Source organism: Planococcus sp. ISL-109, from assembly GCF_018613655.1.
Classification (GTDB): domain Bacteria; phylum Bacillota; class Bacilli; order Bacillales_A; family Planococcaceae; genus Planococcus.
The window spans coordinates 1-57671 of the sequence record NZ_JAGGPW010000023.1 but is presented as its reverse complement, the minus strand read 5'-3'; the positions used below and the strand labels follow the sequence as shown (position 1 = coordinate 57671).

Annotated in this window: 53 protein-coding genes and 2 riboswitches (1 of these 55 running past the window's edge); of the genes, 41 read left to right on the top strand and 12 right to left on the bottom strand. The window is 48.1% G+C overall.

Annotation, left to right across the window (positions count from 1 at the left end; translation table 11 throughout):
• The 5 genes from J7E21_RS14205 to J7E21_RS14185 form a co-directional block, all read left to right on the top strand.
• Positions 1–856, top strand: the 3' portion of a protein-coding gene (locus tag J7E21_RS14205) for an ABC transporter ATP-binding protein (protein WP_215108901.1). Its footprint begins 242 nt before the window's first position; only the last 856 of its 1098 coding nucleotides appear in the window; the start codon falls outside the window, past its left edge; the stop codon is at positions 854–856.
• 330 nt (positions 857–1186) lie between these two features.
• A riboswitch (SAM riboswitch) is annotated at positions 1187–1296 on the top strand.
• Positions 1297–1414: 118 nt separating this feature from the next.
• Positions 1415–2806, top strand: coding sequence for an LLM class flavin-dependent oxidoreductase (locus J7E21_RS14200; protein WP_215108899.1), 1392 nt, complete (start codon positions 1415–1417; stop codon positions 2804–2806).
• Between the two features lie 116 nt (positions 2807–2922).
• Positions 2923–4437, top strand: a complete 1515-nt coding sequence (locus tag J7E21_RS14195; protein WP_215108897.1) for a sodium:solute symporter family protein — start codon at positions 2923–2925, stop codon at positions 4435–4437.
• A 188-nt stretch (positions 4438–4625) separates the two neighbouring features.
• Positions 4626–5201, top strand: a complete 576-nt coding sequence (locus tag J7E21_RS14190) for a copper resistance CopC family protein (RefSeq protein WP_215108895.1) — start codon at positions 4626–4628, stop codon at positions 5199–5201.
• Complete coding sequence (locus J7E21_RS14185; RefSeq protein ID WP_215108893.1) at positions 5198–6259, top strand: copper resistance D family protein; 1062 nt, start codon at positions 5198–5200, stop codon at positions 6257–6259. Before J7E21_RS14190 ends, J7E21_RS14185 begins: the two co-directional genes overlap by 4 nt.
• A gap of 93 nt (positions 6260–6352) precedes the next feature.
• Here J7E21_RS14185 and J7E21_RS14180 read toward each other — a convergent pair whose 3' ends face one another.
• A complete protein-coding gene (locus J7E21_RS14180; protein WP_215108892.1) occupies positions 6353–7537 on the bottom strand; it encodes an NAD(P)/FAD-dependent oxidoreductase in 1185 nt (394 codons plus the stop codon).
• A 642-nt stretch (positions 7538–8179) separates the two neighbouring features.
• Here J7E21_RS14180 and J7E21_RS14175 point away from each other — a divergent pair.
• The 9 genes from J7E21_RS14175 (at position 8180) to nagA (ending at position 24223) form a co-directional block, all read left to right on the top strand.
• Positions 8180–10168 carry an acyltransferase family protein gene (locus J7E21_RS14175; RefSeq protein WP_215108890.1) on the top strand — a complete coding sequence of 663 codons (1989 nt, stop codon included), beginning with the start codon at positions 8180–8182 and terminating at the stop codon, positions 10166–10168.
• Between the two features lie 138 nt (positions 10169–10306).
• Positions 10307–11146 carry a DUF6920 family protein gene (locus J7E21_RS14170; RefSeq protein ID WP_215108888.1) on the top strand — a complete coding sequence of 280 codons (840 nt, stop codon included), beginning with the start codon at positions 10307–10309 and terminating at the stop codon, positions 11144–11146.
• Positions 11147–11251: 105 nt separating this feature from the next.
• Positions 11252–11354: riboswitch (SAM riboswitch) on the top strand.
• A 107-nt stretch (positions 11355–11461) separates the two neighbouring features.
• Positions 11462–13318 carry a bifunctional homocysteine S-methyltransferase/methylenetetrahydrofolate reductase gene (locus J7E21_RS14165; RefSeq protein ID WP_251048020.1) on the top strand — a complete coding sequence of 619 codons (1857 nt, stop codon included), beginning with the start codon at positions 11462–11464 and terminating at the stop codon, positions 13316–13318.
• On the top strand, positions 13299–16736 hold the full coding sequence (gene metH, locus J7E21_RS14160; RefSeq protein WP_215108885.1) for a methionine synthase: 3438 nt from the start codon (positions 13299–13301) through the stop codon (positions 16734–16736). Before J7E21_RS14165 ends, metH begins: the two co-directional genes overlap by 20 nt.
• Positions 16737–17392: 656 nt before the next feature.
• Positions 17393–18391, top strand: a complete 999-nt coding sequence (locus J7E21_RS14155; RefSeq protein ID WP_215108883.1) for an LLM class flavin-dependent oxidoreductase — start codon at positions 17393–17395, stop codon at positions 18389–18391.
• 174 nt (positions 18392–18565) lie between these two features.
• Positions 18566–19546, top strand: a complete 981-nt coding sequence (locus tag J7E21_RS14150) for a TAXI family TRAP transporter solute-binding subunit (protein ID WP_215108881.1) — start codon at positions 18566–18568, stop codon at positions 19544–19546.
• Positions 19547–19571: 25 nt separating this feature from the next.
• Entirely contained in the window at positions 19572–20000 is a 429-nt protein-coding gene (locus J7E21_RS14145; protein WP_215108979.1) for a DUF1850 domain-containing protein, read from the top strand.
• A complete protein-coding gene (locus tag J7E21_RS14140; RefSeq protein WP_483313498.1) occupies positions 19970–22024 on the top strand; it encodes a TRAP transporter permease in 2055 nt (684 codons plus the stop codon). Before J7E21_RS14145 ends, J7E21_RS14140 begins: the two co-directional genes overlap by 31 nt.
• Before the next feature lie 1059 nt (positions 22025–23083).
• Positions 23084–24223 (top strand): N-acetylglucosamine-6-phosphate deacetylase, encoded by a 1140-nt coding sequence (gene nagA, locus J7E21_RS14135; RefSeq protein ID WP_215108877.1) that lies wholly within the window; start codon positions 23084–23086, stop codon positions 24221–24223.
• 35 nt (positions 24224–24258) lie between these two features.
• Here the strand turns inward: nagA and J7E21_RS14130 are convergent, their stop codons facing one another.
• Entirely contained in the window at positions 24259–24861 is a 603-nt protein-coding gene (locus tag J7E21_RS14130) for a YdhK family protein (protein WP_215108875.1), read from the bottom strand.
• Positions 24862–25022: 161 nt separating this feature from the next.
• Between J7E21_RS14130 and J7E21_RS14125 the strand changes: the two genes are divergently transcribed.
• From J7E21_RS14125 to J7E21_RS14110, 4 genes are all read left to right on the top strand, one after another.
• Positions 25023–25997, top strand: a complete 975-nt coding sequence (locus J7E21_RS14125) for a F510_1955 family glycosylhydrolase (protein WP_215108873.1) — start codon at positions 25023–25025, stop codon at positions 25995–25997.
• Between the two features lie 113 nt (positions 25998–26110).
• Positions 26111–27064, top strand: coding sequence for a YncE family protein (locus tag J7E21_RS14120; RefSeq protein ID WP_215108871.1), 954 nt, complete (start codon positions 26111–26113; stop codon positions 27062–27064).
• Positions 27061–27738, top strand: coding sequence for a response regulator transcription factor (locus J7E21_RS14115; protein WP_215108869.1), 678 nt, complete (start codon positions 27061–27063; stop codon positions 27736–27738). Before J7E21_RS14120 ends, J7E21_RS14115 begins: the two co-directional genes overlap by 4 nt.
• Complete coding sequence (locus J7E21_RS14110) at positions 27735–29111, top strand: sensor histidine kinase (protein ID WP_215108866.1); 1377 nt, start codon at positions 27735–27737, stop codon at positions 29109–29111. The genes J7E21_RS14115 and J7E21_RS14110 overlap by 4 nt, the downstream gene beginning before the upstream one ends.
• A 40-nt stretch (positions 29112–29151) precedes the next feature.
• Here J7E21_RS14110 and J7E21_RS14105 read toward each other — a convergent pair whose 3' ends face one another.
• The 3 genes from J7E21_RS14105 to J7E21_RS14095 form a co-directional block, all read right to left on the bottom strand.
• Positions 29152–30633 (bottom strand): phytoene desaturase family protein, encoded by a 1482-nt coding sequence (locus tag J7E21_RS14105; RefSeq protein WP_215108865.1) that lies wholly within the window; start codon positions 30631–30633, stop codon positions 29152–29154.
• Between the two features lie 57 nt (positions 30634–30690).
• Complete coding sequence (locus J7E21_RS14100) at positions 30691–31020, bottom strand: four-helix bundle copper-binding protein (protein WP_251048019.1); 330 nt, start codon at positions 31018–31020, stop codon at positions 30691–30693.
• A 78-nt stretch (positions 31021–31098) separates the two neighbouring features.
• Positions 31099–31326, bottom strand: a complete 228-nt coding sequence (locus J7E21_RS14095; RefSeq protein ID WP_215108863.1) for an SHOCT domain-containing protein — start codon at positions 31324–31326, stop codon at positions 31099–31101.
• A gap of 143 nt (positions 31327–31469) precedes the next feature.
• Here J7E21_RS14095 and J7E21_RS14090 point away from each other — a divergent pair, with 143 nt between their 5' ends.
• From J7E21_RS14090 to J7E21_RS14065, 6 genes are all read left to right on the top strand, one after another.
• Positions 31470–32024 (top strand): GNAT family N-acetyltransferase, encoded by a 555-nt coding sequence (locus J7E21_RS14090; RefSeq protein WP_215108861.1) that lies wholly within the window; start codon positions 31470–31472, stop codon positions 32022–32024.
• Positions 32025–32129: 105 nt separating this feature from the next.
• Positions 32130–32420 (top strand): DUF5316 family protein, encoded by a 291-nt coding sequence (locus tag J7E21_RS14085; RefSeq protein ID WP_215108859.1) that lies wholly within the window; start codon positions 32130–32132, stop codon positions 32418–32420.
• A gap of 19 nt (positions 32421–32439) precedes the next feature.
• Positions 32440–33198, top strand: a complete 759-nt coding sequence (locus tag J7E21_RS14080) for a class I SAM-dependent methyltransferase (RefSeq protein ID WP_215108857.1) — start codon at positions 32440–32442, stop codon at positions 33196–33198.
• 258 nt (positions 33199–33456) lie between these two features.
• On the top strand, positions 33457–34239 hold the full coding sequence (locus J7E21_RS14075) for an ABC transporter ATP-binding protein (RefSeq protein WP_215108855.1): 783 nt from the start codon (positions 33457–33459) through the stop codon (positions 34237–34239).
• 17 nt (positions 34240–34256) lie between these two features.
• Positions 34257–35216 (top strand): ABC transporter substrate-binding protein, encoded by a 960-nt coding sequence (locus tag J7E21_RS14070; RefSeq protein WP_215108853.1) that lies wholly within the window; start codon positions 34257–34259, stop codon positions 35214–35216.
• A 6-nt stretch (positions 35217–35222) separates the two neighbouring features.
• Positions 35223–35984: an ABC transporter permease gene (locus tag J7E21_RS14065; RefSeq protein WP_215108852.1), complete on the top strand. Its 762-nt coding sequence runs from the start codon at positions 35223–35225 to the stop codon at positions 35982–35984.
• Positions 35985–36053: 69 nt separating this feature from the next.
• Here J7E21_RS14065 and J7E21_RS14060 read toward each other — a convergent pair whose 3' ends face one another.
• Positions 36054–36503, bottom strand: a complete 450-nt coding sequence (locus J7E21_RS14060; protein WP_215108850.1) for a winged helix-turn-helix transcriptional regulator — start codon at positions 36501–36503, stop codon at positions 36054–36056.
• Positions 36504–36637: 134 nt separating this feature from the next.
• Here J7E21_RS14060 and J7E21_RS14055 point away from each other — a divergent pair, with 134 nt between their 5' ends.
• The 3 genes from J7E21_RS14055 to J7E21_RS14045 all read left to right on the top strand — a co-directional run bounded on the left by J7E21_RS14055 (position 36638) and on the right by J7E21_RS14045 (position 38869).
• Positions 36638–37168 (top strand): DUF4242 domain-containing protein, encoded by a 531-nt coding sequence (locus J7E21_RS14055; protein WP_215108848.1) that lies wholly within the window; start codon positions 36638–36640, stop codon positions 37166–37168.
• A gap of 29 nt (positions 37169–37197) precedes the next feature.
• Positions 37198–38262, top strand: a complete 1065-nt coding sequence (locus J7E21_RS14050; RefSeq protein ID WP_215108846.1) for an acyl-CoA dehydrogenase family protein — start codon at positions 37198–37200, stop codon at positions 38260–38262.
• Positions 38263–38566: 304 nt separating this feature from the next.
• Entirely contained in the window at positions 38567–38869 is a 303-nt protein-coding gene (locus tag J7E21_RS14045; RefSeq protein WP_251048018.1) for an ion channel, read from the top strand.
• A gap of 133 nt (positions 38870–39002) precedes the next feature.
• Here J7E21_RS14045 and J7E21_RS14040 read toward each other — a convergent pair whose 3' ends face one another.
• Together J7E21_RS14040 and J7E21_RS14035 are read right to left on the bottom strand one after the other, a co-directional pair.
• Positions 39003–39770, bottom strand: a complete 768-nt coding sequence (locus J7E21_RS14040; RefSeq protein ID WP_215108844.1) for a YibE/F family protein — start codon at positions 39768–39770, stop codon at positions 39003–39005.
• Positions 39767–40876 carry a YibE/F family protein gene (locus J7E21_RS14035; RefSeq protein ID WP_215108973.1) on the bottom strand — a complete coding sequence of 370 codons (1110 nt, stop codon included), beginning with the start codon at positions 40874–40876 and terminating at the stop codon, positions 39767–39769. Before J7E21_RS14035 ends, J7E21_RS14040 begins: the two co-directional genes overlap by 4 nt.
• A gap of 306 nt (positions 40877–41182) precedes the next feature.
• Here J7E21_RS14035 and J7E21_RS14030 point away from each other — a divergent pair, with 306 nt between their 5' ends.
• The 13 genes from J7E21_RS14030 (at position 41183) to J7E21_RS13975 (ending at position 50004) form a co-directional block, all read left to right on the top strand.
• Positions 41183–41851, top strand: coding sequence for an ABC transporter permease (locus J7E21_RS14030; RefSeq protein WP_215108843.1), 669 nt, complete (start codon positions 41183–41185; stop codon positions 41849–41851).
• Between the two features lie 4 nt (positions 41852–41855).
• Positions 41856–42848, top strand: coding sequence for an ABC transporter ATP-binding protein (locus J7E21_RS14025; RefSeq protein ID WP_215108841.1), 993 nt, complete (start codon positions 41856–41858; stop codon positions 42846–42848).
• 4 nt (positions 42849–42852) lie between these two features.
• Positions 42853–43596 carry an ABC transporter permease gene (locus J7E21_RS14020; RefSeq protein ID WP_215108839.1) on the top strand — a complete coding sequence of 248 codons (744 nt, stop codon included), beginning with the start codon at positions 42853–42855 and terminating at the stop codon, positions 43594–43596.
• Between the two features lie 21 nt (positions 43597–43617).
• Positions 43618–44526 carry an ABC transporter substrate-binding protein gene (locus tag J7E21_RS14015; RefSeq protein ID WP_353047794.1) on the top strand — a complete coding sequence of 303 codons (909 nt, stop codon included), beginning with the start codon at positions 43618–43620 and terminating at the stop codon, positions 44524–44526.
• 788 nt (positions 44527–45314) lie between these two features.
• Complete coding sequence (locus tag J7E21_RS14010; protein WP_215108837.1) at positions 45315–45521, top strand: hypothetical protein; 207 nt, start codon at positions 45315–45317, stop codon at positions 45519–45521.
• Between the two features lie 376 nt (positions 45522–45897).
• Complete coding sequence (locus tag J7E21_RS14005) at positions 45898–46050, top strand: hypothetical protein (protein ID WP_215108835.1); 153 nt, start codon at positions 45898–45900, stop codon at positions 46048–46050.
• 165 nt (positions 46051–46215) lie between these two features.
• Positions 46216–47199 (top strand): ornithine cyclodeaminase family protein, encoded by a 984-nt coding sequence (locus J7E21_RS14000; protein WP_215108833.1) that lies wholly within the window; start codon positions 46216–46218, stop codon positions 47197–47199.
• A 707-nt stretch (positions 47200–47906) separates the two neighbouring features.
• Positions 47907–48269 carry a hypothetical protein gene (locus J7E21_RS13995; RefSeq protein WP_215108831.1) on the top strand — a complete coding sequence of 121 codons (363 nt, stop codon included), beginning with the start codon at positions 47907–47909 and terminating at the stop codon, positions 48267–48269.
• A 185-nt stretch (positions 48270–48454) separates the two neighbouring features.
• Complete coding sequence (locus J7E21_RS16460) at positions 48455–48586, top strand: hypothetical protein (RefSeq protein ID WP_285228754.1); 132 nt, start codon at positions 48455–48457, stop codon at positions 48584–48586.
• A 356-nt stretch (positions 48587–48942) separates the two neighbouring features.
• A complete protein-coding gene (locus tag J7E21_RS13990; protein WP_215108829.1) occupies positions 48943–49173 on the top strand; it encodes a hypothetical protein in 231 nt (76 codons plus the stop codon).
• A 142-nt stretch (positions 49174–49315) separates the two neighbouring features.
• Positions 49316–49522, top strand: a complete 207-nt coding sequence (locus J7E21_RS13985; protein ID WP_215108820.1) for a hypothetical protein — start codon at positions 49316–49318, stop codon at positions 49520–49522.
• A gap of 130 nt (positions 49523–49652) precedes the next feature.
• Positions 49653–49805 carry a hypothetical protein gene (locus tag J7E21_RS13980; RefSeq protein WP_215108819.1) on the top strand — a complete coding sequence of 51 codons (153 nt, stop codon included), beginning with the start codon at positions 49653–49655 and terminating at the stop codon, positions 49803–49805.
• Positions 49792–50004, top strand: coding sequence for a hypothetical protein (locus J7E21_RS13975; protein ID WP_215108817.1), 213 nt, complete (start codon positions 49792–49794; stop codon positions 50002–50004). The genes J7E21_RS13980 and J7E21_RS13975 overlap by 14 nt, the downstream gene beginning before the upstream one ends.
• A gap of 132 nt (positions 50005–50136) precedes the next feature.
• Here J7E21_RS13975 and J7E21_RS13970 read toward each other — a convergent pair whose 3' ends face one another.
• The gene (locus tag J7E21_RS13970; protein WP_251048016.1) at positions 50137–52560 is read right to left on the bottom strand and encodes a sensor domain-containing protein; all 2424 of its coding nucleotides are present in this window, start codon (positions 52558–52560) and stop codon (positions 50137–50139) included.
• An 802-nt stretch (positions 52561–53362) separates the two neighbouring features.
• On the opposite strand from J7E21_RS13970, the gene J7E21_RS13965 reads away from it, so the two are divergent.
• Positions 53363–54595 carry an NAD(P)-binding domain-containing protein gene (locus J7E21_RS13965; protein WP_215108815.1) on the top strand — a complete coding sequence of 411 codons (1233 nt, stop codon included), beginning with the start codon at positions 53363–53365 and terminating at the stop codon, positions 54593–54595.
• Between the two features lie 306 nt (positions 54596–54901).
• On the opposite strand, the gene J7E21_RS13960 is transcribed toward J7E21_RS13965, so the two are convergent.
• From J7E21_RS13960 to pgaC, 3 genes are read right to left on the bottom strand one after another with little or no spacing between them, the layout of a single operon-like run.
• Positions 54902–55771 (bottom strand): polysaccharide deacetylase family protein, encoded by an 870-nt coding sequence (locus J7E21_RS13960; RefSeq protein WP_215108813.1) that lies wholly within the window; start codon positions 55769–55771, stop codon positions 54902–54904.
• Entirely contained in the window at positions 55768–56226 is a 459-nt protein-coding gene (locus tag J7E21_RS13955) for a poly-beta-1,6-N-acetyl-D-glucosamine biosynthesis protein PgaD (protein ID WP_215108811.1), read from the bottom strand. Before J7E21_RS13955 ends, J7E21_RS13960 begins: the two co-directional genes overlap by 4 nt.
• On the bottom strand, positions 56184–57356 hold the full coding sequence (pgaC, locus tag J7E21_RS13950; protein ID WP_251048022.1) for a poly-beta-1,6-N-acetyl-D-glucosamine synthase: 1173 nt from the start codon (positions 57354–57356) through the stop codon (positions 56184–56186). The genes J7E21_RS13955 and pgaC overlap by 43 nt, the downstream gene beginning before the upstream one ends.
• Between the last annotated feature and the right edge of the window lie 315 nt (positions 57357–57671).

Genomic DNA, 57671 nt, shown 5'->3' with positions numbered 1-57671 from the left:
TTTCCAGAACTACGCCCTATACCCACATATGAACGTCTATGACAATATGGCGTTCAGCTTGAAACTGAGCAAAATGAAAAAAGCAGACATTAAGACGCGTGTGGAAAATGCGGCGAACATCCTCGGTTTGGAAGAATTTTTGACACGCAAGCCGAAAGCATTGTCGGGCGGCCAGCGCCAGCGTGTCGCTTTAGGGCGCGCGATTGTCCGCGACGCTAAAGTATTCCTCATGGATGAGCCTTTGTCCAACTTGGATGCCAAGCTGCGCGTCCAAATGCGGACGGAAATCCAGAAGCTGCACCGCCGTCTGCAGACGACGACAGTGTATGTCACGCACGACCAGACAGAAGCGATGACCATGGCGACACGCCTAGTTGTCATGAAAGACGGGTTTATCCAGCAAGTCGGTTCGCCGAAAGAAGTATACGACGAACCGGACAATATATTCGTCGGCGGCTTTATTGGGTCGCCAGCGATGAACTTCCTGAATGGCCGTCTTGAAGGCAACCAATTTATCATGGGCGAGGTCAGCGTGCTGGTCCCTGAAGGCAAGCTGAAAATGCTGCGCGCTCAGGATTATGACGGCAAGGAAGTGGTGCTCGGCATCCGTCCGGAAGACATCCACGACGAGCCGGTGTTTATCGATCATTCCCCGCATACGAAAATCCGTGCGGACATTGAAGTTGCAGAATTGATGGGGGCAGAAATCGTTCTATACTCGGCCGTCGACAATCAGAATTTCGTTGCCCGCGTCGATGCCCGTTTCAGCGTCCAAGCCGGCGAGACGATCGACATGGCATTCGATATGAACAAAGTGCATTTCTTTGATAAAGATTCGGAATTGCGGATTAAATGATTTGAGTCAACATTTATTGAAAAAAGCGCTAATTTCCTAAATTGGAAATTAGCGCTTTTTTAGTATTCATTGATTAAGTGAATTATAAACAGTTTAACACTTCGGAAAATGGAGAAAAACCGAGGAGACTCCCGTGGGAAAGCGAGACAGACGAGACCCCGCAGGGAGCGGAGCGACTGAGGAGGCTTGGCGCTCGCCCACAGGAAAGCGCAGCGGTTTTGTGGAATATCGACAGAAAAGCTATAAGTTGCCACTTAAAATATCAAAAGTTTTTTAAATATTTGGTTGACTTCTTGATTCCTTAGTAATAAGATAGGGATTAATTTAATAATCTTATCCAGAGAAGCCGAGGGACTGGCCCGTTGACGCTTCAGCAACCCCTGATATGTATCAGGAAGGTGCTACTTCCAGCAAGGATTCAATTCCTTGGGAGATAAGAGAGCGGACCCGTCCAAATTCAGATAGCCCTCTTTTCTCGTTTGATGAGAAAAGAGGGCTATTTTTATTTTCACCTGAGGGCTGCGTAAATTACCGATTTTCAGGAGGAGGAACAAGACGATGACGAAAAAACGAATTTATTTGAATGCTTTTGAGATGGTGTGTGCAGGTGGACATCAGTCGCCGGGATTATGGCTCCACGAGGACGACCGGTCGCATACGTACAAGGACAGCGAATACTGGATCGAACTCGCGAAGCTGTTGGAAAAAGGGAAGTTTGATGCGGTGTTCCTAGCAGATGTATTAGGCACATATGACGTCTATGGCGGCACGCGTGATGCGGCGCTCCGCAATGCGGTGCAGACACCGGTCAACGATCCATTATTGGTCGTGCCGCTCATGTCGTCGGTGACAAAGCATTTGAGTTTCGGGGTGACGGCGTCCGTGAGCCATGAACATCCGTACACGTTCGCGCGGCGCATGTCGACTCTCGACCATTTGACGAAAGGGCGCATCGGCTGGAACGTGGTCACTTCCTACTTGAAAAGCGCAGCACTCAATATCGGCCTGGAAGACCAGATGAGCCACGACGAACGCTATGAATTTGCGGCGGAGTATTTGGATGTCTGCTATAAATTATGGGAAGGCAGCTGGGAAGACGGCGCGGTCGTCCGCGACAAACAGTCGAGAGTGTATACCGACCCGTCGAAGGTCCACGACATCCGCCACGAAGGCAAATACTTTAAAGTGCCGGGAGCCCATTTAGCGGAACCGTCACCGCAGCGCACGCCGGTGTTGTTCCAAGCAGGCGCATCGCCGCGCGGCCGGGAATTTGCGGCACAGCACGCCGAATCCGTTTTTACTGCAGGGCCGACGATTCCGGTCGTGAAAAAAGGCGTCGACGCATTGCGCGAACGCATACGTGCGAACGGCCGCAATCCGGAAGATGTGCTCGTCTATACGACATTCACCGCGATCGTCGGCAAGACCGAACAAGAAGCGCAGGCGAAATACGAAGAACTGAAAAGCTACGTCAGCTACGAAGGGGCACTGGCGCTGCTCAGCGGCTGGACAGGCATCGATTTCTCCGGATACGAGCCGGATGACACGCTGGAATATATCCAAAGCAATTCGATGCAGTCAGCGGTCGAAGTGTTCACACGCGCGGACCCGGACCGCAAATGGACAATCGGCGAGCTGGCCACGTTTGTCGGCATTGGCGGAAGAGGGCCGGTCGCGGTCGGAACGCCGGAACAAGTGGCAGATGAAGTCGAGCGCTGGAGAGATGAGACCGGCGTCGACGGCTTTAACTTGGCTTACACACTGGCACCCGGCAGTTTCGAAGACTTTGTCGAACTGGTCATTCCGGTGCTGCAGGAGCGCGGACTTGTCCAAACAGAATACACGGAAGGCACATACCGCGAAAAAGTCTCTGGAACGAACCAAGCGCATTTGAAAGAAGATCACCCGGGCATCCGCTTCAAGGATTTGCATGAAGTAGTCGGGAAATAAAGGAGGAATGGGTATGCTGACAGCTTACTGGATCGGCGTCGTTGTCTTCTGGATAGCGGGGCTGACTTTATGGAACAAATTGTACCCGAAACCGAAAACTAAAGGAGGCGAGCGCAATGCGTGATGAAACTGCTTGGCTCTTGCCGCTGATCATCGTAATGCTCGTCGGCTATTTCGCCTTCACGACCTGGCTCGGGAAAAAAGGAGCGGTCCATAGCGGTTCGATGAAAGGCTTCGCAATCGCTAGAGGAAAAGTCAGTCCCGCGATCGTCGGTGTCAGTTTTGGCGCTTCCTATGCGAGCGCCAATTTATTCCTCGGTGTGCCGGGCTGGGCTTATACATACGGGTTGTCGACGCTGTGGTATACAATCGGCTGCTTCGGGGTCACATGGCTCGGGCTGCTGCTGTTCACAAAAACCTTTTGGCGCTACGGCCAGAAAAATGGCGGCAGCTTGACGGTGCCGCAGTGGCTCGGCAACCGCTACAACAGCAAAGTATTGCAAGTACTCGTCGCGCTGTTAGTGTTATTCAATGTCTATTATATCGTCGGTCAAAACGTCGGGCTGGCGACGATGTTCGAGACGGTCATCGGCATCCCCTATTTATGGGGCATCGCAATCGGCGTCTTCATTACGGTCGTCTATGTGAGCCTTGGTGGTGCGTTTGCACAGATTGTCAGCGACGGCATCCAAGGCATCACGATGGGGGCGGTGTCGATTCTATTATTCGTTTCGTTACTTTGGACGATCGGCGGCGGCTGGAATGTGCTCGGTACGCTGCAGTCGGAACTCCGTGCAATCGACCCGGCGCTCGTCGCACCACTGTCGACAGGCGGGCCGTTCTATAGCGGCTTTGCGGTTTTGAGCATACAGTGGCTGTTGTTTTCATTCGTCCTGCTGCCGCATTTGATGAACAAAGTGCTGACGGTCGAAAAAGAAGAAGACCTCCGGACATTCACTTTGTCCGCCGGCATTTCATTGTTTACGCTGTCGATCTTCTCGGTATTTGCAGGACTTGCTGCTCGTATCATCTTGCCGGGACTCGCTTCTGCGGACAGCGCCATTCCGGCGTATATCATGGAAGCATTCCCGGTCGTCATCGTCGCGCTTCTCGTCATGGGGCTGATCTCGGCAATCTTGTCGACGACCGACAGCTTATATCTCGGTATCACTAACAGCATCGGCAACGATTTGTTCAAAGTGCTGGCCGTTCCGGTTCTGTATAAAAATAAAAACTTAACGGAACAGGAACTCGACGGCAAAGTGCTGAAAGCATCGAAAATCTCACTCGTCTTTATCGGGCTGCTGTCGCTGTATATGTCGATGAACCGCCCGGAATCCTTGGCGCTGTTGACCAACTTCGGCACATCCGCCATCATCAGCGGCATCGCAGCGCCGATTAGCCTCGGCTATATCTGGAAGCACGCCAACAAATCCGGCGCCATCGCATCCGTTGTTAGCGGGGCAGGCTGCTATATGATTTTGACTGGCACCGGCATCATCGAGCACGTCTTTCAAGCGATGTTCTTCAGTTCCATCCTCGGTTTCGGGTCGATGATTTCGGTTAGTCTGCTTGCTGAAGCGCTGAAGAAGCGGGAAAGAATGGCGCAGGAAGCTGTGAGGGGATTGTGAGTTCATCAAAAAGCTCCGAAGCCATTCGGAGCTTTTTGCCTTCCCTCCCAAGTTTCAGGAAAACTTCAAAATTCCAAGTTCACTGCTCTTGTTTCTTATAATGAAATCCAATAGGCTGAAAAGAGCGATTGGCGGTATAAGCGCATTCGCCAGCGAATATGATCCAGTGAGAAAGAAGGAATTATCAAGTGAAAAAAACATTATTATTACTTAGTGCATTACTCGTTTTGCCGACGTCAGCCCAGGCGCATTCGGTACTTGAAGCGTCCATTCCGGCCGAAGGAGCTGTCGTGACAAAGCAAATCGAGAAGATTGCGCTGGATTTCAGTGCCGGGATCGAGCAAGGCAGCACGATGAGCATGACGGCAGACGGCGAAGCGGTCGACTTTAGTGAAGTGGCAGTGATGGACGATCAATTGATCGGCACGCCGGCGCAAGAGTTGTTTGATGGTTCGTATATTGTGGAATATGCCGTACTGAGTGAAGATGGCCACCCGATTGAAGGGACGCTTGCGTTTGAGTTGGAAACCGGCGTGACTGAACAAGCAGCCGAAGAAGCAGAAGACCAAGCAGCGGAACAAGAAGTTACAGATGAGGCAGCTGCGGAAGAGTCCGAGGTGGAATCGGAAGTGACCGAAGAAGCTGCGGCAAGTGAACAGGCAGCTCCTGCAGAACAGTCCGGAAGCAATACGACGCTCATCATTGCTGGGCTCGCAATTGTGCTGCTGATCGGTGCAGTCATATTGATGCGTAAGAAACGATGAACTGGTTCATTGCGCTGTCGGATTTCCTGCTTTATGCCGTATTGGCATTTTTGGCAGGGGACGTCGTACTGCGCTTTATCAAAAAAGAGCGAAAGCCGCTCATTAGAGTATCGAAAAAGCTAGTGCTTATCGCACTCGCACTCGTGCCGGTTTTACTGGCTGCACCGGTCATTCAGCTTGTGCTGTTGCTGTCCGACGCATATGGTTTGCCGCAAGCAGCCATTGATGTCGTGGTAAAATTCCGCACTGGCCAGAGCTATGTGTTCGGCATCTTGATCGCGGTCGCGTGGTTTATGACAGTGTGGCGCGGCGGTTCTGCAGCCGTAAGGGCGTTTTGGCTTGTGCTCAGCGTAGTGAACGTCGGCTATGCGAGCCACGCGGCATCGATTGCCGAGTGGCAAGGCTTTATCGGCCACACGATCCATTTTCTTGCGCTCGTGTTATGGGCGGGTGTGCTCATCCATATCGCGTGGTTTTTGAAAAGCGCTGATAATTGGCGATCATTTCTCCGCTGGTTTACGCCATTTTCCGTGGCGATGATGGTTGTCTTGGTCGGCACAGGAATTTGGCTCATGCTGTTCTTTGTTGCACCAACAGATTACGCGAGTTCATGGGTGCTGCCGTACGGGCAATTATTATTGCTCAAGCATTTGAGCGTCGTGCCGCTGTTGCTCGCAGCTTTGATCAATGCGATTTTATCCAAGGGGGATGCGCCGAACCGGGCGTGGCTCAAAGTGGAGAGCTGGCTCTTATTGCTCGTGCTGTTGATCACGGCGTTTATGAGCAAACTGGCGCCCCCGCATAACGTCAACGAAACCTTCCGCTTAGAAGGCGTGGCCCCGTTTTCGGAATGGCTGGTCGGGCCGCAGTATATCCCGATAAATGCCGTATGGACACCGAATATCGACGGATTTTTATTGATGGGGATCAGCCTATTATGTCTCGGCTTGCAGTGGCTCAGCTACCGCAAACAATTGCCGGAATGGCTCGCATTCGTTTTCGGAATTGGATTTGTCGCCGCGATGTATATCGGCTTGATGTTCAGTTTTCTATTTTGAAAAAAAGCTTCGCCGATTAGCGGCGAAGCTTTTTTTCGTGGGAATGGAAGCACAAAAAAGCTGAAAACGGAAATCTCCGTTTTCAGCTTAGGGTTACATCCGGCCTTTCATCATGCCTTGCCAGTACATTGCGGGAAGTCCGTATTTCTTCATAAGATACATGCTCCGGCGTTCTTTGCTTTGATCGAACGGGAACGTTTCAGAAGGGACATTATCGTATTTGAATTCAGCCATGATGAGCGAGTGATAGCCGGTGACGAGCGGGCAAGAGGTATAGCCGTCGTATTTGCGCCACGGCTTTTTGTCTTTCAACAAGGCATACAAATTCGAGACGACGACAGGCGCTTGTTTCCGGACCGCCGCGCCTGTTTTGGACGTCGGCACACTTGACGCATCGCCCAGTCCGAATACATTGTCATAGCGTTTATGCTGTAAAGTGAACGCATCGACCTCGACCCAGCCGGCAGCATCAGCCAAAGGGCTCTTTTTGATGAATTCCGGTGCGCTCATATACGGCACCACATGGATCATCTCATAATCGAGCGTTTCTTCTTCATTCGTATTCAAATCTTTGAACGTCGCTTTTTTGTTCGGGCCGTCAATTTTGACCAGGTCTTTGCGGTAATTGACGTGGATATCGCGTTCTTTAACGATTTCGTTCAATGTATCGGCGTATTTTTTGACTGCGAAGATCGTCGGATTCGCCGTTTCGAAGACGACTTCCGACTTGTCTCGGACGCCCTGGTTGCGGAAGGCTTCTTCTGCTAAATACATAATTTTCTGTGGTGCGCCGCCGCATTTGATCGGCGAATTCGGGTGGGTGAAAATGGCGCGTCCGCCTTTGAAATTGCGGATTGTTTCCCATGTATAATCGACATGGTCATACGAGTAATTGCTGCAAATGCCGTATTTGCCGACATTACCTTCGAGCCCTTCGATTTTATTCCAATCGAGCTGAATGCCAGGGCAGACGACCAAATATTTATAGTGGATTTCCGTTCCGTCTTTCATGATGACAAGGTTATTTTCGGGCTGGAACTGGTCGGCTGCTTCCTGATACCATTTGACGCCTTTTGGAATCAGTTCGGCTTCAGCGTGCTTGGAGACGCTTTTGTCGAAAACGCCGCCGCCGACGAGTGTCCAGATCGGCTGGTAATAATGGTTTTTGGACGGTTCGATAATGGCGATATCCAAATGGCTGATTAAACGCTTCAATCTGGCGGCGACCGTAATGCCGGCCGTCCCGCCGCCAACAATAACAACTTGGTGGATATTCATCTGTTCACCCCATTCATAATAGTAGGTAATTCCCGTGGCAAAAACTTATAGGCTGTGCTGTCCATTAACCGGGCGTCGAATTCATAGATCGCCTCCTGTTATCAGAAATTTCTATATATTATAACTTTATAGTAAATTGAGGATTTGTCAAAAAGATTTGATTAAAGCCGATAAGAATATTTCGACTATCGGATATACTATTGAGACTTATATTTCATTACGTTACACTTGAGAGTGGCAAGGAATGGATTTTGACAATTTGAAAATTTTCTTTCTATTATAAGTTGAACGAATAATTTCGTATATAAGAGTCCACTGCCAACGATATTCCGCAAAACAGCTGCGAAAAAAGCTTTGCTCTACTCTCACTGCGTTCGAGCATCGGAAATGAATAAGCTTAGCTTCCCTTCGCTTATTCATTTCCTGGGGCTCGCGCTGAACGGAGTTGGAAAACCTCCTCCGTTTCTGCTCCCCAAGGAGTCTGCGCTGTTTTGCTCCATGTCTATTTCTTAGTCTGCAAATTATCATCGTATAGGAATAAGTAGTAATTCACTGATATTTCTCTAGTTCAACTTATACAGCATGAAATAATGCTTTCGGACTTTGATTATCACAAAACTAAAGAATGGCGAGGTATGGCAAATGACTGATTTGCGTTTGCCCGAAAAGCGTTTTCGGCCGGAGTTGGAAGGAGTCCGCGCGGTCGCAGCTCTTTTAGTGGCAGTTTATCATATTTGGATCGGTTCGGTTTCAGGCGGGGTCGATGTTTTCTTCATCGTCTCGGGGTATTTGATTACGACATCTCTTTTGTCACGGATTGTGCGGGATGGCCGCATCAATTATATAGAAAATTTATTGGGGCTCGCAAAACGGTTGTTTCCCCTGGCGTTTACGGTGATGGCGATATCCGCAGTAGTTTCGATTTTCTTGTTGCCTATGAGTACATGGCGCCAGACGATTGCGGAATTGTTTTCGTCGATGTTTTATTTCCAGAACTGGCAGCTGGCGAATAGCGCAGTCGATTATTTGGGGCAAAACAATGAGGCGAGCCCGTTTCAGCATTTCTGGGCGCTGTCGATTCAAGGCCAGTTTTATGTGACATGGCCGATCATCATCACGCTCGTTTATTTATTCGCGACGAAAATATTGAAGACGCCGGTGCGCAAAACCTTGCTGGCTGTGCTATCGACTATTTTTATCGCTTCGCTCAGCTATTCGGTTTATATTACTGCGGTCAATCAGCCATGGGCCTATTTCGATACGTTCGCACGCGTCTGGGAATTCAGCCTCGGCGGAATATTGGCGTTATTGCTGCCTTATTTGAAGTTTTCAGGCCGCGCCCATCTCATCATGGGGTGGGTGGGGCTTGCAGTTATCGCCTTCACCGGAATGGTGCTGCCGGTATCTACTGTATTCCCTGGATTTGCGGCCTTGCTTCCGACCGGTGGGGTGATCTTGGTCATCATCGCAGCTGAAAATGGCCAGGCATTCGGCGTGCAAAAATTGCTCGGTTCGAAGCCGTTCCAATATTTCGGCAGCATTTCCTATGGCTTTTATTTATGGCACTGGCCGTTGCTCGTTTTCTATTATGCGTATTTCAACACCGAAACGGTTTCCACCCTTGGCGGCTTGGGCATTTTGGCGCTGACCTTCGTATTGTCGATTGTCTCCATCCGGCTCGTTGAAGCGCCGGTGAGGCAGTTGCCGGTCAAAAAGTCGAAAAAGCGTTTGTCGACAGTGCTCATGACTTTGATGTTGCCGGCGCTTTTAGTCGGCTTGTCGTGGGGCGCATTTGTCCAAGCAAGCACAGGCGGAAGCTTTACGACGGAAGATAATCCAGGCGCCCGCGCCGTGTCAGAAGGTATTCAGCCGACACGCGGAGCGGACATTCAGCCGGATTTCCTGACAGCAAAAGAAGACTTGCCGACGTTTTACGGCGCGGATGACTGCACGACAAACGGCGGCACAAGCACAGATCTCAAAGACTGTTCATTCGGCGTGACGGAAAACCCTGAACATGTTGTGGCGCTTGTCGGCGGTTCGCATTCGGGGCATTGGTTCCCGGCGCTAGAAGAAATCGCGGAAGAATTGAATATGCGCATCGACGTCTACATTAAAGATGCGTGTCGCTTTACCGCAGATGATTTTGATGAGTTGCTGACCGAATCATGCATGGAATGGAACGATAACCTGGAAGAACATTTGATGGAAGAACCGCCGGATATGATCTTTACGACCGCCACGGTGGATAAAGGGGATACCGTACCAGGAGGGTATATCGAGAAATGGCAACGCTTTGAAGGAGTTGCTGATATATTCGCCGTGCGTGATAATCCTCGCATGAAGGTCGACCCGACGCTTTGCCTCGACAAGTTGAGCATCGCCAATTGTTCGGTAGAGCGCAGTGAGGCTTTATCCGATGTCGTGCCGTGGGAAAATACGGATGGCATATCGAGTAATGTATCGTTTGCCGACATGTCCGAATATTTCTGTACAGGCACCACTTGTTCACCGGTCGTCGGCAACGTGCTCGTCTACCGCGATCACCACCATTTGACGACGCTTTATTCCAAAACTTTAGGGCCGGCATTGAAAGAACAGCTCGAACCGGCTTTGCAAGACCCTTCATAATCCTGAACGCCTTCGTTAGCAACTAGCGGAGGCGTTTTCTATTGCTGCGTTGCGGCAGGGAAAAGCCTTCCTGTGTCGAAAACTATAGGCAGGAAAGATTTGTGGAAAGCGCAGTCGAAACGGAAAGGGGTATGACACATGAAACGCATTTGGCCGGTTCTTGGGTTATCGCTTAGTATGGTTGGCGCATTTGGAGCTTATCGGAAATACAAAAGTTTGACGCGGGCGGTGAAGCCGACGTGGCCGGAAGTCCGGCACGCCGGAGCCGTGACGCAGGAGATGGTGGACAATCTGCCAGAGCCGGTTGCGCAGTGGCTCGGAAAAATCGGGGCGATTGGCCGCGAGCAAGTGATGGGTGTGTACGTCAAACAAACGGGCTGGATGAAGACCAAGCCCGAACAGACGGAGTGGGCGGAGTCTAAAGCAGAGCAATATAGCTTTGTCGAGCCGCCGTCGTTTTACTGGAAAGCGCGGATGAAAATGGACGGCTTGTCGGTGACCGGTTCTGACAGTTTCCGTGACGGGCGTGCGGGCATGCGCATCCGTTTTGCAGGACTCGTGCCGATCAGCCGGTCGGTGCCGGATGGCAAGCTGAACGAGTCGGCGCTGCAGCGGTTTTTGATGGAAATGGTGTGGTGTCCGGGACTGGTGTTCAGCCCGTACGTGAAGTTTACGAAAAGCAGCGCGCGCTCCGTGGATGCGGAAATGACCTATAACGGGTCGACAGCTAAAGTGACGTTTGAGTTCGACGAGGAAGGGCGCATGAAACGCGCGCGGGCGATGCGCTACAAAGAAGTTGATGAAGAGGCGGTGCGCTTGCCGTGCATTGCCGAAGTGCACGAATGGCAGCACGTCGACGGCATTGAAATTCCGCTGCGCGCCGATATTACATGGCTACTCGATGGCCGGCCGTTCACCTGGTATAAATTTACGGTGGAAGATGCCGAAATCAATCCGCGCGTGCCAGCCTCATGGTGACGATAGCGGAAATGTGACAGAAAGTTCATTGTTTTTTGACTAATCGCCTTGACCCTTATCGCTCTAGGGGGTATCATGTGGGAATACTGAAAATTGCATAGCGAATTCTTATCTAGAGAAGTCGAGGGACTGGCCCGATGACGCTTCAGCAACCAGCCTTCATTGGTCAGGTGCTAATTCCAGCAGGCGCAAGCCTGGCAGATGAAAAGGAACGAGTCCGATATCGTAAAGCCTTCTTTTTCATGGAAGGCTTTTTTTATTTCATATCGATGCATTTTGACAACAGGCAGAAACCAAACCGGAGGAGGACAAACCATGTTATTAGATGAACTGAACAAACGGATGCTGACGGCAGACGGGGCCATGGGAACACTTTTGTACTCTTACGGCATTGAATACTGCAATGAGGAATTGAACATACAGCGCCCGGAAGTGATCGAAAAGATCCACCGCGATTATATCGCTGCCGGGGCGGATATTATCCAAACGAACACTTACGGAGCGAATGCCCATAAACTGGCGCGCTACGGCCTCGAAGAACAAGTCGAGTTGATCAATAAAGCGGCCATCACCATCGCCAACAAAGCTGCAAAGGACGGCGGGCAATTCGTCGTCGGCACGATCGGCGGCATCCGCGGCATCCGCAAAAGCGATGCGACTTTGAACGAAATCATCGCGATGGTCGATCAGCAAGCGCAGCACTTATTGTCGGGTGATCCGGACGGCTTGTTGCTCGAGACCTACTACGATTTTGAAGAACTCGCCGCCACCGTCAGCCACTTGAAAACTTTAACCGATGCACCGCTCATCGCACAGCTGTCGATGCACGAACCGGGCATTTTGCAAAATGGCATGAGCTTGAATGAAGGATTGCACCGTTTGGAAGCGCTCGGTGCAGAAATCGTCGGCGTCAATTGCCGTTTAGGCCCGCACCATACGATACAGGCATTTGAAGGAGTGGAACTGCCGAAAAAAGCGTTTTTATCGGCGTATCCGAACGCCTCACTCTTAGACATTGAAGACGGGCGCATCGTTTATGAATCGGAAGCAGATTATTTCGGGCGTGCAGCACTGCTGCTTCGCGAAGAAGGCGTACGCCTAATCGGTGGCTGTTGCGGCACGACGCCGAAACATATCGAAGCGGTGAAAAAGCGCATCGGCCATATGGTGCCGGTGACCGAAAAGACAGTCGAAAAGAAAAGGCCGATCGTCATCCGGGAAGCGGAAGTGTTGAAAGACAAACCTTTGCACGAAAAAGCGAAAACCGAGCGGACGATCATCGTCGAACTCGACACGCCGCGCCATTTGGACATCGATAAATTCCTCGAAGGCTCGAAAGCACTCGACGCAGAAGGCATCGATGCACTGACGATGGCGGACAATTCGCTTGCCTCGCCGCGCATCAGCAATATGGCGATGGGCTCGATTTTAAAACACAAGCAAGACGTCAGACCTCTTGCGCACATTACATGCCGTGACCGCAACTTGATCGGCCTGCAATCGCATATAATGGGGCTTGACGCACTCGGCATCCACGACATTCTCGCCGTGACCGGAGACCCGACAAAAGTCGGCGATTTCCCCGGCGCGACAAGCGTCTACGACGTATCGAGCATGGAATTGATCCAGCTCATCAAAAAGCTCAACGAAGGGATTTCCTTCTCCGGCAAGCCGTTGCGCAAAAAAGCGAACTTCTCGGTCGCCGCAGCGTTCAACCCGAACGTCCGCGTCGTCGAGCGTGCAGTCGCAAGGCTCGAGAAGAAAATCGAAGCGGGGGCGGATTATTTCATTTCGCAGCCGGTGTATACGAAAGAGAAAATCATTGAAATCTATGAGGCGACAAAGCATTTGGAAACGCCGATTTTCCTTGGAGTCATGCCTCTGACGAGCATACGCAGCGCGGACTTTCTGCATAATGAAGTGCCGGGCATCAAACTATCGGAAGATGCGCTGGCACGCATGAGCGCATGCGGCGAAGATAAAGACAAAGCGACCAAAGAAGGCATCCAAATCGCCAAAGAACTGATTGATACGGCGGCGGAATTGTTCCACGGAATTTATTTGATCACGCCGTTTGTCCGCTACGACATGACGGTGGAATTGATCCGCTACATCCGCCAACTAGATATAGAGAAAGCGAGCGATGGCCAATATGTCAAAACATCTAATTGAACAACAGCTAGAACAGCGCATTTTGATCATCGACGGTGCAATGGGAACGATGATCCAGAACGCGGATTTGTCACCGGAAGATTTCGGCGGAGAGGAATTTGACGGCTGCAACGAATACTTGAATATTGTCCGGCCAGACGTCATCGAAGGCGTGCACGACGCATACCTTGAAGCAGGCGCTGACATCATCTGCACGAATACATTCGGCGGAACGCCCGTCGTGCTTGACGAATACGATCTCGGAGACCAGGCAGCTGACATCAATAAAAAAGCGGTGGAAATCGCCAAGCGGAGCAAGGCGAAATACTCGACGCCGGAATGGCCGCGCTTTGTCGCAGGGGCGATTGGGCCGACGACAAAAACTTTGTCGGTGACAGGCGGCATCACGTTCGATGAATTGAAGCGTGATTTCGGGGTGCAGGCGAAAGCTTTGATCGAAGCAGGGGCCGATCTGTTGCTGCTCGAGACCAGCCAGGACATGCTCAACGTCAAAGCGGCGACGATCGCGATTCGCGATGCCTTCGAAGAAACCGGTATAGAACTGCCGGTGATGATTTCCGGAACGATCGAACCGATGGGGACGACGCTCGCCGGACAGACGATCGAAGCGTTCTATATTTCCATCGAACACATCAAGCCGTTATCTGTCGGCTTGAATTGTGCGACCGGGCCTGAATTCATGACCGATCATTTGCGGTCGCTTTCTGAACTGTCGGCAGGCTATGTCAGCTGCTATCCAAACGCTGGACTGCCGGATGAGGAAGGGCATTACCACGAGACGCCGGAATCCTTGTCGAAAAAACTGCGCGGCTTCGCTGAAAAAGGTTGGCTCAATGTTGTCGGCGGCTGCTGCGGTACAACGCCTGCCCATATTGCGGCAGTAAGGCAAGCGGTTGTTGATATCGAACCGCGTAAGCGCCATACGGAAAGCCACGGACATGCAGTATCCGGTATCGAAGTGCTTGAGTACGACGAATCGATGCGCCCGCTGTTTGTCGGGGAGCGCACGAACGTTATCGGTTCACGCAAATTCAAACGCCTTATTATAGAAGGAAAGTTCGAAGAAGCGGCGGAAGTTGCACGAGCGCAAGTGAAGAACGGTGCACACGTCATCGACATTTGCCTGGCGAATCCGGACCGTGAAGAACTCGACGACATGGCTGCATTCATGCAGGAAGTCGTGAAAAAAGTGAAAGTGCCGATCGTCATCGATTCCACCGATGAAGAGGTCATCGAAATGGCGCTCAAGTTTTCACAAGGAAAAGCGATCATCAATTCGATCAACTTGGAAGATGGCGAAGAGCGGTTCGAGGCGGTCATGCCGCTCGTCCAAAAATATGGGGGCGCTGTCGTCGTCGGAACAATCGATGAAGTCGGCATGGCCGTGACGCGCGAGCGCAAACTCGAAATCGCGGAGCGTTCATACCGATTGCTGACGGAAAAATGGGGGCTCGCACCGGAAGACATCATCTTCGATCCGCTCGTCTTCCCGGTCGGAACAGGGGATGAGCAATACATCGGAGCGGCTGTCGAAACGGTCGAAGGCATCCGCCTCATCAAGGAAAAGTTGCCGCGAGCATTGACCATACTCGGCGTTTCGAACGTATCGTTCGGCTTGCCGCCGGTCGGCCGTGAAGTGCTGAACGCTGTGTATTTATACCATTGCACACAAGCCGGGCTCGATTATGCAATCGTCAATACCGAGAAGCTGGAACGCTTCGCCTCGATTCCGAAAGAAGAAGTGAAAATGGCGGAAGAATTATTGTTCGATACGACCGACAAAAACTTGGCTGACTTCACAGCCTTCTACCGCGACAAGAAAAAAGAAAAAACGGTGGACGATATTCCGAAAACCGTGCCGGAACGTTTGGCCTATTATATTCTTGAAGGCACGAAAGAAGGGCTCATTCCGGATCTCGAACTAGCACGGGAAATGTACGACACCCCGCTGGAGATCATCAACGGCCCGCTCATGGAAGGCATGGCGGAAGTCGGAAGATTGTTCAACGACAACCAATTGATCGTCGCGGAAGTGCTGCAAAGCGCCGGCGTCATGAAAGCAGCCGTGTCGCATTTGGAGAACTTCATGGAGAAAAAAGCGGACGATAGCGGCAAAGGCAAAGTGGTGCTCGCGACCGTCAAAGGCGACGTCCACGACATCGGCAAAAACTTGGTCGATATCATCTTGTCGAACAATGGCTTTAAAGTGATCGACATCGGCATCAAAGTGACGCCGGCGGCATTGATCGAAGTTATCCGCAAAGAGAAGCCGGACATCATCGGCTTGTCGGGACTGCTCGTCAAATCCGCCAAGCAGATGGTGCTGACGGCGCAGGATTTCCGCGAAGCGGATATCGATGTGCCGATCCTTGTAGGTGGAGCGGCCTTGTCGCGCCGCTTCACTGAGACGAAAATCGCTGCGGAATACGACGGCCCGGTCATTTACGCAAAAGACGCGATGCAAGGGCTTGACCTCGCAAACCGTCTGCAAAGCGGTGCCGGAAAAGCGGTATTGCTAGAAGAACTCGGCGCCCAGCAGGAAAAGCGCCAGCTGCAGGAAGCGGCACGCTCAGAAAAAGGCACCGTCGCCACTTTGGAAAAACCGGTCAAGACGGTGCGCGAAGATGCGCCTATTTACGTGCCGAACGATTTGCGCAGACATGTGCTAAAAGATTATTCGGTGGCGCATTTGTATCCGTACGTCAATATGCGCACGCTCATCGGCCATCACCTCGGGCTGCGCGGCTATAGCGAAAAAACGCTCGCACAAGGCGATGCGCGCGCAGTCGAATTGCACGAACTCGCGACACGCTTTCTTCAGTCAGGCTTTTTGAAGCCGGCAGGGATGTACCAGTTTTTCCCGGCGCAGTCCGATGGCGACGACGTCATCATCTACGACCCGAAAGACGCCAAGACGGAAATCGAACGCTTCACGTTTCCGCGCCAGCAAAAAGCGCCGTTCTTATGCCTCGCCGATTACTTGAAATCGACCGCGAGCGGTGAAATGGATTATGTCGCGTTCATGCAAGTAACGGCGGGACACGGCGTGCGTGCAGAGGCGACGCGCTTGAAAGAAGCGGGCCGTTTCCTCGAGAGCCATACGCTGCAGGCGACGGCACTCGAACTCGCAGAAGGCTTTGCTGAGCGGATACACCAGGAAATCCGCGATCAATGGGGCTTTTCCGATGGCACGGATTTCTCGATGCGCGACCGCTTTGCGGCGAAATACCAAGGGCAGCGTTTTTCCTTCGGCTATCCAGCCTGTCCGAATCTGGAAGATCAGGCGAAGTTGTTTAATCTTATCAAACCGGAAGACATCGGCGTCCATTTGACGGAAGAATTCATGATGGACCCGGAGGCATCGGTATCGGCGATTGTTTTCGCCCATCCGGATGCCCGCTATTTTAATGTGGAATAATGGAAACGGACCGGGAGTTTTCCCGGTCCGTTTTTCAGTGTGTCGAGAAATTCCAGTTAACCGTGGTTTTCCGAAGCTTACCACCCGCTTTCCGTGGGCTCGCGCCCAAGCCTCCTCATTTGCGGGGTCTCGGTCGTCTCGCTATGCCACAGGCGTCGTGTGGACGCTTCTCCAAACCACTCTGAAGGTTCACTAATAGAAGTGTCTATTCAATTAGCCCGAAACTGAAAGTCATTAATTTTTTCAGCAAGCTAGAAGAGGACTGGGAGATTTCTCGGTCCGTTTTTAGGTTGCCGAGAAACCTCATCCGCTTATTCGTTCCGTTCCAGCCGGACGCTTTCGGGCCCACAGGATGTGGCTCATGCAGCTGGCGCGACAGGACGTCGCGTCTAGCTGCCCAGGCACAGTCGCTGACGCTGCTACAGGGTCTTCGGCTCGTGTCGCCGGCTTCCACTTTACTAGCGTTAAGTATGTACTTTTACAAACCACTTTCATATTTAAATGATGATTGGTAAGCAATAAAGCTCCTAACTTTTTTCAACTAAAAGATTGTGACTTATTCAATTCTCTGGAAGCGGACCGGTGAACCTCGGTCCGTTTTTCTATGCGCTCAAGTGGTATGATTTAAGATAGAGAAAATTAGGAGGTGCGGACTTATGACGGTCCTGAACATTTTGGATTATTCGCCGGTCGATGAAGGCGAGACGGCCGCCTCAGCGCTCGCGTCTACAGCAGAGCTCGCCCGACTCGCGGATAGCTCCGGCTATCACCGCTACTGGGTCGCAGAACACCATCAAGTGTATTCGGTCGCGGGCAGTTCGCCGGAGATGCTTATGATGCATATAGCCACGCTCACCGAACGCATCCGTATCGGCTCAGGCGGCGTCATGCTACCGCATTACAGCGCCTATAAAGTGGCGGAGAATTTCCGCCTGCTCGAAGCCTTGCATCCGAACCGCATCGATCTTGGGGTGGGGCGTTCCCCGAGCTTCCGTCTCGTCAACCAGGCACTCAACGAATCAAAAGGCCGCGTCCCGTATGAGCAGCAGCTCATCGACTTGGAAAAATACTTTACTGATGACGTGGACAGTGAGCACCGCTTCCAAAAACTGAAAGTGACGCCGATCACCGGCACAGCTCCCGAATTATGGCTGCTCGGCACCGGCGAAGGTTCGGCGAAACTTGCGGCCGAGCGCGGCATGGCTTACGCTTATGCCCATTTTGCGCGTCCCGAAAAAGCGGGGATCGAGGTCGTTAAACACTACCGCGAAGCCTTTAATCCTTCGCGCATTCGGAATCATCCGCATGTATCGGTCGCGGTCTTTGCGATTGTCGGCGAAACAGAGGAACAGGCGGAACAACTCGCGAAAGCCTTTGATTTATGGCTGCTATTCGTCGAGTCGGATTTCCAACCGCCGTATTACCCGTCGGTCGATACAGCGCATGCCCGCCGTTTGAGCGTATCGGAACAAGAGCGCGTCGCAAGAAACCGCAGCCGCTTGCTCGTCGGCACCGCTGAACAAGTGAAACAACAGATCGAAACAGTCGCAGAAGAATTCGGCGCTGACGAAATCACCATCATCCCGAATATATCCGGTCACATCCACCGTATGAACACCGTACGGTTATTAGCAGATGCATTCGGAATGCAGTAAAAGAAAGAAAAATATCCAATATCAGGCCGCATCTATTAAATTTTCCCTGATATTGGGATAGTTTAGGTGAATAAAAATTCAGAAAACATTATAAAGCCTGAGAATATTCAATATTGCCTTTTATTTGAGGAAATTGTCCTTTATAATGGTAAAAAACCAAGAGGAGGAAACGATATGAACAAATATAAATTAAGCGCTTTCACAGCAGTAGTAGCTGGGGCGATGACGCTTGCTGCATGTGGCGGCGGTGAAGAAGGCGGATCCGGTGATGAGGGCGGTGGCGAAGGCCTCGACACGAACATCGTCACGATCGCAACGGGTGGTGCATCAGGCCCTTACAATATCATCGGCTCAACACTTGCGGACGTTTACAGCAATGAATACGGTGTCAACTCCCGTACGCAAACGACAGGAGCTTCAGTGGAAAACGTCAACTTGATGAAAGAAGACAAAATCGAAATGGCGTTCACGATGAGCGACGTCGTCAGCCAGGCAGTAGAAGGAGAAGAAAGCTTCACGGAGCCGACGGACAAAATCAGTCAAATCGCAGCACTTTACCCAAACTATGTCCAGATCGTCACGACAGCTGATTCCGGCATCGAAAATTTCGATGACCTGGTCGGCAAACGCATCGCGGTCGGTGACCAAAACTCCGGCGTAGAAGTGAATGCCCGTACGCTTCTTGAAGGCCACGGCATCACGTATGATGATATCCAAGTCGATTACCTCGGCTATGCAGAAGCGGCAGATGGACTGCGCGCCGGCCAATTGGACGCAGCATTCCTGACGAGCGGCTTGCCGAACGCATCACTGCTCGAATTGTCTGAAACACTTGATATCCGCATGGTTGCAATAGATCCTGAAGACGTTGCCGAAATCGCACAAGACAAGAGCTATTTCGTCGCGCTTGATATCCCTGCAGACACATACGGTAACGAGGAAGCTGTTCCGACAGCAGCGATCATGAATGCTTTGATCGTCCACTCGGACATGAGCGAAGACGATGTCTACAAAATGACGAAGACGTTCTTTGATAACCTTGAAACACTCGGGAATTCCCACCAAGCTGCGACTGACATCACGTTAGAAGAAGCCCAAGAAGGCCTTGTAGCGCCATTGCACCCAGGTGCTGAACGTTTCTACAGTGAACAATAAGCTTTTGGGAGGGGGAGCATTCTTGATGGTGCTCCTTTTTTTCCTGCTGATAAAACTGCCGGTCATCGCATTTGAAACCGATGGGGAGCAGTTTTATTTGAAGGAAAAGGCGTTCGAATTGTCGTGGATCCATTCGGTCGAAAAAGAAGAATGGCGCGAGTTTTACGAACGGGACGGGGGAACGCTCACATTGACGGAAACCCATTTCAAAACTTTCGGTGCCGGTGTGCCGTCTGATGGCATCATTTTGCCGTCCGATGATGGCTTTGTCCATATGCGGATCGACCGCGTAATGGACGAGCTCAATTTGACGGTCTCGGAAAATGCCCAAACGACTATCCGTACCGGCGGCCGTGAGATTAAGTTATATGCATTGATCGATGATTACGAAACATTCCGGATTTCGGTCGATTACATTCATTTATGGAATTACGTAGGAGGGAAGACATTATGACCAAAGACAACCGGGATTTGGATGTCGAGAGCGTCTCGGCTCATAACGATGACAAATCCGCCAACCAGGAAGTGTTGGAGAAATACGACACGGATGCGAAAGTCCGGAAGCTGAAAAACCGCAACTTCGCCTTTCTCATCGCGGCGATTGCAATCGCCTACTCTGTCTTTCACCTATGGGTGACATTCAATCCGATGCCGGCGCTTCAAGCCCGCTCGATTCACGTAGCGGTCGGGATGGGGCTAGTATTCCTCGTCTATCCATCGTTTAGAAAACAGGACCGGACGCGCATTCCTTTCTACGATTGGATGCTGTTCCTGTTCAGTTTGGCGACTGCCGGCTATTTGATCTACGAATACGAAGCGATCATGACGACGCGCGGCGGGATTCCGAATACGCTCGACATCATCATGGCCGTCGCGACAGTCGTGCTCGTCCTAGAAGCGGCACGCCGCGTAACGGGCATCATCTTGCCGATACTCGCGCTCGTGTTCTTGGTCTATCCGTTCATCAGCCATTTCGGCTGGATGCCGAATATGCTCATGACGCGGCCGTTTGACCTCGGCGATATTTTCGGCCAGCTGTACTTGAAAACGGAAGGACTCTACTCGACGGCGATTTCCGCCTCCTTGCAGTTTATCTTCCTGTTCATCCTGTTCGGTGCGTTTCTCGCAAAATCCGGTATGGGCCAGCTGTTCAATGATTTGGCGATGGCTCTCGCCGGATCCAAGCAAGGCGGACCGGCGAAAGTTGCCGTCATTTCTTCCGGCTTCATGGGAAGCATCAACGGTTCTGCAATCGCCAACGTGGTCGGAACCGGTGCCTTCACCATCCCGTTGATGAAAAAAATCGGCTACAATAAAAACTTCGCGGGTGCCGTCGAGGCAAGTGCCTCGGTCGGCGGGCAAATCTTGCCGCCGATCATGGGCGCCAGTGCCTTCATCATGGCCGAGACGACGGGCATCGCGTACGGAACGATTGCGCTAGCCGCACTTCTTCCGGCTGTCCTGTATTTCCTCGGCGTCATCATGCAAGTCCATTTCCGCGCCGGCAAAGATAATTTGAAAGGCATTCCGAAAGCCGACTTGCCGCGCACGAAAGAAGTATTGAAAGAAAAAGGCCATTTGCTTTTGCCGATCGTCGGTTTGGTGTTCATGCTCTATACGGGCATGCCGATCGCGTATGCTGCTTTCTATACGATTGTTTTGACGGTCGTTGTTGCGGCATTCCGCAAATCGACGCGCATGGGTCCACGTGATGTTTTAGAGGCGATGGAAAACGGCGCACGCCAGTCCCTTTCCGTTATGATCGCCTGTGCGGTCGTCGGAATCATCATCGGCGTCGTAAGCCTAACAAGCTTCGGAACGGTCATGACGTCTGCGATTACAGCGTTTGGCGCAGGTTCCCTGTTCTTTACGCTGTTCCTGACGATGATCGCATCGATTGTCCTCGGTATGGGCTTGCCGTCCATCCCGGCTTATATCATCACAGCGACAATGACAGCACCGGCACTTGCTGAGTTCGGCATTCCGGTTCTGGTTGCGCATTTGTTTGTATTCTATTTCGGGATTTTCGCGAATATTACGCCTCCTGTGGCGCTGGCGGCCTTTGCGGGCGCGGGTGTTTCCGGGGGGGATCCGATGCGCACCGGCTTCAACGCTTTGAAGCTCGCGATCGCCGGGTTCATTATCCCGTATCTGTTTGTCTATAATCCAGCGATGCTGATGATCGATACGACCGATATTGCGGTCAATGCAACGGAGTTTGCACTGCCGCCGATATTCGATATTGTGCTGATCACGGTGACGGCGATTATCGGGATCATTGCGCTGAGTGCTACGGCAGAGGGCTATCTTAAGACGCGCATGAATGTAGTGACGCGGATTCTGCTTGGTGTTGGTGCATTGATGACGATTTTCCCTGAGCCGTTGACGGACACAATCGGACTCGCGATTGTGCTGGGAATTTTCGCTTTGAATTATTATCATGCACGGAAAGAAAATCAAACGCCGAATACGGCTTGATAAGTGAAAGTAGGCTGCCGAGAATTTTCTCGGCGGCTTTTTTTTGAAATTTTTGTTGAATGTTGAGTTGTGAAGGGGGAGATTGCGCTCCGGGGGGCGGGCGTCGAGCCAATGTGCCGCAAAGAGCGCGCCACATTTGTCCCGCTCGGTCCCGCTCGGTCCCCGAGGGAGTCGGCAGTTTCCGCTGCATCTCTAGGTTTATATTTGTGATAAACAACTTCGTTTTCTAAAATCAGCAACAGAAAAAAATCTTGGCTATGTCATAAAGCAATTTCACTGAATTGTTTTCATCTCAAAAGTAGTGATCGGTTACTCATGAAATTCAGCTATGCTGATTTTTAAGTTGTGGATGAATTATGTAAAAGTAGATACATTTTCACTTTTTCAACTCAATGAGATATAAAAGCAGCATTGCGCTTACGGGTGAAGCGAAGCAGTGAGGCAGCGGATCCATTCGTGATGCTAAACCAAGCAACAGCATATTTCAACACAGCAACTTCAGCTCATTTCCGTCATTCCACTAAGGAAGCGATTCCCCCAACAGCGGATGAATCCTGCAGAAGCACATAAAATTTTACCAACTCGAACCAATGAAATCTAAAAGCCACCTCGCGTACAAGGGTGAGCCGAGGCAGTGAGACAGACGTTTTTTCCTGGCTCACTGCAAGAGGCCAACCCAAAGCGAGTTGGCGAATCCATTGCGCATGAAAAAATGAACGGTATTTCTTTTCGCTGGAAATATCCAGCTACTTAAAATATCCGCTCATCTAACTAAGCTCGTTATCCAATCAAATGAACCGATCAAAACCGGACATATCCTAGGATTCTTGCAGTATTGATTTAGAAAAGTAACCTCGCGCTTACGTGAAGCGAAGCTGCGGAACGTTTGGAGACAAAAGAACAATGCATTCAATATTCCTGAAGCTAGGAATACCAAAAAGGAAAAACTGAAAGCAGCGCTATCCGTGTATAATACAAACTAAAGATAGTGGTTCTGCATATGACTGGTGGTAGATGCTGGAATAAAAACTGGTGATTTTTTGGTGAGGAGGGATTTATGTGGGTGAAGCTTTATTGTTTAAGGATGTTTTAGTGGTCAATGTGGATAAAGCGGAGCAGGCGGATGTGTTGGTGGCGGATGGCCGCATTATAGACGTCGGTTCGCAGCTTGAGTCTGGTGCTCGGCGAATTGACGGTAGCGGGAAGATCTTGATGCCGGGCTTTATCGATATTCATGTGCACGGTGCGGCTGGGTTTGATGTGATGGATGCAGATGCTTCTGCGCTTTCCGGGATGGCACGTGCGCTGCCGGAAGAAGGCGTGACGGCGTTCATGGCTACAACGATGACGCAGGAGAGCGAACAGGTTGCCCACGCTATTCAAGCGGCAGGAAATTACGAGAGTGAGGCGGGTGAAGCGGAGTTGCTCGGCATTCATTTGGAAGGGCCATTCTTGTCTCGGGATAAAGCGGGCGCGCAGAATCCGGCATTTTTTCAAGCGCCCGACATCGAACGGTTTGAAGAATGGCAAAAGCATAGCGCCGGCAAGATCCGCATCGTGACGCTGGCGCCGGAATTGGAAGGTGCCCCTGAATTCATTGAAATGCTGGATCAACAAGGGGTCATCGTGTCGATCGGCCATTCGGATGCTAGCTATGAACAGGCGATTGCATCGGGTGCGCGCCATGTGACGCATCTGTTCAATCAAATGAGCGCGTTTCATCACCGGAAACCTGGGGTTGTCGGAGCGGCGATGCTCGATTCCAGTTTACGCGTCGAGCTGATTGCGGATTTAATCCATAGCCACACGGCAGCGGTCGAGCTGGCGTACCGGCAGATCGGTCCAGAGCGGCTCATTTTGGTGACGGATGCGATGCGCGCGAAAGGGCTGGCGTTCGGCGACTATGAACTTGGGGGACAGCAAGTGTCGGTCGGTACAAGCGGAGCACGCCTTAATGATGGCATGCTTGCCGGAAGTGTGCTGGCGATGGACACTGCGCTGCGGAACATCCGAAAAATTACAGCTTGCGAATTGACGGAATTGGTCAGTATGAGCTCCAACAATGCGGCGGTGTCACTTGGATTGTCAAAAAAAGGCCGTATCGCAAAAGGGATGGATGCGGATTTGGTGATGCTTACGCAAAGTTTGGAAGTAGAGCTGACACTGTGCCGCGGCGAAATCGCTTTTAATAAAAATTGAAAAAACGTCCGGGATATCAATCCCCGGACGTTTCGTTATTCAACTGTCAGTTCGCTTTCGGTCACCCATTGGTGGTTGGTGATTTCTTCGCCGATTTTGGTGTCTTCGAAATTGATCATATAAACGGTCGTTTGTTCAGCGGAGTCGACTGCTGCGCTCGCGCCTTTCATTCCCGTCATATGTTCTGCATCAAGCATGACCGCATCGCCTTCTGCATATGGAAAGGCTTGGGTTTTTTCCAATTCTTCGTGGATCACCCATTTATGGTTTTCGACAGCCTCGCCGCCGTTTACCGGTGTGTAGCTGACGCTGTAGGCAGTTGTATCAAAAGCGCCGGAAATCGTCGCGATTGCGCCATCCATGCCGGGCATATGGTCTGCTTGGATGGTAGCTGTGCTGTCGACTGGATAAGTTGGATTCACCGCTTCTTCCAGGCCAACCGGCACTTCGCCGGAACTCGAATGCTCCATCTCAGTATGATTACCGCCGGAATTCGAAAGGTCGGTTTGCCCGCTCCATTCGGGTTGTACCGGCTCATCTTGTTGAGTGGTGTCTTCTCCGACTCCATCAAAGCAAGCACCTAAACTGAAAATCATCGCGATGATGATGCTTGCGAATAGGACTCGTTTTCTAATCATGAAATTCCTTCTTCCGTAAAATAGTCGTTCATATAGTATAACCTGAATGTCGTCCCCACATGTATGAATTTGCTTGAATGGCTCATTTTGGGTAAATAGTTGACCTTTTTTTCATACCATGAAACTATAGAAGCAGCACATCACGAGAGGAAGATCGAGCGATGAAAAAGAACTGGTTATGGACGGTAATGGCAGCGGGATTAATCGTCTCAGCCTGCAGCGCGGATTCTACAGAGCAAAATGATGAAACGGCAGAAAACACAGCTGAAACGACCGAACAAACAGAAACAGCGGTGGACAGTGCAGCGGTGGAACTTGAAGTGCCGTTTGACGGTTCGATCGATCACGTCCACGGCATGGGATATATAGAAGAAAACGGCGGTTTGTATTTCGCTTCGCATCACGGCTTGAAAATTCACCGGAACGATGAATGGACTGAAATTGAAAAGCAATACCATGATTTTATGGGCTTTAATGCAACGGCGGAAGGTTTCGTGACATCGGGACACCCGGATATGCAATCCGGCATGCAAAATCCGCTCGGCATTAAGCGCAGTGCGGACGGCGGGGCAAATTTCGATAATCTCGGATTCGAAGGGGAAACTGATTTCCATGAAATGGCAGCTGGTTACAATAGCAACAATCTGTTCGTTTTTAATCCACAGCCGAATTCCGAAATGGACACCGGCTTTTACCGCAGCGACGATGCCGGCGAATCGTGGCAGCAAACTGCAGCGGATGGGCTCGATGGAAAAGTGGCCTATCTCGCGATGCATCCGGACGATTCAATGATGATTGCAGCGTCATCAAATCAAGGGATCTTTTTGTCGGAAGACGGCGGGGACAGCTTTTCGCGCATAACCGAAGGCGAGCTTGGAACGACAGTGTTCTTTAGCGAAGATGCGTTGTTTTACGCAACATACGATGGAGCAGCAAAACTGATGAAACAGGCACTTTCCGGTGAAGAGGAAGAAATTCCGCTGCCGGAAATGACTGAAGACGGCGTCGTCTATATGGCGCAGCATCCGGCAAATACGCAAGAGCTCGCTCTTTATACGGCACAAGGCCATGCGTGGCTTACGCAGGATGCCGGAGGCGAGTGGGCGCAAATTTTGGATGCGGGACAAGTACAGTAAACGAGAAATCGGAAGGCATTCCTTCCGGTTTCTCGTTTTTTGGAATGCGGATTTCAAATGGATTTCACAATTTCGGTGTATACTTTCATCAGCAATGGAAAAGGGTGAGGAACATGAAGCGTTGGATCGTCGGGCTGCTGCTCGTTTTCATAGTTTCAGGCTGTGCGGATAAAGAATTATACGTCTTTCCGGATGACGGAGGCGAACTTCTTTTTGTCGCGCATTTGAAAGAGCCGCTGTTGACCGTCATTGACGCAGAAACAGAAGACATCGTCGGTGAGATCGAACTGCCGTTTGTCGCATCGGATTTGGCGATTGTCGATGGCCGGCTCCTGCTGTCGTCGGTAGAGGAAGAACAGCTGTATGCATTTGATTTTGATACGCAGGCACTTGAGGGAATCGGTGAAGTCGGTCTCGGCGTCTCGAAATTATTGGAAGCGAACGAAACATTATACGCAGCGCACGCGACACAAGACCGGGTTTCGAAAATCTCGGTCGAACCATTTGAAGTGGAAGCATACGCAGCGACCGATGCCCACCCGCAAAGTTTAACAATCGGGGACGGCATAGTTTTTGTAGCCAATGTCTACGGCCATAGCGTACAAGAGTTGGACGCAAAAACGCTTGAGGTCACTGCAACTTACAGCATCATCGACCGGCCGAACGGCATCGCCTATACAGACGGCCATTTATTGGTCGGGGGGCATGGCCCGAGCGGCGCATTGAACCGCGAGCTCGTGGACTATTCGCTGGAAACACAGGAAATCACGGAACGCATCGACATCGGTTTGATGCCGATCGAAATTTTGGCGGACGGCGATAGCTTTTTCGTGCTGAACCATGGCTCGCACGAAGTCGTCGCACTCGGTGGAGACCTCGCCGAACGGGGGCGTTTGCCGGTCGCGGACAATCCGTATTACGGCGCCATCCGTGAAAATCGGCTGTACGTCAGCAGCCTCGACGGCGATATGGTGACGGTCATCGATACTGAAAGCTTTGAAAAGCTATCGGAAATTCCGGTGTCGTCCGGCCCTCATGCGATCGCCATAAGGGAGGCGCAGCGATGAATATTCTCGTAATCGACGACGAACAGACGATGCGCGATTTATTGGCGCGTACACTCAAGGGTGAGGGCTACACTGTCAGCAGCGTGCCGACAGGCGAACAAGGCATCGAGCGGCTGCGCTTTGGCGGCATTGATTTTGTCATTTTGGATATTATGATGGCAGGACAGGATGGTTTTTCGGTCTGCCGGAAAGTCCGTGAGTTTTCGGACGTGCCGATATTGATGCTGACGGCGATCGCGGGCAGCGAGGCGGACAAAGTGAAGGGGCTTCGCGCCGGCGCTGACGATTATTTGATCAAACCGTTCAGCCGCGGCGAGTTGCTCGCACGGATCGAAGCGATTTTGCGGCGCACCAAAGGCGGATTCGCCAAACCTGACCCGGTTCTGACCAACGGGCGAATCATGTTGAATGAAACGATGAGGCGTGTCACGATAGATGGCATACAGGTCACTTTGACGCGCAAGGAGTTTGATTTGCTGGCGTTGTTTCTGACACATCCCGGGCAAGTTTTTTCGCGCGAGCAATTGATGGAAAGGCTTTGGGGCGAACAGGCTTTGAATGTCACGACGCGCACGGTCGATACGCACATCAAAACTTTGCGCATCAAGCTCGGCGATGGCGGTTCGGCAATCGAGACGGTATGGGGCCTTGGCTATAAGCTGGTGTCATCATGAAAGGTATCAATGCAAGGTTATGGTGGCTATTCGCAGGCATCAGCATAGCGGGTATTGCTTTATTGGCATTTGTCACAGTTTCTGTATTCGACGCGGTATACGTCGACAGTGAGCGCGAACAGCTGACCGATATGGCATCCGCCTTAGCGGACGCCTATAGCAAGGACGATCCCGAAGCGCTGTCGACCGTCCATGATTACTTGGACAACACCGGTATCCAAGCTGTCACCGTCGATGACCCGATGGTGCTCGGTTCGGCATTGCCGCTGCAGGCGCCGGAAGAAGACGTCATCATCACTTTCGAAGAACGCGAACGGTTGGCTAGCGGCGAGATGGTGATCATCGAGCGGGCGAACGCTTATCTCGGCGATGACCTCATCGGTGCCGCGGTTCCAGTTGTAACGGGCGGAGAATTGACAGCGGTCGCACTTGTCTACCGGCCGGTGTCGGATCTGTCGCAAGCATTCCTCAATGTCCTGCCGGTACTCATTGCGGCCGGCGTCTTGGCGCTCATCGCCTTACTGCTGATCCGTCGGCGCATCCAACAGGAATATACCGGTCCGCTCGAAGTGCTCGGCGCAGCAGCAGATGGCATGGCGTCAGGCCGATTTAGCGGAGCGACCGGTGTCACAGCCGACAATGAAGTCGGGGAACTCGCGCGGTCGTTTGAGAAAATGGCCGCCTCGATCCAGGCAGAGGACGACAACAAACGGGAGTTTCTGCAAAATGTTTCCCATGAACTGAGGACGCCGCTCAGCTATATTAAAGGCTATAGCGAACTCCTCCAGACACCGGCAAAAGATCAGATGAAAATCGCCGGCATCCTGTACGAGGAATCGGAACGCATGGAGCGGCTCGTCAATCAATTGCTTGATTTGTCGCGGCTCGAGGGCGGGGAAGGGCAATTGAATAAGGAACTGCTCGCATTCGCGGAAGTGGTGCGTGAAGCGGTGGAGAAAACCGCAGTGAAATGGCGCGGCAAAAGTCTCACCGTCCGCGCGGAACTGGACGAAGAACTGCTCGTCGAAGGCGATAGCGACCGTCTATTGCAAGTGCTCATCAACTTGCTCGATAATGCCATTGCCCATACCGAACCGCTCGGGGAAATCGCAATCCGCCTAAGAGCGGACAATAGCCGCGCGCTATTGGAGGTGGCGGATTCGGGGCACGGCATCGCCAAAGAACATGTGCCGTATTTGACCGAGCGCTTTTACCGCGCCGAACAAGGCCGCGTCCGAACCGGCGGCGGGGCAGGCATCGGCTTGTCGATTGTGCAGGAGATCGTCAAACTGCACGGCGGCACGCTTGAAATTGAATCTGAAATCGATCGCGGCACAAAGGTGCGCATCTTTTTGCCGCTAAAGGATATTTAACAGAAAACGCCCGGCCTCAGGTACTGAGGCCGGGCGTTTTTTAGGTCAGCAAAGCTTTTCCGGATATCGAGCGTGCGCAGTGGATGCCGCTCGCAGCGGCGCCGATCGTCCCGCCGCCGGGGAAGATATGGTCGCCGCACACATACAGGCCAGGCAAGCCGCTATGGTGCGAAATGGCATTGAATAAAGCTGCATCCAGCGTCTGCGCAAAGCCGCCGACATAGCCGTTCGGGCGTCCGGTATAATGCTGCCAGGCGAGCGGCGCGCCGCTTTCAGAATGGACGAGCGCAGAGCGGAATCCGGGGGTATGCTGTTCGATCAAGGCAAACATGCGCTCGGACAATTGCGTGCGCATCGCTTCATATTGTTCTTTGCTGTTCCAATAATCCGGATTGGAATGCGTCGAAATCGTCACTGTTTGATGGCCTTCGGGCGCTCTCAGCCGGTCGTCCGGTCGGGAAGCCGACATGAAGAAATGATGGCCTTCATCCATCGCATCGCCGCTTGAGAGCTGGCGGAATTCAGGCAGCGAGCTTCTGAGTTTAGCGGTGTCGATCGCCAAATACAAAGTCAAAGTCGTCCACGTGGCCGTCCCGATGCCGTCGCGCAGCGGGCGCTTCAGCTGATGATGCAGCGGCGCCGGCAGTAGTTCCGGCAACAGCTGGATCGGCGCATTGAAAACGACCGCATCCGCTTCGTAGGAATTGCCGCGCTGGTCGGCCGCGTGCCAGATGCCGTTTCGGTATTCCAGCGTTTGGACGGTGCGCGGCTTTTTCACGTTTCCGCCGTTTTCCTTGATGCTCTGTGCCATTACTTCCGCAAAGCGGTACAAGCCGCCCGGCACGTAATATGCGCCTTCATGGTATATGTCGAGCGCGACCGCGGCAAGCAAATACGACACATCTTCGCTCGTCGTCTGCATGCTGTCGATGAGCAAGCCGTCGAGCACATGGCGGAACTCGTGGAGTTCATGGAGTCCGTGCTTTTTCAAAACTTGCCCGAGCGTTTTTCGGAATTGCGGCAATAAGCGTGTATGCACAGGCCGCAGCGCTAGAGTGAGCGCGGTCCATTCCCGTGCGTTTGCGGGCGGTAAGGCAGGGAGCGGCCCCATAAGCGTCCGGGTGATGCGTGCGGTCCGGTACAGTTCTGCGTAAAACGACAAAATCGCCGTTCGATGCTCAGGAAAATGGCCTGCCAGTTGCTGTACGTGCGTTGTGCGGTTTTTATGGAACGTGAAAACGCCTGTCGGGTGGACCATTTCCATGACGCGTTCGAGCGGTTCGATATCCATCGGTTTTCCGAGATGGCGGAACACCCGCTCATGGATGCCGCCGGGTTCAAGTCCCATCCCGAGTGTCGCTCCGACTGGGAACAAATACGGATACCGCTTGTATTTTCCGGCGCAGCCGCCAAGTTCTGCCGACGCTTCGAGCACGAGAACGTCTAAGCCTTCTTTTGAAAGTAAAGAGCCGGCCGTCAAACCACCGATTCCGGCACCGACGACCAATACCCGCTTTGCCATCCTATCCCCTCATTTCTTCCATGAAAAAACGCCCGGCAATAGCCGGGCGCGTGTAAATTACGCCACTTGCTTGCACGCTTCTGCGCATTTGAAGCACGCTTCCGCGCATTTTTGGCAATGATCATGGTCATGTTGTTTGCATTCGTTGCCGCACGCTTCGCAAATCACGGCGCACACTTTCGCGAGTTCTGATATGAACGGTGAATTGCGTTCGACCGCCTGTGCCAAATAACTGCACATGTCTGCGCATTCCCGGTCGAGCCGGATGCACTCGGCCATCATTTTCACGTCATCTTCTTGTAGGCAAGCATCAAAGCAATGATTGCACGCCACCATACATTCGTGGAGTGTGTTGGATAATTGTGCGTGTTTAGCATGTTCCACCATCGTGTAAAACCTCCCGTAATTTAATGTCGTTCACTACTCTTTAGATTTCCCGACCTACAGGAAACTAAACAATGGTTTCTAGCGATCGTCCGTGTCCTTCACTGGCGGCGGGCAACCCAGTTCCTGCACGCGTTTGCGGTATTCCTCTTCCGATAACTCCCCGCGCGAATAGCGCTCTTTCAACAGTTGCGCTTCGTGATGGGGCGGCGGCAGTTTATGCGGTTTATGGCGGACGTAAAACAACACGAGGCACAGGAGGATGAGTACGACCATCAACGTGATGATGACAACAACTAGCCCGGACATCAGCGTTCACTCCGTTCGGTTCTTTTTCATTTAGTGTACTATAAAAAGACGGGAAATGACGTTTAGTCGATTTGGAAATAGCTTCTCCCAGAAGGCGCAGTTTGTGCTACGCTAGGAGGTGATTTCAAGGAGTGTGAATTTGGATGTTCGTCCACAAAGTAGATGAAGAATTGGCATTGAAACTGGTCGAAACGAGCGACGCCGAACGGATTTTTGAGCTGACCGACCGCTCGCGGGACATGTTGCGGGAATGGCTGCCGTGGCTCGACCACACGCAAACTGTCGGCGACACGAAAAGATTCATCGAATCAGGCGCCAGCAATTTCGTCTTAGGCAAAAGCCTTAACTGCGCGATTGTCTACCAAGGGGAACTGGCCGGCATTGCCGGGTTCAATGAAATCAGTGAAGCGAAACAAACCGCCTATATCGGCTATTGGCTGGATCGGGAATACCAAGGGAAAGGCATCATGACGCGCGTCGCGTCAGCTTTGACCGATTATGCACTGATGGAGCGCGGGCTCAATAAGGTAGAAATCCGTGCTGCGGTCGGTAACGAAAAAAGCCGCAACGTCCCGGTCCGTCTCGGTTACACCGAAGAAGGCACAATACGCCAAGGAGAATGGCTCTATGACCACTTTGTCGACAGCGTCGTCTACGGCATGTTGAAATCGGAATGGACATCATTGAACGAAAAATGAAATTTTCGCACCGCCTCATGGATTTTTTTCACGCAATGTTTCCCACAAGCTTGCTGGTTTAGTAAAATAAGAAGGAAACTAGAAACACAGGAGGAATACTACTTTATGAAGCATTTTCTACTCGGCCTCGTTGTTGCAGGCCTTATCGCGTTAATCGCTTTCCTGGCGGATGATTGGACGCTATTGTTCCCGATCGCCGGTGCCGTTGCGGTCATTGCACTCGTATGGGCGGTCATCTCGTCCGTTACAGCGAGCAAGCAAGTGAAATCATCGTTCAACACAAGTTCCGAGCGCCGCCGGGCACAGCAGGCACGCAACGCCAAAGTGAGAAACCTTGTGCTGTTTGCGCTACCGAACCTCGCCTTGGCACTCGTCGGCTTGTTCATACTTTCTTAAGAGGAAAGAAGGGGATGTCATGCTCAGCTATTACAGTTCGTTGTCCGCAGAAGTTTATGACCTCGACAAGCCGGTCGGCAAATCGTTCGGCGATGTGGAATTTTACCGGGAGCGTCTCGCTTCCAACGAAGGACGCATTTTAGAACCCGCATCCGGCACCGGGCGCTTGCTGATTCCATTACTCGAAGACGGTTTGCGTATTGACGGCTTCGACAGTTCATCGGAAATGCTCGACATTTGCCGTACCCACTGCAAAGAACGCGGATTGCATCCGAAGTTGTTCGAAGCGGACATGGAAACCTTCCGCATCAATGTTGAATACGACGCCATCATTTTGCCGGCCGGCACGTTTCAGCTGCTCGCTGGACGCGAGCAGGCGATCAAAGCACTGAAAAACTTCCGCAAGCATCTCGCACCGGGCGGACGTTTGCTTATTGATTTGTACGTCCCGCAAGGCTTTGAAATCGACCAGCCGAAAACGCGGACGTGGCAGACAAAAAAAGGCGAAGTGATCACGCTCGAGAGCAAGACGGTTGAAGTCGACTGGATCAAGCAATGTTCTGTGTCGCATAACCGCTACGAGAAATGGCAGAACGGCAAGCTGATCCAAACCGAACTCGAGCGTTTCCCGATGCGCTGGTACGGCGTCGAAGAATTCAAGTTCCTGCTCGCCAGCCAAAACTTTGAGGACATCATCGTGTCGTCGGGTTACGAGTACGGGCAATACCCGAAAAATGCTGAACATGCCATCACCTTTGAAGCCATCGCACATAGTTGAAGACAAAGACACAAAAACGCTTGGAGCCAAAACTCCAAGCGTTTTTGTGTGTCTGGAAGCTTATATACTGCACAAACGATGTTGTAAAAGGGAGGGATTTGAAAATCACTGGTAGGTTTAATATTCCTGAATCCATTGCAGTAATTTTCAGAAAAAAAGAGAACAATAGGTTGTTTTTTTGTATTCAGTATATTAAGATGACTTAAAGTATAGTAAGTTGATTGGTATTGTTAGTTTTAAGGATAGGGGAGACTGCACATGTCCGTTAATATGATGGAAGTAAAGAATGTCGAGAAATCATTCGGCGTTGGGGAGAAGAAGTTGCAAGTCCTTTCAAATGCAAGTTTTCAAGTGGAAAAGGGAGAGATCGTCACCTTGTTCGGGAAAAGTGGATGTGGGAAAAGTACATTGCTGAATATCCTTGGAGGCTTTGAAAAAGCGGAAAAGGGTTCAGTCCTGCATAACGGAGAACCTGTTTTAAAGCCTACTAAATCATGTGTCATGCTTTTTCAGCAAATCAATTTATTGCCTTGGCGAACGGTGTTGAAAAATGTGGAATTGGGGCTTGAAGGAGAGAAGTTGCCTGCAGATGAACAGCGTGAACGCGTCATCGATGCCTTGAAATTGGTCGGACTTGAAACGTCGCTGGATAAGTTCCCGCATGAATTGTCAGGCGGAATGCAGCAGCGTGTAGCAATTGCGCGTGCTCTAGCTATTCAGCCGGATGTCATATTGATGGATGAGCCATTTGCAGCTTTGGATTCGTTTAATCGCTACAAGCTCCAACAAGAACTGTTGCGCATTCAGGAAAAAAAGAATACGACCATTGTTTTGGTAACACACGATATTGACGAAGCGGTCTATCTTTCAGACCGTGTAATGGTCATGAGTTCTCATCCGGGAAGGATTCAAAAGGAAATTGCCATCACCCAGATGAAGCCGCGGGACCGCACACATGCCGACTTCCAGTATTTCCGCAAGAAAATTTTGGACGAATTCTACTTGAGCACGGAACAAGTGGACCTGGAATACAATATTTAACAGAAGGAGGCGTGGACGTGAAAAAAAGGAAAATAGCCTTATTGTTACTTGTATCAATCGTACTGCTATTCGTATCGGCTTGCGGGCAAGAGAGCATGCAGGCGGCAGTCGACAAACCCGTCATTAAAATCGGCTATTTACCGATAACGCATGCCGGCCCTCTTTATATGGACGAACACATGGAAGAGGGGAAATACGGGGAGTATGAACTGGAAATGGTCAAGTTCAATTCATGGCCGGACCTTATGGATGCTTTGAATACGGGCAGGATAGATGGTGCATCGGTATTGGTCGAACTAGCGATGAAGGCGAAGGAAAAAGGTATCGACCTGAAAGCTGTGGCACTCGGGCATAAAGATGGAAATGTCGTGATTTCATCCGAGGAAATTGAAAGTGCCAAGGACTTAAAAGGAAAGACATTTGCGATTCCCCATACGTATTCGAGCCATAATATCCTGCTGTATGAAATGCTGAAAAATGAAGGGCTTTCGCTCGAAGATGTCAACGTCGTGGAAATGGCGCCTCCTGAAATGCCGGCAGCATTATCGGAACAGCGGATTTCCGGCTATGTAGTGGCGGAACCGTTCGGCGCTTTGGCGGTGAAAAATAACATCGGCAAAGTGCTTCATCATTCGGATGCAATATGGGCAGATTCCTATTGCTGTGTATTGGTGCTGCGCCAGGACTTTATGGACCGTCAGCCGGAAGCTACGCAATCGCTGGTCACCCAATATGTTGAGTCGGGTGAGCACACAGAGGAAAAAGATGAGGCCGTTTTTGAAGCCTTTAGTCAATACATGATGGTGGAAAGGGAGGTTCTCGAACTTTCCTTAGAATGGATTTCATTTGAAGATCTGCGTATTGAAGAAACTGAGTACAATACATTGCGTGATTTTGTCCTTGAAATGGAACTGATGGAAAATCCACCGGTTTTTGAAGACTTTGTAGACAATACTTATATTGATGAAGCGATGTGATTTTAGATGAATCTAACGAAGAAGCTCATGAATTTTGGGATTGGAATGGCGATTCTAGTCATCATTTGGCAAGTGGTTATTTGGCTAGGCGGTTATCAGGAAGCACTGCTTCCGTCACCTTGGAGTGTCGGAAAAGCAATTATTGATTTGATTGTCGATGGCATCATCTTTGTCCATCTGCAGGTCAGTCTGGGAAGATTTGCGGTAGGGTATTTGATGGCTGTCATACCTGCCATCCTATTGGGTATGTTTCTCGGCAGATCGCCAAGAGTCTGGCAAGTAATCGATCCGATTGTCCAAGTACTGCGGCCGGTTTCGCCAGTAGCCTGGTCCCCTTTTATAGTCTTATGGTTCGGAATCGGCAATATGCCGGCGATTGCCATTATTTTTATTGCCGCATTTTTTCCTGTCCTGCTGTCGACTGTCGCAGGAGTCAAAAAAATCAATCCTTCGTATTTGAAAATTGCAGAAAACCTGGAAATCCGCAATTGGGAATTGATGTACAAATTCATTTTCCCTGCAGCTTTTCCGGCCGTTGTGAGCGGTTTGCGCCTGGCATTAGGAACAGCCTGGATCTTCCTCGTTGCCGGAGAAATGATCGGGGCGCAATCCGGACTTGGGTTTCTGATTGTCGATTCAAGAAATACATTGAATCTCGATTATGTTCTGGCAGGCATTATCTTTATCGGAGTCAGTGGCTTCCTATTGGACCGCATGATCAGTGTCCTGGAGCGTTGGGTCGGCAAACATTATGGAATGGCGGCATGAAAAAATTCAATCAGTGGAGGCGCTATCCCTCACTGACAGTAAAAGCGCAATGAAAAAGAATGGAGATGATCAATCTCCACTCTGCTGCAATTCGTATTCAACTGTTTGGACTTGTATGGATTCCGCGCGCTTGCCTGTTTCTTTCGAATAATAGCCAATTTCCAGCTCTTCGCCAGTAGCCGGGTCAATCAATTTCTTATAGCATGGCTCCAAATGGCTGCTGCCCCAGATGAGGAGGGAATTGAAGACAGGTTCCAATTCTGTTCCTTTTTCAGTCAAGGTGTATTGGTAGCGGGGTGGATGGGCGGAGTAAAGTTCAGATACGACAAGGCCTTGTTCTTCAAGCTCTTTTAATCGCTCGGATAACAGGTTGGAGGAAATACCGTTCAATGATTTCTTGATGTTATTAAAAGTGTTTTGACCGATTAGAATCTCGTGGATTATGAGTAAAGTCCATCGATCACCGATGATGTTCAATGTTTGGGCAATATTGCAAGGTAGATTATATCTCGTTTTCATAGTTCAGCACCCCTTTAGCCTATATTTTAACATAGCCTATATAAAAATGAACAAGGTTGATTTAGTTAACTAAGTATAATAATATAACTTACTAGAAGAGAGGATCTTCTAAAAAAACGAAGTGAGGGATCAGCATGACATTATATCTTATTGAAGCATCATTAAAAGGAATCGTTTCGAATAAAGAGGAATTGGAGCAAAAGGTGGCTGCACTCCAAGAACAATTGAAGCAACATACATCTGAGTTGATTGAAGTGCAAGTAACAAACGACTATGCACGCTCGTTCTTCATCATTGAAGGCGCTGATGAGAAGACAGCAGTTGAAGTTTTGAAAAATGCAGGCATCTCTGCAGATCTTGTGAAAGATGTCCGTTTGGTCGGCAAAGAACTCGATGATGTGAAATCAGGAAATGACGTCATCAATTATTTGGTGGAGTGGAATTTGCCGGAAGATTTGACGATGGATCAGTACTTGGCGAGAAAGAAAAAGAATTCGGTTCATTACGAAGAAGTTCCGGAAGTGGCATTCTCGAGAACGTATGTCTGTGAAGATATGTCCAAATGCTTGTGTTTCTATGATGCGCCAGATGAAGCTGCCGTTAAACGTGCTCGCGAAGCAGTCAAAACACCAATTGATTCGATTACGGAAATTCAGTCAAACTAAGAAAAAACAATTAGCAGGAGTTGGTTACGATGGTGAACAGCGGATTGGAAACAGGCACAACACTTGAACAGCTGATTGAGCAGGAGTTGAAACCTTATGTGAAGCGAATCGACGCGGAAGCTTTTTATGCCGAAGATTTCCTGAAAAAAATCGGGCAGGCCGGATGGCTGTCTTCAGATGGAAAATCGCAACAAGATCTTTTGTTGGATGAAATGGAATTGGTGGAAAGCGTCGCAAAAGTATGCATGACAACCGCTTTTTGTCTTTGGTGCCACCTCGCTGCTTTAACGTATCTTCGGAACACAAGCAATGACGAGCTTCAAAAGAAGTTATTACCTGCTCTGGAAAATGGCCGAATTCTTGGCGCTACCGGCCTATCAAATCCGATGAAGCATTTAGCGGGGCTTGAAAAACTGCATCTCCAGGCCCAACCGGCAGACGGAGGGTATACGCTTTCCGGTGTCCTGCCTTCGGTGTCCAACCTTGGCGAAAACCACTGGATGGGCATCATTGCAAATGTGGAGGGCAAACAGCCAATCATGTGCTTTATTCCTTGTGAGGCTAAGGGAATAAGCTTGAAAGAAAAAGTGGATTATTTAGCGGTGAACGGCAGCGCTACGTATGCATGTTCATTCAATAATGTGTTTATTCCGGATGAATGGATAGTCGCTGAGGATGCAGGCAGCTATGTCGAGAAAATCCGTCCTGCTTTTCTTAGTTACCAAATCCCACTAGGTTTCGGAGTAACTCATGCTTCTATTGAATCAATCGAAAAGGTCCACAAAAAACAGAATGGCTGCAATCGCTTTTTACAGATGCAGTCGGACGAACTACAACAAAAAGAAGCTGTATTAAAAGAAAAATTATGCAGTTTAGTAAAGCAGGAAAAAGTGAACTGGAAAGATATTGCGGGCCTCCGCCTAGAAGCGGTCTATTTGACGCTCGACGCAGTCCAAGCGAGCATGCTCCACAACGGCAGTGCCGGGTATATCCAAGGCAGTGCACCGTCGCGGCGCTTGCGGGAAGCTTATTTCTTTGCGAACTTGACTCCGACCATCAAACATTTAGAAAAAGTGCTTCAAGCACAAAGCTAAGAGAAAACCGCCAACGAAATCATCAGCGATTTCGACGGCGGTTTTTATCTTATGTACGCATTTTTTGAAAAAAACAGCAACCTGTAAAAGGTGTTTTATAGCGCCCATCTATCGCCAGGCCAGCCTAATTCCCCCAGCGTTTTTTGTTCGTCAGTTTCATAACCTCATTTGGATTTCATATATACTAGTTAGAGGAAGGGCAGATAGCTTTTTGAGTATTCAAAGAGGAGGGGGCAAGATAATTTCATTAGTCCTGACGTTAAGGCGATTACTGTCGGCAATTTTCCGGATTGGAAAGGAACCATTGTTTAAAACGTTGCTTTTCACATTAACCATCATCTTAGTTTCGGGGACGATGTTCTATTATCAAATAGAAGGATGGTCACTGTTTGCTTCCTTTTACTTCGCGTTTGTCAGTCTGATTCCAACAGGCGTCGATACGGGGCTGGTCCCGGAAGCTACTATCAGCAAAGTGTTTACTATGGTTTATCTCATTGTCGGAGTAGGAGCCATGTTATTGCTTTTGATGAAACTAGGCTTTGCCTTAGTTAAATTAGACTGGCCCGATGAACAGGAAGTTAAGAAAAAAAGACGAAACTTCAAATAGTCTTTTGATTATAGAATCCAATATAAAGCTAATATAAAAAGCCAGGCGGACTTGGATTAGTCCGCCTGGCTTTTAGCTATTCTACTTTGCAGTGCCGTTCTCTCATAAAAAACCCCATTGAAGCACACCCAACTCATTTCACCGAACCGCTTTTCCGTGTCAGCAAATAGGCGGTGATCCAAGACGCGATCGGGATGACCAGCGCAATCCCGATGCCGGCGCACAGTATGGTGATCATTTCGGCGGTGAAGACTTTCGAGTTGACGATTTGACCGAGCGAGTAGGACAGGTCCTTGAACCAAATTAATAAGCCTAAATAACTGCCGAAAAAGGCGAAGAACAAAGTATTAGTGCTCGTACCAAGCAGGTCGCGGCCGATGGCGAAACCGGCGCGGACCAGTTCGCGGCGGCTGATTCCGGGATTGTGGAAATGGACTTCGCGCATCGGCGAAGTGATGGAGATGGCGATGTCGGTGATCGCCCCGATCGTGCTGATGATGATGACCACCGCGGCAAGTTCGACAAAGCTGATGCCGATGTAAAGCGAGAACATGCTCAGTTCGTCGATTTCTTCCTCGCCGAATCCGTTGATCATCGTCAAGTCGGTCGTGATGAGGATGAAAAACAGCAGCACGATCATCGTAATGACCGTCGACAAAAACGCGGCGACGGTTGTGTTGTTGACGCCGTTGATGAAAAACAAATTGACGCAGCTGATGGCGACGCACGCGATAATGGCCCAAAGAATCGGGTCATTGTCCGGATTGGACATCATATATACGGTAAATAGCAAGATCAAAAAATTGATGAACAGGCTGAGAAAAGAGATCGCTCCTTTTTTTCCGCCGATCATCACCATGGCCATACATAACATGATGGCTAACAGAATGAGGACATTCATTGTGCCGCCCTCTTTCTCTTAATGAAGAAAATGGAGGTGTAGATGCCGATCGGAATCGTTAGGACAATGCCGAGGCCACCCGCGAGCGCACGGGCGATTTCCAAGGACAAGTTGATCGAAAACGAAAACGGCCAGCCGGCACCGTTCGACAAATACAACAGCAACATCGGGATCGACCCGCTAATATAGACGAAAAACAAAATATTGGTCATCGTACCCATAATGTCTTTGCCGATCTCGATGCCGGACGTTTTCATCGCTTCGATGGATATGTCCGGGTCTTTTTCGTACAAAGTGAAAATCGATGCAGACATTGTAATGGCGACGTCCATCACCGCACCGAGCGACCCGATGAATAAGCCCGCCATGAACACGACTTCATAAGGCCTGGAAAGAAACTGCATTTCCTCGTAGTTCAAGCCGTTCCCACCAGACGCCCATATCGCAAAAAAAGCGAGCAGCAGCGCGACAAAAACGCCGACCATCGTCGAGACGATCGCCGCATAGGTTTTTTCATTGAACCCGTTCACTAGCAGGAGCGAAGTGACCGTGAACAGCAGGATGCTGACGCTGGCAATCAACAGCAAACTGGCATTTTCCGTGCTGATGTAAATATCTAAAGCGTACGACAAGATGACTGCATTGAGCGCCAAACTGACGATCGAGTAGAAGCCCTGCTTTTTCCCGATGACCAGCAACACGAAAATGAAAATCCACGTAAGCGCGACAACGTATTTATCCCGCTTCACATCATCGATGGTGCCCGATAGCGCTGCGCCATCGACTGCTGGACCGTCAATAAAGACGAACAGGTCTTGTCCGACGCGGTACTCGTGGTCGTTTGCGCCGGATAAGGAATACTCATTGGCGAGCTCGATCAACTCACCCCTGTATTCACCGTTCTGGATTTCACCGCGGAGCTGCTGCGTAAACAGCACATCTTCATTTCCGTATATGTCAGAGAGCTCCCGCGTTTCCTCGCTAGTGGCCTCTGTGATTTTCGCAATCGGCTCGTCATAAAATCCATAATTGAAATTGATGAAATACATGGAGCCTATAAAGCTGAGCAACAGCACCGCATACAGGGAGAGCTGTATCGCTGTCATGTTTTTGAATAATCGCTTCAAGTAAAAAACCCTCCAATCCGGCCGTCCGTAATGTAATAGCGATTGCGTTTTAAATGAGCCGCATGCTCTTTCTCAGTTGATTGTACCAGAAACTTTCGACTCGCTTCTGATTCCTCATTTTTAGTACTCTTTAAGGGAGAATAGACCTTGTGTTATACTTGGAATAGTTAAAAAAATAGAGCAGCCAGGATATAAGAGCTTAATAGCTCTTTAATTTTGATTAAAGCTCGTAAGTAAAAGTAAGATTTTAATTTACTTTTCCAACTTTGAAGGGGGGGATTAATAGTGGAAAGATGGTTAAATTTTCTAGAGGTGAATGCATCTCGGATTTTGGAATTGACGGTGGATCATGCTATTCTCGTCACGTTAGCAATTGTTGTGGCATTAGCAATTGGCATTCCGCTTGGAATTTATTTGACTACAAATGAATACCTTGCTGGCGTAGTTCTTCAAGTCGCTTCAATTACATTAACAATTCCGAGTATTGCACTGTTTGGTGTAATGATTCCTATTTTCTCTCTTATTGGCCAAGGAATCGGTTTTCTTCCGGCTTTTGTTGCGCTCGTGCTGTATGCGCAGCTTCCGATTATCCGCAATACATATACGGCCATTAAAAATGTCAATCCAGAAATGCGCGATGCAGCGATTGGCATGGGGATGAAAACCCATCAGCGCTTATGGCGCGTCGAAATTCCAAATGCCTTGCCGGTCATTATGGCGGGTATCCGGACAGCGGTGGTATTGAATATTGGGATAGCCGTCATCGCAGCTTATATTGGGGCTGGTGGACTGGGTGTTCTCATAACACAAGGAATCAGCCGAGGTGACAATTATTTGATCATCAGTGGTTCTATTGCCGTAGCTATCTTGGCAATTATTGCTGATGCGTTTTTACTGATGATCCAGAAATTTTTTACGAACAAAGGATATAGTCAAGTAACAGCAGAGAGGTGAAAAGATGATATCGTTTAAACATGTAACAAAAGCATACAATGAGGAAAATATAGCGGTCAATGATGTCGACTTTACCGTTGAACAAGGGAAAATTGTGGTCTTGCTTGGACCATCTGGCTGCGGAAAAACAACTCTTTTAAGAATGGTTAACCGCCTGGAGTCGATTACAGATGGTGAAATCATTATCAATGGTGAGAATTCTATGGATTTGGATGCCATCGAATTAAGAAGGAAAATCGGATACGTAATTCAAAGCAATGGGCTTTTTCCGAATATGACTATTGAAGAAAATGTCATGCTGGTACCGGATCTTCTCGGATGGAGCAAAAAAGAAAAACGTGAACGGTTTACTTATTTGATGAAGCTGAGCGGCTTGGATCCAGAAGAATATGGGAAACGCTTTCCTTATCAATTATCAGGTGGCCAGCAACAGCGCATCGGTGTAGTAAGAGCTCTTGCAGCCGATCCTCCCGTCATGCTGATGGATGAACCGTTCGGCGCACTTGACCCTATTATCCGGGAAAAAATCCAGGATGAATTTTTGCAGATCCAGCGGGAAGTCAAAAAAACGATTCTTTTTGTCAGCCACGACATTGATGAAGCGATTAAAATGGCTGATAAAATAGTGCTGTTGCGCGACGGGGAAATTATGCAATTTGATACGCCTTCAGAAATGCTGGCGCATCCTAAAAATGAATTCGTTTCTCAATTTTTCGGCAAAGATCGGGCAATTAAAAGTTTAAGTTTGCATACTGTGAAAGACTTACAGGGAATAATCGGACTTGGGGAAGTAGATGATTCTATCCAAGATACTAAAACAATCAATGTGCATCAGGATTTGCGCAATACTTTGTCTATGCTGATGAACCAGGAAGCCGATCAAGTGATTGTAACGGATGACGAAGGCGAGAGAATTGGTTCAATTACAATTGATCTCGTACAGAAATATTTGCATTTCGAAATAAAAGGGAAGTTGTCCGTTTCTCAGGAAGGATGAGCCGGTGAAAAGACAAAAGTTAATAGCCAATATTGTAAGATTGTCACTCTATGCACTAGTCGCCGCATTCTTCATTTGGGCGATTGCCAACAGCTATTTCGATTATATCTTCACTCAACAGGGAACTTTTCTAATCCTTTTAAGGCAGCACATTGTACTTGTTGTCGTGTCTTCCTTGCTTGCCATTTTAATTGCGGTACCGGCAGGCATTCTCGTTACTCGGCCTAAGTTCCGAAAAGCGGAATGGATTTTTTCCAATATCGCCAACTTAGGGCAAACGATTCCGAGTCTAGCAGTTCTGGCATTAATGATCAGCCTTTTGGGAATTGGGTTTAAAACTGCTGTTTTTGCCCTGTTCATCTATTCAATTCTGCCCATTTTCAGAAATACAGTGGCAGGCATTGATACCATTGATGAAAATATGATTGATGCTGCAAAAGGGATGGGCATGAAGCCATATCAAATTTTATTCCGCATTGAACTTCCAAATTCTGCTTATTCGATTCTGGCAGGCATCCGGACAGCGGTCGTCTTGAATATCGGCACAGCCGCTCTGGCTTACGTAATTGGAGCCGGGGGCCTTGGAGTATGGATATTTACTGGAATTAATTTGTTCGATAATGGCTTTCTGATTTCTGGGGCTATCCCGGTAACGTTATTGGCCATCCTGGCTGATTATTTACTAAGAAAACTTGAATATGTGGTTGTTCCAGAAGGAGCAAGACGCACAGGGAAAATAGAGGATTAAAAGACAGGAGGCACAAGTGCTGTGTATAAATCATTCAAACTTTTTCCTCTAATCATCATGGCAGTTCTCCTAACAGCCTGTTCCGGTTTTGGGATTGCAGGAAAAGAAGTGACTGTAGGAGGAAAAAACTATACCGAGCAATACTTATTGTCTGAAATGACAGCGTTTTTATTGCAGGAAGAAGGCTTTAAAGTAAACCAAATGAACAATCTCGGAAGCAGTATTGTCCGCTCGGCACTTGAAAATGGACAAGTCGATTTGATGTGGGAATATACTGGGACAGCACTCATTACGTATATGGGAGAAGAACCCATCGCTGAACCGGAAGCAGCTTTTCAAAAAGTCAAAGCCAATGACAGCGAGAATGGCATCCATTGGTTGAATATGTCGCAAGTCAACAATACTTATGTGCTTGCCATGCAAAGGGAAGAAGCTGAAAAGCTCGGACTCACATCCATCACTGATCTAGCTGCTTACATCAATGACAATCCTGGCGAGTTAACAATGGCAGCTGATGCCGAGTTTGCCAATCGTGCAGATGGCTTGCCGGGTGTAGAAGAAACTTATGGATTTGAATTTGGTTCGGAGCAGGTAAACCAAATGGACTTGGGGTTGACCCAGCGTGCTTTAAACAATGGGCAAGTGGACGTTTCGGTAGCATTTTCAACGGATGCCACCATCAAAAGTTATGATTTAGTTGCTTTGGAAGATGACGAAAAGTTCTTCCCTCCGTATTATGCAGCTGTTTCAATAAGACAAGAAGTATTTGATGAATATCCGGAAATTGAAGAAATCACTGCCCGTTTAGCTGAAAAGTTAAACAATGAAATTATGATAGAATTGAATTATAAAGTGGATATTGAAGGACAAAGCGTTTCAGTTGTAGCGCATGAGTGGCTTGTTGAAAACGGTTTGCTAGAAGACGAGTAGTATTTTTCATGTGAAATTTGCGGCTGGTCTTTCTGGACTATATTCAACTGTGAAAAGATGACTTCGGGGATTGTGCCCGGAGTCATCTTTTTTTAGGTTCTGTTGCTTGCGAGACCCGCTGCTATATTCCCATGTGTCATCCAGCCTATTCAGTTGGGAAAGGCTTGTCACCTGTTTGAACTAAACCTCATCTTTGAAATGGGTGAATACCCCTTTTTCAAAGCATCGCCATGTCTTTAATACATTATTCATGAGGATATTTTTTTCTTTTTCAGATGAAATAAGATATTAGGGAGAATCTAAGAAAACCGAATAAAAAGAAATCTTAAATATACTTTACATTTATTGGGTATTGGTATAGTCTTTTAGTAAGGCATTTTAGAAAATTAATGATACTTTTTTCACAGTTATAGAAAATAAATTCTGGGTTAAAAAAATTTTACCAAAAAATATAATCTTATTTTTATGAATACTTACATTTTTTCTTTGGAAGATGGATGCCTGGAAACCCGAACTAATGTCGCTTTATAGCGCGATGCACCGATGGTCAATTTTTCACAGTTAAAGCGAAAGAATTGGTTTGAGTGGCTGGTGCAGGAGGTTGGTTTTTGTCAGAAGTTTGTCAATCTTTCACAAATTCTCTCCAGGCGTGAGAAATGTCACAGTACAAGTCAAGCGGATAGCATAGACTGATAGTAAGGATAGAAAAGTGTTGATAGAAAACTGCAAGAGAAGGCCCCTGAACCAGCGACTGGATAAGATGGAAAATGAAACGGGAGGTAATTCTAATGTTAGTAAAAGAAGTGAATTTTAAGCTTCTGGACTTTGTTCAAACTGCCGATGGGAAATGGTTTTCTATCGGCTTCATGGACAACGAATACAAAAAAACCCTTTCTAAAAAGACAGCTTACTCCATGTATGAAAAAGGCCAAATCATAAAAAAATCAGAAAAAATTGATGGTGAAACTGTAGTTGAAAATTTCATATCTAATTAAATGAAGTTGTAAAACCATTGCATTCTGACTGCCTTTAAACTGCCTGAGCCAGTGAGTAGGCAGTCAGCATAAAAAATCCTCAGACGGCAATAGCGCAAAGGGAGATGGACAGAATGGGTGTTGGAGTAAAGAGTCCTATGAAAATGATGCATGTGAATAAGCGGCGCACGCAATCATACAAAGAGTTCGTCCAAGGCTATAAACAATACAAAGAAGAGAAAGACAAAAATTCCTCAAAGTTACATAGGCACTGATTCATAGAATGTCTCCAAGGCACTGATGTGCGCTTGTTGCATGGAGAGGCTTATGAGGAATTCAAGTAGCCGGCACAAAAGGAATATAAATCCGGATTCTTAAACGAAAGGAGGAATATCTCATGGAAAAATATCAATCTGCGGAAGTCAAAGATACATTCAATTGGGAGACGTTCGGCTATGAGGAATACATCGCTGGGTACCAATTGTACAAGCAACTGAAGAAAAAGTCGGGTACCATTGAAAAAGAGCAAGCCTCAGATGCCATCCAGTAATACTTGGTTAATTTCCGAGAGATGATGTCTATATTAATGAGAGACTAACAATCAGCGGGGTTCTTCATCCCCTGCTGATTGTTAGTTGGTCCAATCGGGATTTTACGGCAAGTCAGATCTCCCAGTTGAAGAAGCGGGATAAACAACTCTTTTTAGGGGGGCCTCATGCGAATTATCAATGAACAGCAAATCCAGGAAACTTACAAAATGGACGATGCCATCCAGGACGTGACAAAACTGCTCCTTGCAAAGCATCGTGGACAGATCAATAACCCGCACCGCACCGTGCTCGATTTTCCGGATCGGCAGGCGTCCGCTTTGTACATGCCAAGCGCCGACAATAAAGCAGAAATCGCCGGGATCAAAATCGTGACGATTTTTCCGGACAACCCGAAACAGCACAGGCCGACGACTCAAGGCGTCATTGTATTGTCCGACGCGACAAACGGTGAGCATGTTGCGATGATGACGGCATCGTATTTGACGCGTCTCCGTACCGGGGCGCTCAGCGCGATCGCGACTGATCATCTCGCAAGACAAGACAGCCGGACACTTGGCGTCATCGGAACAGGCGCCATGGCGTTCGAGCAAGTGCTTGGTGTCTTGGCTGTGCGGAATATCGAACAAATTCTGTTGTTCAACCGCACCCCAGAAAAAGCCGCTCGCTTTAAAGAGCAGCTCGAAGCCTTCGGTGTGGACGTTGCGATTCATGTAGCCGACAGTGCGAAAACAGCTGTCGAGTCAGCCGACGTCATCGTCTGTGCGACGCGTTCTGTGGAACCGGTATTCGATGGCAACGATTTAAAGCCCGGCACCCATATCAACGGCGTCGGCTCGTATTTGCCGCATATGCGCGAAATGGACGAAACGACGATTCGGCGCGCGGATAAAATCGTCGCTGACGATATCATAGGCGTCCAGGGCGAGGCGGGGGAACTGATCCATGCCGCGAACAGCGGCAATTGGTCGTTCGAAGAGCTCCACGCCGAACTGGAGGAATTGGTCGCAGGCGAGCGGCCGGGCCGTGAAAGCGAAGAGGAAATCACCTTCTTCAAATGCGTCGGAGCGGCATACTTCGACCTTGCCGTCGCAAAAGGCGTCTACCGAAAAGCGCAAAGCAGAGATATCGGCACGGATGTCGAGCTATAAGATCAAATTCGAATTACTAGGCCGATGAAATCCTTGTAGAAGAAGCGGAATTTGAAATCAATATAGCGTATGCAATGTTGTTCTATATAGATGATAAAACTCAAAAAGAGCAGAAACTGTAAATCACATGTGGTTAAAATCTTTTCTTTTTAAAACTATTATTTTAATAATTTTTTTGCGAAAACAGCAGAAGTTGTTTCACTAGGTGCAACGATAATTGGCCGCCAAAAAAGAGCATCGTTCCACCCGTTAATTTGTAATGCGTTCCACTTCAATTTAAATGGAAATGGGAAACTCATAACACTTTAGCAACCTTTGACAAAAAAATATCTGAATCATTGAATCTCAAAAGATAAGAAGGTGTGGAAGTTCATGCATCTTCTTTTTTCGTTTATTTAAATCTAAGTTCATTACGACTAAAAGTATATAAGAAAAACATTTACAAATTCTTAATTATAAGAATATTAAAAATATCTTTACATATTACCGGTTATACTATAGGTTTATTGTAATGGCAAATGGAAATAAAATAGTAATTTTAAGTTTATTGCATGTAAAAAGTTTTATGTTTTTTACATGTAAGTGAATAGTATTTATTGTATTGTCTGAAAGGTTATTCGGCTGAATTGTTAATTTTTAAGAAACGCAAGAAAATCATATAACTTAATTACGTACGATAATGCTTGGTTAAGAGGAGAGAAGTGAGAATGAAAAAGATGGAGCAATTGCCTCAACAATCGGTTGGCTATTATTTTTTCAGATCCAAAGATGTGCATGTTGAAAATGGATCTGCTTTTATCACTTTCTTTGTTCGCCTGACAAGAGAAACTTCCTTTAGAAAAGAAGGGAAGGTACAGACCCAGGTTCAGTCGGTATGGGTGGACATAGATGAGGTGATGTTCGGGCACGCATCTGAAAAAGTAAGAGCATTACCGGATTGCATGCAGCGATACGAACTCACACAAAGTGTCTTCTATAACTTATATGAATTATCTAACAGTTGTCCTGAAGAGCTGTTTTGTATCACGCCCTATCACCGGAAGTCCACACGCAAGAAATTCATTACCTGAAATCGAATCATAAAGGGCCAGAGCAGAATCTATTTTTAATTGTATTTTTTAATCAAATAAGAAGTCGGAATAATTACTCTTCTCGCGCCGGCATTAAAGCAGGAAAGACTGTCTCTACGAAGTGAGTGGACAGCTTGCTGTGTGACTAATGATTGTGAGGAACAATACTGAGGAGGGTGAATCAGATGACTGCTATTGTAAAGGAAGAAAAAAGCATGGATAAGCTTGCTAAATCCTATTTGCAAATTTACGAGGAATTTATCAGCGGCTATAAACAATACAAAATGGAAAAAACTGCTCTGTGCACTAAACAGTGAAGGCCTAAGGTGTTGAGAAATGCCGACAACTTTAAAAAACATTGAACCGAAGATTCGCTATCTCTGATCCAGCATAGCGGAACATATGCTATGCACTTTAGAAAGAAGCGCCGATTATCAATTCTGTAAAGTTAACGCGGAGGGGTTGATCTAAGTGGCAGCAACAGATTCATTGGGACAAGAAGCAGTGGAGATAAGCAAGTTAATTGAACACAGAAGTTGAATGGACTTCGGGAATATGGAGTTTCAGGAAGAAACGAGCAGTCAAACTGGAGAACCGCACATCGGGTTTTTGCTGTTCACTGAATATAGATGTATCCTTCTATGGAATTTTAGAAGGCGGGTCTGCCGTTAACATGGCTGAAGTTTTCCTGCTGCCTGAAGAAGTTCCCATTATCACGTCAGCGCTCAAACAACAGGCCTTCTTATTTCCGGCAAACTACTTGCAGCAGGTGATGACGATGGAACATGGATTGTGCTGTCTGCAACTCGAATCGCTTGAACCCGCTGAACATTTTGTAGGACGTCTTTATGAGGCGCTGGTGGTTCTTGAACAGCAAGTTCCGGTCATCACAAGAAATTCTTGATTTGCAGTTATGCCCTATTGGCATGCAAGAAAGAGTGGATGTGCTTGTATTTAAAGAATATCCCGAAAAGAAAATTATCTGCAAGAGAAGGCGCCTAAACGAGCGGCTGGATAAGATAATAATGAAACGGGAGGTAACCAACATGTTAGTAAAAGAAGTGAATTTCAAGCTTCTAGACTTTGTTCAAACTGCCGACGGGGAATGGTTTTCTATCGGCTTCATGGACAACGAATACAAAAAAACCCTTTCTAAAAAGACAGCTTACTCCATGTATGAAAAAGGCCAAATCATAAAAAAATCAGAAAAAATTGATGGTGAAACTGTAGTTGAGAATTTCATGTCTGATTAAATGAAGTTGTAAAACCATCATTCCATTCTGACTCTCTTTAGAATGCCTGAACCGTTAAAGCAGAATAAATTCCCCCATAACAACAATGGTTCGAGTAATCCGAATTCTTAAACTAAAGGAGGAATATTTCATGGGAAAATATCAATCTGCGGAAGTAAAAGATACATTCGATCAGGAGATGCACGGTTATGAGGAATACATCGCCGGGTACCAATTGTACAAGCAACTGAAGAATAAGTGGGGCGCTAGTGAAAAGGAGGAGACCTCAGATGGTATCCAGTAAATATTTGGCTAATGTCCGAGACGAAGAGGTCTATACGATGCTGTATCTTTACCACAATAAGGGGAACTCTTTGGAAACTTTAGAGCGTCAGTTTTCAATCGAACAAGAAGAACTTCTAGGTTTTTTGGAAGGGCGCTACCGGAGAGAATGCTATGACAATTACAAAGCCATTGAGAAGATGTTCCAACGCAGAGCATAGAACCTGGCGCATGAATGTCTTTCACAACCTACTTTCAGATGGGAATGCATAAGCACAAAAGTCTGGCAGGAAACCGTCTAATGGTTTCCTGCCAGACTTTTGATGTTCTCTATCCGTTTGATGCGATTCACACTAACTATAGATTCGGTAATCGTCCTGATTCAACTTTTTCGCTTCATACAGAGCCGTGTCGGCGCACTTGATCAGCTGCTTTTCGTTAATGGCGTCATCGGGGTAAATCGCAATACCGATTTCAGCTCCCATTGTTATTTCAAAACCATTAAAGACTACGGGTGCTTCATACGATTCGAGAATCCGTTTTGCTGTGTTTTCAGCGACCTCTATGGAATCGAGTTCCGGAAAAATAACTCCCATTTCGTCACCACCCAAGCGGGCAGGCGTATCGATAGGGCGAATGCAGGACTGGAGCCGTTTGGCCATTTCCTTGATCACAGCGTCTCCGGCATCATGGCCAAACTGATCGTTAATTTGCTTGAACTTACGCCCATCGAGCATCAATACGGCGACTTTCTTGCCGGACTGATTTGCTTGGAGAATGGCCTTTTGCAGCTTGTCGTCAAACGTACGGCGGTTAGGAATGCCTGATAGATGGTCGTAAAAAGCCATTTTCGCAATTTCATTCTGATGCTTTCTTCGTTCGGTGATATCCCTGGCAATCGTGAACAATTGGACCACTTCGTTATTCACCATGACGGGTGTAGGGGAAACCTCCATCCAGATATGATGGCCATCCTGATGTACAAAACGCACTTCAACAGTGGCTGGTTCGCCGCCGTTCATGAGAGAAGCCACACTCTCGATCAAATCAAATGCATCGTCAGGGTGGACATTTTGAGTAAAGGGGCTTCCAATATAAGCTTGGTCGGGATATCCCAGGATTTTTTCGCTTGCAGGCGATACGTATTCGATTAACCCCGAAAGGTTGATCAGTGTAATGATGTCGAATGTGCTTTCTGTAATCAGCCTGTATTTCTCCTGGCTTTTCTGCAGTTCCCGCTCGGCCTTCTTAAGTTCCGTCACGTTTTTGTAGATGATGGTGGAGCCGATGATTTCTTTGTCCGAATTTCGCATCAGTGAATAGGATGAGATGATGTTCAGCGGTTTCTCTGATTTGGTTATACGCAAAGTATCGTGGGAATTGACCGTTTCTCCGTTTAAAATCCTTTCCACGATATGGTCTTGATCGGACTTCATATGCGGTGGAATAATGGTACCTTGCCCAGTCACCATTTCTTCTTCCGTAAATCCAAACGTTTTTTCAAAGGCCGGGTTCACTTTCAAGATGTCTCCCTTTGTATCAATAGAAAAAATGGGGTCAATCGAATTTTCCCAGAAAATTTCAAGCATTTCTTTCGTTTCAGTCAAAGCCTTTTGCGCTCGGTTGGCTTCCGTGACATCGGTCACAATGCCGTGAATCCCTACCAATTCTCCATCCACGATGATGGGGATATTCATCGCTTGAAGATCGATGAGCTGCCCGTTTTTATGGCGGAAAGCCAATTCATAGCGCTCAGTATGTTTTCCGTGAATAGTTTTGTAAAAATGGTTCCTTACTTTTTCTATGTCCTCGGGTGGGATAATCGACAGGAACGATTCGTCCTGCAATTCCTTGAGGGAATAACCGATAATGCTTTCTGTTGCTGCAGCGATGTTCTCCAAAGTCCCTGTCCGGTCAAAAGTGAATATTCCATGTGGGTGGTTATCGAACAAGGATTTATAGCGCTGTACGTTTTCTCGCAACCGTCGCTCCGTCTTTTTCTGTTCCGTAATGGTTTTGGCGATGGCGTAAATGCCGGTTACAGTTTCTTCGATAATGATAGGGATCGTGCTCACTTGAAAGATGGCCAGCTGATGATCCTCGGTATAGATGCTCGTCTCAAATTCACCGGAAACCCCAGTGAATGCCTGGTCAACATACGACAGCGCCTGTTCCAAGGAGCTATCGGCTACTAAGGAAAGAAAGGATTGGCCGAGCAGTTGTTCTTCGCTAAAACCCGTAACTTCAATGGCCGCTTTATTCACACGGATGATTTTCCGTTGCTGATCAACCTCAAATACTGCACTGGCATTGTGTTCTACCAAAGAACCCAGCTTTTTTCGTTCTATTTCAATGTCTCTTGTTGTATTTTGAAGGTCGCGCTTTTTACGCTCTCTTTCAGTAATGTCTTTTACAGTAGCTAATATATAGTGGCATTTCCCGTCTTCGGTCACTACCGGATGGAGCATGGTTTCTCCTGCGAAATCACCATTCGGCAGTTCGACCGTTTCGGTAAACGTTAAAGAGCTTTGAGAAGACTGCGCTTTTTTATAATAATGGAGGAGGGTCCGGCTTTGTTCCGGCAACAGCACCTCTTCGATCCGGCTGCCGATAATCTCCTGGCCCGGCAACAGGGCTAAAGCTGGTGGGTTGGCGTAGATATACCGAAAAGAATCATGGTCATCCTCCATCAAAAAGATGGGGTCTTGAATCAAATCAAAAAGATCTGTAGAACTAAAAATATCCTGTCCTGTTTTTCTTGGAAAGTAGTTCATCATTATCGATCTCCTTTTGAAAAATAAAGATAAGCTTTTCGATTAAACGGTGTTTGTGGTTTCGGACATTCATATAGAAAAGGCAGTAATTCACATGTCTTTTAAGTTTAATATATGGGAACGCAGTAAGATAGTGGTTTTTGATACATTTGTATAAAATAATAGGAATTTTCTTACATATCATCAGCTGAAAAAGTCCTTGTTGAACTAGTGAAGTGGGATGATGTCGCAAAAATTCCTGTTTACTTTGTTGAGTGAACTGTTAGAAGGGGAGGACCCTTGTGTTGAATTGCTATCCTTTTCTTGTTAGGAAATTATATACACAAAAAGGAACAAATCTATTTTATTTGCTCTCTTTTTCTTATATTTTTAAGTTGGCGGCTCAAAAAGAATCGTTTGGAATAGTCGCGAGTTTTCATTGCCTTTTAATGTTCTTATTGAACACTGCTGGATTGCCTCCGGCGACAGTATTGAGCGGTGGGCCTTTTGTGGGGGCCGCACGGCAAAAATGATGAGCTGTGTCGTTGTCGTGTTTTTAGTAATCGCTTTAATCAAAGCGCAAAGCAGAGATGTCAGAACGGAGGTGGACCGAATAATTCATTTCATGAACAAGAAAAAAACGTTCAGACGCTTTAATCCATAAACATATAATGATATGCTTATATATAGTGTAAGTTGTCACCTTAAGGAGAAAACGAATTGTGAAGAAGAATTACGATCTTGATCAAATTATCTTACGCTGATGCTGAAAAAGCTTTAAACTATTTTGGAAATACAATCACAAATTGAACTTGGGGGTTTGAAGATGAAGTCGACGGATCAAAAAGAACTACCTATCGGAATCATTGGTGCGGGTCCGATCGGTTTAGCAGCAGCTGCACATCTGCACGAACAAGGCTTGCCGTTTTATGTATTTGAAGCAGGCAGCCATGTAGGGTCAAACTTCTTGGACTATAAACACGTCAGGCTGTTCTCACCTTGGAAGTTCAATGTCGACCCGGCGAGCCGAGAGATATTGAAACGAAACGGATGGACGGAACCGGTCGAGAAGAGGCTTCCATATGCAGGGGATATATATACCGATTATTTGCACCCACTCTCTCAAACGTCAGAATTGGAACCGCATATCCACTTGAATGCCAAAGTCGTCTCCATCGGAAGAAAACATATAGATAAGAGCAAGAGGGCGGAACGGTCAGACCATCCATTTGTCATCAAAGCGATCCAAGATGGAGCTTTAGAGACGTATGAGGTAAGGGCGGTTATCGATGCTTCCGGTACGTGGCAAACCCCAAACCCGCTTATGTCCGGAGGGTATTATTCCCAAGCAGAAGAGCAGGCGAAGGACGCTATTATGTATGGCATTCCGGATGTATTAGGGAAAGGCAAAGAGCGCTATGAAGGCAAGCATACCTTAGTTGTCGGAAGTGGACACTCGGCCATTAATACCGTCATCCAGCTGGGAGAGTTGAAAAAACAAGCACCAGAGACGACAATCAGCTGGGTGATCAGAAAACCGGACTTCTCCTTTATTCCAGCGCTCTCTAAAAATCGGTTTCTTGCTCAATATCGATTAGGCGAGAAAATTGAGCGGCTCATGAGCAAGCAAAGCATCGATTGCTTTTCATCTTTTTATATAGAAGACTTAACGGAATCCAACGGAAAGTTAGATGTCATCGCCGCCAACCATGAACGGGTTGAGGGAATTGATCAGATCGTCGTCAATACGGGCGCGAGACCGAACATCGACATGTTCCGGGAGGTTCAATACAGCCTGCATCCATCCGCTGAATGTGTCGAAGGGATAGCACAACTTCTCTTTGAAAAAAGGGGGGTTGTGCAGCCGCACGGCGAAAAACAGCTGCGCCACATGGAAAAAGACTTTTATATCATCGGATCTAAAAGCTTTGGACGTGCATCTTCATTCTTTCTGATGAATGGATTTGAACAAGCACGTTCGATTGCGGCCTATTTGAATGGAAAAATAGAGGAAGCTGAAGAAGTGCAAATAAAATTCCCTGATGAATGGTTACAGTAAATACGATCCATTCACCGGTCATTTTTCAGTTTAACTGTGTTAGTTGAAATTTCGTGTTGCCGGTTGTGGTTAACACCTCTTATTCGTCGCCTAGTCCGTGTTCGCGCTGGATAAAGCTCTATGAAAAAAAGAGAGTGAGTTGTGTAGCTCCCTGGGAACCGCACAACGCACTCAAGAAAAGTAATGTCCATAACAAGAAAAGCACAACCGGCTGCTCCCTAGCCGGTTGTGCTTTTCTTGGTTAAAGGGGTATCGGGTGCAGCGTTAAAGTGTTCACTATTGGCCGGTTCTTTCCAAATGTAAGGATTATTTTTCAAGGTAAGGAAGCAGCACATCATCAAACGTTGTTTGGTTAACGACAATCCGATTGATCCAAAAGTTGTCATCATGTGGCCGGATTATTTGAGGAGCTAAAATATATCCGGCTTCGAACCCCTGCTCTTCTAACGTGCGACTGACCCGTTTATTGGTATTGCCATAAGGGTAGGCGAAACTTTTGATTGTGACATCCAGTTCCGATTCTATTTTATCTACGCTTTTTTCCAGGTCTTTCTTAAATCCTTCCAATTGGTCGGGGATTAGAAAGACAGGAATCTCATCTTCGAACCGATGCATGTCAAAGGTATGCGAGCCGAAATCAGCTAATCCACTTTTTTTCATTTCTCGAAGTTCATCCCATGTGGACATCTCCAGATTGCTGAAGTCTTTACTCCCGACATGTCCTGCAATAACGAACATTGTAAAAGGGACTTGTGCTTCTTTTAAAATAGGAAAGGCATTTTCATAAACCGAGCGGTCAATATCATCAAATGATATCCATACGCATTTTTCTGGGAAAGCATTTTCAGCCTTTGCCTTTAATAGTTGTTCTTCATTCAAAAAGACGGCACCTGCTTCCACCAATGCATCAATCTGCTCTTTAAATTCACTTTGCAGCACGCTGTATTTCACAAGTTCATCGGATTGAAGCAAGCTTCGAGCCGATTTGACCAGCAAGGTATCGTCTTGAACCCGGTGATAATTCAATCCGAGGCAGCCATTTTCCTTCAACTCTTTTGGGAATGACATGGCCGGTTTATCTGCTGAGAATGCCTCGGTGAAAAGTTCTTTTCGTGATAAGAAAAACAGGCTAATCAATGCGATAACGGTTATCCAAATATATATCTTTTTGTTCACCGCTTTTCACCTCCAAGAGGAACGATAGGATTTGTATCAAAAACGGTATAATCTTCACTTTGCAGTTTCTCAATTGTTTCTATATCCATTAATCCTAATGTCTTGAGTTCGGTATTGCTGACTGGAGCGGGATAGCTTCGTCTTTTTAATGTGCCGAATCTCTTTTTATTGTATACATGGTTTATATAAAGCAATACGTAAAAAAGAAGGAAAACGACAATGGCTGCGATAAACATAGTGCGGATATCTTGATTTGTCATGTTAAAGGAAGCATTCAACACTTTTGTTAGAGTATTATTGAACCCGAAAGTGGCCGACAAGATAAATGAGACCACTACCAAACTATATAACCAAAAAAATAGTGAAAAAATGAAATCAATCAACACATAAAACCAGGATCGGTTGACTACAATCAGGAAGTTTTGTTCTTTATGCCGCGGTCTGGACTGTTCCATATAGCGTAACCTCCTTTCAGACGTGATGAAATAGCGCGTGGGATGGCCGCTATGACGACGGCTGTATTAATCATCCAATAAACGGCCGGATACCACGCTGCCCAAAAATAGTATTTTAATTTAGGGTTGTAGCGGGAGTCGATTAAGAGTGCAATAAATAATTGAACCAGGCAGATGAACACTAACGCAAAAGAGCTGAATGTAAACCAAAGAAGCATTTCTTGCAGCCTGGTAGCCGTAAACAGCAACAATAGCGTGACGAAAAGCCAGCTGAACGCCCAAAGAATGCTGATCCATTGTTCGAGATAAATAAGCCAGATTCTACGCTGTTTCCAGTTGAACAAGACTCTCCAATGGCGGAGAATGACCTCTTGGCCGCCTTGCGCCCAACGGACGCGCTGTTTCCAAATGCCAGATAAGGTTTCTGGAACAAGCATCCAACAAATGGCATTGGGTTCATAACGGACATCCCAAAAGCGCTTTTGGAGTTTCCAACTGACCGCAATGTCTTCAGTAATCATATCGCGGTCCCATAAACCAACATCTACGAGCGCTTTTTTGCGGTAAGCGACCACAACTCCAGAAACAGTCATTACTTTTCCGAGCAGCCTTTGTGTCCGCTTAATCGCTCCAATGATAGAAGCATATTCGACCAACTGCATCCGGCTAAGCAGATTATTGCGATTACGGATAGTGGGGTTGCCTGTCACAGCCCCAACCCTTTCCCCCTGTTCAAAGAATTGACGAATCAAATAATAGGGAGCAGTATCGGCAAGCATGGCATCCGAGTCGACGCAGATGAGGTATTCAGCTCTGGAAGCGAATAAGCCGACTTGCAAAGCGTTCGCTTTGCCGCGGTTTTCATGTAGCTGAATGGCTCTGACATTGCCGTATCGCTCTGACAATCTTTTGATTGTTTCACTCGTTCCGTCTGTCGAACCATCGTTGATCAAAATAATTTCTTTTTTGGGATAAGAAAGTCCGCTAAGATTCCGGACGGTTTCTTCAATGGTTTCTTCTTCGTTATGGCATGGAACTAGTATACTGACCATTGGCCAATCAAAATCCTCGATGTTTAAAGAATCGCTTTTGGATTCTTTGGTTCTAAGGAACAGAATAGAACCAGCCATCCAGAAAAGGGCCATTGCAAAAGGATACAAAAAAATGAATCCCGTTATTAAACTATAAGGTCCAGAAAAGAGCTGTGAAAATTCCAATGATATGCCTCCTGTCTAAATTATCTTAATTAACTGAATCAATTTCATAAATCGCACTTTTAAAAAAGTGTAGACGACTTTACCGACCATTTTTTCTGTTTTTTAAATTTAAGCGGCTGCTAAAGCTGCGTGCTTGGCAGCTTTCAATCGATCACTCGCCAAGTGAGATGCGTTGTATATTAAGGTAACGAATTGAAAATGAACTTTCGCTTTCTTGCCTGTTCGGTG

Coding starts and splice junctions, on each gene's coding strand:
- J7E21_RS14200 (WP_215108899.1), top strand. CDS start 1,415: ATGACGAAAAAACGAATTTATTTGAATGCTTTTGAGATGGTGTGTGCA.
- J7E21_RS14195 (WP_215108897.1), top strand. CDS start 2,923: ATGCGTGATGAAACTGCTTGGCTCTTGCCGCTGATCATCGTAATGCTC.
- J7E21_RS14185 (WP_215108893.1), top strand. CDS start 5,198: ATGAACTGGTTCATTGCGCTGTCGGATTTCCTGCTTTATGCCGTATTG.
- J7E21_RS14180 (WP_215108892.1), bottom strand. CDS start 7,537: ATGAATATCCACCAAGTTGTTATTGTTGGCGGCGGGACGGCCGGCATT.
- J7E21_RS14175 (WP_215108890.1), top strand. CDS start 8,180: ATGACTGATTTGCGTTTGCCCGAAAAGCGTTTTCGGCCGGAGTTGGAA.
- J7E21_RS14170 (WP_215108888.1), top strand. CDS start 10,307: ATGAAACGCATTTGGCCGGTTCTTGGGTTATCGCTTAGTATGGTTGGC.
- J7E21_RS14165 (WP_251048020.1), top strand. CDS start 11,462: ATGTTATTAGATGAACTGAACAAACGGATGCTGACGGCAGACGGGGCC.
- metH (WP_215108885.1), top strand. CDS start 13,299: ATGTCAAAACATCTAATTGAACAACAGCTAGAACAGCGCATTTTGATC.
- J7E21_RS14155 (WP_215108883.1), top strand. CDS start 17,393: ATGACGGTCCTGAACATTTTGGATTATTCGCCGGTCGATGAAGGCGAG.
- J7E21_RS14150 (WP_215108881.1), top strand. CDS start 18,566: ATGAACAAATATAAATTAAGCGCTTTCACAGCAGTAGTAGCTGGGGCG.
- J7E21_RS14145 (WP_215108979.1), top strand. CDS start 19,572: ATGGTGCTCCTTTTTTTCCTGCTGATAAAACTGCCGGTCATCGCATTT.
- J7E21_RS14140 (WP_483313498.1), top strand. CDS start 19,970: ATGGAATTACGTAGGAGGGAAGACATTATGACCAAAGACAACCGGGAT.
- J7E21_RS14130 (WP_215108875.1), bottom strand. CDS start 24,861: ATGATTAGAAAACGAGTCCTATTCGCAAGCATCATCATCGCGATGATT.
- J7E21_RS14125 (WP_215108873.1), top strand. CDS start 25,023: ATGAAAAAGAACTGGTTATGGACGGTAATGGCAGCGGGATTAATCGTC.
- J7E21_RS14120 (WP_215108871.1), top strand. CDS start 26,111: ATGAAGCGTTGGATCGTCGGGCTGCTGCTCGTTTTCATAGTTTCAGGC.
- J7E21_RS14115 (WP_215108869.1), top strand. CDS start 27,061: ATGAATATTCTCGTAATCGACGACGAACAGACGATGCGCGATTTATTG.
- J7E21_RS14110 (WP_215108866.1), top strand. CDS start 27,735: ATGAAAGGTATCAATGCAAGGTTATGGTGGCTATTCGCAGGCATCAGC.
- J7E21_RS14105 (WP_215108865.1), bottom strand. CDS start 30,633: ATGGCAAAGCGGGTATTGGTCGTCGGTGCCGGAATCGGTGGTTTGACG.
- J7E21_RS14100 (WP_251048019.1), bottom strand. CDS start 31,020: ATGGTGGAACATGCTAAACACGCACAATTATCCAACACACTCCACGAA.
- J7E21_RS14095 (WP_215108863.1), bottom strand. CDS start 31,326: ATGTCCGGGCTAGTTGTTGTCATCATCACGTTGATGGTCGTACTCATC.
- J7E21_RS14090 (WP_215108861.1), top strand. CDS start 31,470: ATGTTCGTCCACAAAGTAGATGAAGAATTGGCATTGAAACTGGTCGAA.
- J7E21_RS14085 (WP_215108859.1), top strand. CDS start 32,130: ATGAAGCATTTTCTACTCGGCCTCGTTGTTGCAGGCCTTATCGCGTTA.
- J7E21_RS14080 (WP_215108857.1), top strand. CDS start 32,440: ATGCTCAGCTATTACAGTTCGTTGTCCGCAGAAGTTTATGACCTCGAC.
- J7E21_RS14075 (WP_215108855.1), top strand. CDS start 33,457: ATGTCCGTTAATATGATGGAAGTAAAGAATGTCGAGAAATCATTCGGC.
- J7E21_RS14065 (WP_215108852.1), top strand. CDS start 35,223: ATGAATCTAACGAAGAAGCTCATGAATTTTGGGATTGGAATGGCGATT.
- J7E21_RS14060 (WP_215108850.1), bottom strand. CDS start 36,503: ATGAAAACGAGATATAATCTACCTTGCAATATTGCCCAAACATTGAAC.
- J7E21_RS14055 (WP_215108848.1), top strand. CDS start 36,638: ATGACATTATATCTTATTGAAGCATCATTAAAAGGAATCGTTTCGAAT.
- J7E21_RS14050 (WP_215108846.1), top strand. CDS start 37,198: ATGGTGAACAGCGGATTGGAAACAGGCACAACACTTGAACAGCTGATT.
- J7E21_RS14040 (WP_215108844.1), bottom strand. CDS start 39,770: ATGAATGTCCTCATTCTGTTAGCCATCATGTTATGTATGGCCATGGTG.
- J7E21_RS14035 (WP_215108973.1), bottom strand. CDS start 40,876: ATGACAGCGATACAGCTCTCCCTGTATGCGGTGCTGTTGCTCAGCTTT.
- J7E21_RS14025 (WP_215108841.1), top strand. CDS start 41,856: ATGATATCGTTTAAACATGTAACAAAAGCATACAATGAGGAAAATATA.
- J7E21_RS14010 (WP_215108837.1), top strand. CDS start 45,315: ATGTTAGTAAAAGAAGTGAATTTTAAGCTTCTGGACTTTGTTCAAACT.
- J7E21_RS14005 (WP_215108835.1), top strand. CDS start 45,898: ATGGAAAAATATCAATCTGCGGAAGTCAAAGATACATTCAATTGGGAG.
- J7E21_RS14000 (WP_215108833.1), top strand. CDS start 46,216: ATGCGAATTATCAATGAACAGCAAATCCAGGAAACTTACAAAATGGAC.
- J7E21_RS13995 (WP_215108831.1), top strand. CDS start 47,907: ATGAAAAAGATGGAGCAATTGCCTCAACAATCGGTTGGCTATTATTTT.
- J7E21_RS16460 (WP_285228754.1), top strand. CDS start 48,455: ATGACTGCTATTGTAAAGGAAGAAAAAAGCATGGATAAGCTTGCTAAA.
- J7E21_RS13990 (WP_215108829.1), top strand. CDS start 48,943: ATGGCTGAAGTTTTCCTGCTGCCTGAAGAAGTTCCCATTATCACGTCA.
- J7E21_RS13985 (WP_215108820.1), top strand. CDS start 49,316: ATGTTAGTAAAAGAAGTGAATTTCAAGCTTCTAGACTTTGTTCAAACT.
- J7E21_RS13980 (WP_215108819.1), top strand. CDS start 49,653: ATGGGAAAATATCAATCTGCGGAAGTAAAAGATACATTCGATCAGGAG.
- J7E21_RS13975 (WP_215108817.1), top strand. CDS start 49,792: ATGGTATCCAGTAAATATTTGGCTAATGTCCGAGACGAAGAGGTCTAT.
- J7E21_RS13970 (WP_251048016.1), bottom strand. CDS start 52,560: ATGATGAACTACTTTCCAAGAAAAACAGGACAGGATATTTTTAGTTCT.
- J7E21_RS13965 (WP_215108815.1), top strand. CDS start 53,363: ATGAAGTCGACGGATCAAAAAGAACTACCTATCGGAATCATTGGTGCG.
- J7E21_RS13955 (WP_215108811.1), bottom strand. CDS start 56,226: ATGGAACAGTCCAGACCGCGGCATAAAGAACAAAACTTCCTGATTGTA.
- pgaC (WP_251048022.1), bottom strand. CDS start 57,356: ATGGCTGGTTCTATTCTGTTCCTTAGAACCAAAGAATCCAAAAGCGAT.